This is a genomic window from Streptomyces sp. NPDC025638 (assembly GCF_055558775.1).
Map to the genome: position 1 here is coordinate 1 of NZ_JBVHLX010000005.1, position 55,120 is coordinate 55,120.

At 71.2% G+C, this 55,120-nt stretch carries 51 protein-coding genes and 1 pseudogene (1 of these 52 cut by a window edge); 26 read left to right on the top strand and 26 right to left on the bottom strand.

What is annotated here, in order from left to right; translation table 11 throughout:
• Together ACZ4EG_RS14040 and ACZ4EG_RS14045 are read left to right on the top strand one after the other, a co-directional pair.
• A partial coding sequence (locus ACZ4EG_RS14040; protein WP_467790816.1) for an acyl-CoA carboxylase biotin carboxyl carrier protein subunit occupies window positions 1-499 on the top strand: 499 nt, incomplete at its 5' end.
• A gap of 67 nt (window positions 500-566) precedes the next feature.
• Window positions 567-1,343, top strand: a complete 777-nt coding sequence (locus tag ACZ4EG_RS14045; RefSeq protein ID WP_390709335.1) for a hypothetical protein — start codon at window positions 567-569, stop codon at window positions 1,341-1,343.
• A 16-nt stretch (window positions 1,344-1,359) separates the two neighbouring features.
• Here the strand turns inward: ACZ4EG_RS14045 and ACZ4EG_RS14050 are convergent, their stop codons facing one another.
• Window positions 1,360-1,962, bottom strand: coding sequence for a TetR/AcrR family transcriptional regulator (locus ACZ4EG_RS14050; protein WP_467790817.1), 603 nt, complete (start codon window positions 1,960-1,962; stop codon window positions 1,360-1,362).
• 51 nt (window positions 1,963-2,013) lie between these two features.
• Here ACZ4EG_RS14050 and ACZ4EG_RS14055 point away from each other — a divergent pair, with 51 nt between their 5' ends.
• Complete coding sequence (locus ACZ4EG_RS14055; RefSeq protein ID WP_453562108.1) at window positions 2,014-2,415, top strand: hypothetical protein; 402 nt, start codon at window positions 2,014-2,016, stop codon at window positions 2,413-2,415.
• 21 nt (window positions 2,416-2,436) lie between these two features.
• Here ACZ4EG_RS14055 and ACZ4EG_RS14060 read toward each other — a convergent pair whose 3' ends face one another.
• Together ACZ4EG_RS14060 and ACZ4EG_RS14065 are read right to left on the bottom strand one after the other, a co-directional pair.
• Entirely contained in the window at window positions 2,437-2,835 is a 399-nt protein-coding gene (locus ACZ4EG_RS14060; RefSeq protein WP_467790818.1) for a MazG-like family protein, read from the bottom strand.
• Between the two features lie 31 nt (window positions 2,836-2,866).
• A complete protein-coding gene (locus tag ACZ4EG_RS14065) occupies window positions 2,867-3,412 on the bottom strand; it encodes a DoxX family membrane protein (protein ID WP_467790819.1) in 546 nt (181 codons plus the stop codon).
• A 141-nt stretch (window positions 3,413-3,553) separates the two neighbouring features.
• On the opposite strand from ACZ4EG_RS14065, the gene ACZ4EG_RS14070 reads away from it, so the two are divergent.
• Complete coding sequence (locus ACZ4EG_RS14070; protein WP_453562104.1) at window positions 3,554-3,880, top strand: nuclear transport factor 2 family protein; 327 nt, start codon at window positions 3,554-3,556, stop codon at window positions 3,878-3,880.
• Between the two features lie 46 nt (window positions 3,881-3,926).
• Window positions 3,927-4,940, top strand: a pseudogene (locus ACZ4EG_RS14075) (aldo/keto reductase).
• 24 nt (window positions 4,941-4,964) lie between these two features.
• On the opposite strand, the gene ACZ4EG_RS14080 reads toward ACZ4EG_RS14075, so the two are convergent.
• A complete protein-coding gene (locus ACZ4EG_RS14080) occupies window positions 4,965-5,750 on the bottom strand; it encodes an ABC transporter ATP-binding protein (protein ID WP_467790820.1) in 786 nt (261 codons plus the stop codon).
• A gap of 96 nt (window positions 5,751-5,846) precedes the next feature.
• Window positions 5,847-7,310: an ABC transporter permease gene (locus ACZ4EG_RS14085; RefSeq protein ID WP_467790821.1), complete on the bottom strand. Its 1,464-nt coding sequence runs from the start codon at window positions 7,308-7,310 to the stop codon at window positions 5,847-5,849.
• Between the two features lie 200 nt (window positions 7,311-7,510).
• Here ACZ4EG_RS14085 and ACZ4EG_RS14090 point away from each other — a divergent pair, with 200 nt between their 5' ends.
• Window positions 7,511-8,764, top strand: a complete 1,254-nt coding sequence (locus ACZ4EG_RS14090) for a D-alanyl-D-alanine carboxypeptidase family protein (protein ID WP_467790822.1) — start codon at window positions 7,511-7,513, stop codon at window positions 8,762-8,764.
• A gap of 249 nt (window positions 8,765-9,013) precedes the next feature.
• Here ACZ4EG_RS14090 and ACZ4EG_RS14095 read toward each other — a convergent pair whose 3' ends face one another.
• Window positions 9,014-9,772 carry an SDR family oxidoreductase gene (locus tag ACZ4EG_RS14095; RefSeq protein WP_453562098.1) on the bottom strand — a complete coding sequence of 253 codons (759 nt, stop codon included), beginning with the start codon at window positions 9,770-9,772 and terminating at the stop codon, window positions 9,014-9,016.
• Between the two features lie 93 nt (window positions 9,773-9,865).
• Window positions 9,866-10,873, bottom strand: coding sequence for a Gfo/Idh/MocA family protein (locus ACZ4EG_RS14100; RefSeq protein ID WP_467791116.1), 1,008 nt, complete (start codon window positions 10,871-10,873; stop codon window positions 9,866-9,868).
• A 127-nt stretch (window positions 10,874-11,000) separates the two neighbouring features.
• On the opposite strand from ACZ4EG_RS14100, the gene ACZ4EG_RS14105 reads away from it, so the two are divergent.
• From ACZ4EG_RS14105 to ACZ4EG_RS14115, 3 genes are read left to right on the top strand one after another with little or no spacing between them, the layout of a single operon-like run.
• Window positions 11,001-12,338 carry a multidrug effflux MFS transporter gene (locus ACZ4EG_RS14105; RefSeq protein WP_467790823.1) on the top strand — a complete coding sequence of 446 codons (1,338 nt, stop codon included), beginning with the start codon at window positions 11,001-11,003 and terminating at the stop codon, window positions 12,336-12,338.
• The gene (locus ACZ4EG_RS14110; protein WP_467790824.1) at window positions 12,251-13,465 is read left to right on the top strand and encodes a serine hydrolase domain-containing protein; all 1,215 of its coding nucleotides are present in this window, start codon (window positions 12,251-12,253) and stop codon (window positions 13,463-13,465) included. Before ACZ4EG_RS14105 ends, ACZ4EG_RS14110 begins: the two co-directional genes overlap by 88 nt.
• A 12-nt stretch (window positions 13,466-13,477) precedes the next feature.
• Entirely contained in the window at window positions 13,478-14,482 is a 1,005-nt protein-coding gene (locus ACZ4EG_RS14115; protein ID WP_467790825.1) for a small ribosomal subunit Rsm22 family protein, read from the top strand.
• On the opposite strand, the gene ddaH is transcribed toward ACZ4EG_RS14115, so the two are convergent.
• Window positions 14,471-15,301, bottom strand: a complete 831-nt coding sequence (ddaH, locus tag ACZ4EG_RS14120; protein WP_453562091.1) for a dimethylargininase — start codon at window positions 15,299-15,301, stop codon at window positions 14,471-14,473. The genes ACZ4EG_RS14115 and ddaH overlap by 12 nt on opposite strands.
• A gap of 105 nt (window positions 15,302-15,406) precedes the next feature.
• Here ddaH and ACZ4EG_RS14125 point away from each other — a divergent pair, with 105 nt between their 5' ends.
• Both ACZ4EG_RS14125 and ACZ4EG_RS14130 read left to right on the top strand, forming a co-directional pair.
• Window positions 15,407-16,021: a TetR/AcrR family transcriptional regulator gene (locus ACZ4EG_RS14125; RefSeq protein ID WP_453562090.1), complete on the top strand. Its 615-nt coding sequence runs from the start codon at window positions 15,407-15,409 to the stop codon at window positions 16,019-16,021.
• Between the two features lie 109 nt (window positions 16,022-16,130).
• Window positions 16,131-16,868 carry a bifunctional DNA primase/polymerase gene (locus ACZ4EG_RS14130; protein WP_467790826.1) on the top strand — a complete coding sequence of 246 codons (738 nt, stop codon included), beginning with the start codon at window positions 16,131-16,133 and terminating at the stop codon, window positions 16,866-16,868.
• 15 nt (window positions 16,869-16,883) lie between these two features.
• On the opposite strand, the gene ACZ4EG_RS14135 is transcribed toward ACZ4EG_RS14130, so the two are convergent.
• The 4 genes from ACZ4EG_RS14135 to efeO form a co-directional block, all read right to left on the bottom strand.
• Complete coding sequence (locus ACZ4EG_RS14135; protein WP_467790827.1) at window positions 16,884-17,885, bottom strand: SCO2278 family lipoprotein; 1,002 nt, start codon at window positions 17,883-17,885, stop codon at window positions 16,884-16,886.
• Window positions 17,886-18,273: 388 nt separating this feature from the next.
• Window positions 18,274-19,128: an iron uptake transporter permease EfeU gene (efeU, locus tag ACZ4EG_RS14140; RefSeq protein ID WP_467790828.1), complete on the bottom strand. Its 855-nt coding sequence runs from the start codon at window positions 19,126-19,128 to the stop codon at window positions 18,274-18,276.
• 3 nt (window positions 19,129-19,131) lie between these two features.
• The gene (efeB, locus tag ACZ4EG_RS14145) at window positions 19,132-20,391 is read right to left on the bottom strand and encodes an iron uptake transporter deferrochelatase/peroxidase subunit (RefSeq protein WP_467790829.1); all 1,260 of its coding nucleotides are present in this window, start codon (window positions 20,389-20,391) and stop codon (window positions 19,132-19,134) included.
• Between the two features lie 10 nt (window positions 20,392-20,401).
• A complete protein-coding gene (efeO, locus tag ACZ4EG_RS14150) occupies window positions 20,402-21,547 on the bottom strand; it encodes an iron uptake system protein EfeO (protein WP_467790830.1) in 1,146 nt (381 codons plus the stop codon).
• 366 nt (window positions 21,548-21,913) lie between these two features.
• On the opposite strand from efeO, the gene ACZ4EG_RS14155 reads away from it, so the two are divergent.
• A complete protein-coding gene (locus ACZ4EG_RS14155; protein WP_467790831.1) occupies window positions 21,914-22,621 on the top strand; it encodes a PhzF family phenazine biosynthesis protein in 708 nt (235 codons plus the stop codon).
• Here ACZ4EG_RS14155 and ACZ4EG_RS14160 read toward each other — a convergent pair.
• Window positions 22,618-23,271: a biliverdin-producing heme oxygenase gene (locus ACZ4EG_RS14160; RefSeq protein ID WP_453558746.1), complete on the bottom strand. Its 654-nt coding sequence runs from the start codon at window positions 23,269-23,271 to the stop codon at window positions 22,618-22,620. The two genes, ACZ4EG_RS14155 and ACZ4EG_RS14160, sit on opposite strands and share 4 nt — an antisense overlap.
• Window positions 23,272-23,379: 108 nt before the next feature.
• Window positions 23,380-24,237, bottom strand: a complete 858-nt coding sequence (gene map, locus ACZ4EG_RS14165; RefSeq protein ID WP_453558744.1) for a type I methionyl aminopeptidase — start codon at window positions 24,235-24,237, stop codon at window positions 23,380-23,382.
• Between the two features lie 58 nt (window positions 24,238-24,295).
• Here map and ACZ4EG_RS14170 point away from each other — a divergent pair, with 58 nt between their 5' ends.
• Window positions 24,296-24,529 carry a hypothetical protein gene (locus tag ACZ4EG_RS14170; protein WP_390709312.1) on the top strand — a complete coding sequence of 78 codons (234 nt, stop codon included), beginning with the start codon at window positions 24,296-24,298 and terminating at the stop codon, window positions 24,527-24,529.
• On the opposite strand, the gene ACZ4EG_RS14175 is transcribed toward ACZ4EG_RS14170, so the two are convergent.
• Together ACZ4EG_RS14175 and ACZ4EG_RS14180 are read right to left on the bottom strand one after the other, a co-directional pair.
• Window positions 24,530-25,837: an MFS transporter gene (locus ACZ4EG_RS14175; RefSeq protein WP_467790832.1), complete on the bottom strand. Its 1,308-nt coding sequence runs from the start codon at window positions 25,835-25,837 to the stop codon at window positions 24,530-24,532.
• A 111-nt stretch (window positions 25,838-25,948) separates the two neighbouring features.
• Window positions 25,949-26,545 carry a hypothetical protein gene (locus ACZ4EG_RS14180; RefSeq protein WP_390709311.1) on the bottom strand — a complete coding sequence of 199 codons (597 nt, stop codon included), beginning with the start codon at window positions 26,543-26,545 and terminating at the stop codon, window positions 25,949-25,951.
• Window positions 26,546-26,671: 126 nt separating this feature from the next.
• On the opposite strand from ACZ4EG_RS14180, the gene ACZ4EG_RS14185 reads away from it, so the two are divergent.
• The 3 genes from ACZ4EG_RS14185 (at window position 26,672) to ACZ4EG_RS14195 (ending at window position 28,819) form a co-directional block, all read left to right on the top strand.
• The gene (locus ACZ4EG_RS14185) at window positions 26,672-27,745 is read left to right on the top strand and encodes a sialidase family protein (RefSeq protein WP_467790833.1); all 1,074 of its coding nucleotides are present in this window, start codon (window positions 26,672-26,674) and stop codon (window positions 27,743-27,745) included.
• A gap of 37 nt (window positions 27,746-27,782) precedes the next feature.
• The gene (gene npdG, locus ACZ4EG_RS14190; RefSeq protein ID WP_467790834.1) at window positions 27,783-28,496 is read left to right on the top strand and encodes an NADPH-dependent F420 reductase; all 714 of its coding nucleotides are present in this window, start codon (window positions 27,783-27,785) and stop codon (window positions 28,494-28,496) included.
• Between the two features lie 110 nt (window positions 28,497-28,606).
• On the top strand, window positions 28,607-28,819 hold the full coding sequence (locus tag ACZ4EG_RS14195; RefSeq protein WP_453558733.1) for a hypothetical protein: 213 nt from the start codon (window positions 28,607-28,609) through the stop codon (window positions 28,817-28,819).
• On the opposite strand, the gene ACZ4EG_RS14200 is transcribed toward ACZ4EG_RS14195, so the two are convergent.
• Window positions 28,809-29,612: a site-2 protease family protein gene (locus tag ACZ4EG_RS14200; protein WP_467790835.1), complete on the bottom strand. Its 804-nt coding sequence runs from the start codon at window positions 29,610-29,612 to the stop codon at window positions 28,809-28,811. The two genes, ACZ4EG_RS14195 and ACZ4EG_RS14200, sit on opposite strands and share 11 nt — an antisense overlap.
• Before the next feature lie 104 nt (window positions 29,613-29,716).
• Here ACZ4EG_RS14200 and ACZ4EG_RS14205 point away from each other — a divergent pair, with 104 nt between their 5' ends.
• The gene (locus ACZ4EG_RS14205) at window positions 29,717-30,160 is read left to right on the top strand and encodes a DUF6578 domain-containing protein (protein ID WP_467790836.1); all 444 of its coding nucleotides are present in this window, start codon (window positions 29,717-29,719) and stop codon (window positions 30,158-30,160) included.
• 14 nt (window positions 30,161-30,174) lie between these two features.
• On the top strand, window positions 30,175-33,501 hold the full coding sequence (locus tag ACZ4EG_RS14210; RefSeq protein WP_467790837.1) for an AfsR/SARP family transcriptional regulator: 3,327 nt from the start codon (window positions 30,175-30,177) through the stop codon (window positions 33,499-33,501).
• Window positions 33,502-33,516: 15 nt separating this feature from the next.
• On the opposite strand, the gene ACZ4EG_RS14215 is transcribed toward ACZ4EG_RS14210, so the two are convergent.
• The 3 genes from ACZ4EG_RS14215 to panB form a co-directional block, all read right to left on the bottom strand.
• Window positions 33,517-34,344, bottom strand: a complete 828-nt coding sequence (locus ACZ4EG_RS14215) for an ABC transporter permease (protein ID WP_453558722.1) — start codon at window positions 34,342-34,344, stop codon at window positions 33,517-33,519.
• Window positions 34,341-35,366, bottom strand: a complete 1,026-nt coding sequence (locus ACZ4EG_RS14220; RefSeq protein WP_453558720.1) for an ATP-binding cassette domain-containing protein — start codon at window positions 35,364-35,366, stop codon at window positions 34,341-34,343. Before ACZ4EG_RS14220 ends, ACZ4EG_RS14215 begins: the two co-directional genes overlap by 4 nt.
• A 163-nt stretch (window positions 35,367-35,529) precedes the next feature.
• Window positions 35,530-36,396 carry a 3-methyl-2-oxobutanoate hydroxymethyltransferase gene (gene panB, locus ACZ4EG_RS14225; RefSeq protein WP_467790838.1) on the bottom strand — a complete coding sequence of 289 codons (867 nt, stop codon included), beginning with the start codon at window positions 36,394-36,396 and terminating at the stop codon, window positions 35,530-35,532.
• A gap of 287 nt (window positions 36,397-36,683) precedes the next feature.
• Here panB and ACZ4EG_RS14230 point away from each other — a divergent pair, with 287 nt between their 5' ends.
• The 5 genes from ACZ4EG_RS14230 to ACZ4EG_RS14250 all read left to right on the top strand — a co-directional run bounded on the left by ACZ4EG_RS14230 (window position 36,684) and on the right by ACZ4EG_RS14250 (window position 42,121).
• Window positions 36,684-38,282, top strand: a complete 1,599-nt coding sequence (locus tag ACZ4EG_RS14230; protein WP_453558715.1) for an MFS transporter — start codon at window positions 36,684-36,686, stop codon at window positions 38,280-38,282.
• 87 nt (window positions 38,283-38,369) lie between these two features.
• Window positions 38,370-38,999, top strand: coding sequence for a TetR/AcrR family transcriptional regulator (locus tag ACZ4EG_RS14235; protein WP_453558712.1), 630 nt, complete (start codon window positions 38,370-38,372; stop codon window positions 38,997-38,999).
• A 184-nt stretch (window positions 39,000-39,183) separates the two neighbouring features.
• The gene (locus ACZ4EG_RS14240) at window positions 39,184-40,248 is read left to right on the top strand and encodes an endonuclease/exonuclease/phosphatase family protein (protein ID WP_467790839.1); all 1,065 of its coding nucleotides are present in this window, start codon (window positions 39,184-39,186) and stop codon (window positions 40,246-40,248) included.
• Between the two features lie 114 nt (window positions 40,249-40,362).
• Window positions 40,363-41,586 carry an MFS transporter gene (locus ACZ4EG_RS14245; RefSeq protein WP_467790840.1) on the top strand — a complete coding sequence of 408 codons (1,224 nt, stop codon included), beginning with the start codon at window positions 40,363-40,365 and terminating at the stop codon, window positions 41,584-41,586.
• A 256-nt stretch (window positions 41,587-41,842) separates the two neighbouring features.
• On the top strand, window positions 41,843-42,121 hold the full coding sequence (locus ACZ4EG_RS14250; RefSeq protein WP_467790841.1) for a DUF397 domain-containing protein: 279 nt from the start codon (window positions 41,843-41,845) through the stop codon (window positions 42,119-42,121).
• Between the two features lie 25 nt (window positions 42,122-42,146).
• Here ACZ4EG_RS14250 and ACZ4EG_RS14255 read toward each other — a convergent pair whose 3' ends face one another.
• The 4 genes from ACZ4EG_RS14255 to ACZ4EG_RS14270 all read right to left on the bottom strand — a co-directional run bounded on the left by ACZ4EG_RS14255 (window position 42,147) and on the right by ACZ4EG_RS14270 (window position 47,759).
• A complete protein-coding gene (locus ACZ4EG_RS14255) occupies window positions 42,147-44,195 on the bottom strand; it encodes an NAD(+) synthase (protein ID WP_467790842.1) in 2,049 nt (682 codons plus the stop codon).
• Between the two features lie 116 nt (window positions 44,196-44,311).
• Window positions 44,312-46,255: a S53 family peptidase gene (locus ACZ4EG_RS14260; protein ID WP_467790843.1), complete on the bottom strand. Its 1,944-nt coding sequence runs from the start codon at window positions 46,253-46,255 to the stop codon at window positions 44,312-44,314.
• Between the two features lie 209 nt (window positions 46,256-46,464).
• Window positions 46,465-47,091 carry a DUF305 domain-containing protein gene (locus ACZ4EG_RS14265; protein WP_453558697.1) on the bottom strand — a complete coding sequence of 209 codons (627 nt, stop codon included), beginning with the start codon at window positions 47,089-47,091 and terminating at the stop codon, window positions 46,465-46,467.
• Window positions 47,088-47,759, bottom strand: coding sequence for a DUF3105 domain-containing protein (locus ACZ4EG_RS14270; protein WP_453558694.1), 672 nt, complete (start codon window positions 47,757-47,759; stop codon window positions 47,088-47,090). The genes ACZ4EG_RS14265 and ACZ4EG_RS14270 overlap by 4 nt, the downstream gene beginning before the upstream one ends.
• Before the next feature lie 143 nt (window positions 47,760-47,902).
• Here ACZ4EG_RS14270 and ACZ4EG_RS14275 point away from each other — a divergent pair, with 143 nt between their 5' ends.
• Complete coding sequence (locus tag ACZ4EG_RS14275) at window positions 47,903-48,337, top strand: RrF2 family transcriptional regulator (protein WP_453558691.1); 435 nt, start codon at window positions 47,903-47,905, stop codon at window positions 48,335-48,337.
• A gap of 169 nt (window positions 48,338-48,506) precedes the next feature.
• Here the strand turns inward: ACZ4EG_RS14275 and ACZ4EG_RS14280 are convergent, their stop codons facing one another.
• A complete protein-coding gene (locus ACZ4EG_RS14280) occupies window positions 48,507-49,694 on the bottom strand; it encodes a globin domain-containing protein (RefSeq protein WP_467790844.1) in 1,188 nt (395 codons plus the stop codon).
• 302 nt (window positions 49,695-49,996) lie between these two features.
• Between ACZ4EG_RS14280 and ACZ4EG_RS14285 the strand changes: the two genes are divergently transcribed.
• Entirely contained in the window at window positions 49,997-51,358 is a 1,362-nt protein-coding gene (locus ACZ4EG_RS14285) for a glutamine synthetase family protein (protein ID WP_263208043.1), read from the top strand.
• Window positions 51,359-51,584: 226 nt separating this feature from the next.
• Window positions 51,585-54,581, top strand: coding sequence for a bifunctional [glutamine synthetase] adenylyltransferase/[glutamine synthetase]-adenylyl-L-tyrosine phosphorylase (locus ACZ4EG_RS14290; protein WP_467790845.1), 2,997 nt, complete (start codon window positions 51,585-51,587; stop codon window positions 54,579-54,581).
• A gap of 278 nt (window positions 54,582-54,859) precedes the next feature.
• Here ACZ4EG_RS14290 and ACZ4EG_RS14295 read toward each other — a convergent pair whose 3' ends face one another.
• A protein-coding gene (locus tag ACZ4EG_RS14295; protein WP_453558682.1) for a phosphatase PAP2 family protein crosses the window boundary here: on the bottom strand, window positions 54,860-55,120 show its end. 603 nt of this gene lie beyond the right edge of the window; only the last 261 of its 864 coding nucleotides appear in the window; its start codon lies off the right edge, out of view — the gene reads right to left on this strand; the stop codon is at window positions 54,860-54,862.

A 55,120-nucleotide genomic window follows, 5' to 3' on the forward strand; every position in this document is an offset into this window, starting at 1 on the left:
CCGCGCGGTGGTCAGGGACCCGGCGTTCGCGCCCGAGCTGGACGGCTCCCCGGAGCCGTTCAAGGTCCACACCCGCTGGATCGAGACCGAGTTCGCGAATGACATCCCGCCCTTCATCACCCCCACCCCCACCGAAACAGAGCGGGAACCCGCCCGGGAGACGGTCGTCGTCGAGGTCGGCGGCAAGCGGCTGGAGGTCGTCCTCCCCGCCTCCCGTACGGGCCCGACGACGGAGGCAAGGACCAAGCGCCGTACCGCCAAGTCGTCGGGCCCGGTCGCCTCCGGCGACACCCTCGCCTCCCCGATGCAGGGCACGATCGTCAAGATCGCGGTCGAGGAGGGCCAGGAGGTCCAGGAGGGCGACCTGGTCGTCGTCCTCGAGGCCATGAAGATGGAACAGCCGCTCAACGCTCACCGCACCGGGACCATCAAGGACCTCTCCGCCGAGGTCGGCGCGTCCGTCACCTCCGGCGCCACGATCTGCCACATCAAGAACTGACCAGGAGCCGACCGGGAACTGACCACACCTGATCGGCAACGGACCGGGAAAGGACGAACAGGCAAGAATGAACAAGGGGGATGAGCTGGAGCAGACCCTGCTCCAGATGAGGGCGCTGGTCGAGGACGCGGTCACCCAGACGCGGCACCGGGCCAATGCCACGCACAGCGCAATGACCGTGGTGACCGATCCCAGCAACGAGCGCATGCGGCGGACCGCCGAACGCCTGGTCTCCACCGCGCGCCGCTCGGTCTCGCTCGCGCTGCCGTGCCGGGTGGCCAAGTCGGAGGCACTGAGCGGCCTGCTCGACATGCTGCGCGAGATCGCCGCCGCCGGTGTCGGGGTCCGTGTGCTCGGGGGGCCGGGGATTCTCGACGACCGCAATGTCCGCCGCCATCTGACGCCGGGGCCCGCGCGGATACCCGCCTTCGAGGTCAGGATCGCGGCGGACCAGTACCAGGAGGTGCTGATCGTGGACGCGCTGATGGCCCTGATGCGTGCCGAGTCCGGAGGGTCGGGCCCGCAGGCCGTGACCATCCGGGTGCCGATGGTGCTGCGGGCTCTCGACACGTTGTTCACGGGCGCCTGGTCCAGTGCGACGCCGGCGCGGAGCTACCGCAGGGTGTCCGCTCGGGGCCGTACCGAGATCGCCCGCCGGGTGCTCACCTGCCTCACCTCGGGCCACACCGACGAGGCCGCCGCCCAGAGCCTCGGCCTGTCCGTCCGCACCTATCGACGCCACGTCGCCGAGCTGATGCAGGAGCTGGGTGCCGTCTCCCGTTTCCAGGCGGGCGTGCAGGCCGTCGAACTGGGCCTGCTCACACCGGAGGCCACCGCGGCATGACCGCCCGTCCACCCGGCTATGAACGCCGAAGAATGGCATCCATCGTCGCCTCCAGATACGCCGGGAACTCCTCGGGCGAGGGCAGTACGGTCGGCGCGGCGTGGCCCAGCTGGGCGTGCCCCAGATAGAAGCTGTACGCCATCAGCGCGCGCCGTCGGGCCTCGTCCTCGGCGAAGTCCAGTTCGGTGAAAAGCCCGGCCAGATAGCCGATCCGGCGTTCGGTGACCTGTCTCAGCGCGGTGGCCACCTGGGGGTGGTCGGCGCTGGCGAGCAGCGAGACCTCCAGCGGATCGGCCCTGGCCGGCTTGATGACCTCGGTGAACAGCCGGCGCAGGCGCTTTTCCGGGTCGGGCTCGGTCTCCACCGCCGCGATGATCTCCTCGGTGTCCGCCTCGACCCAGCGGGCGAGCGTGGCCTCGATCAGTGCCTCACGGTTGTCGAAGTGCCAGTAGAAGCTGCCCTTCGTGGCGCCGAGCCGGGCCGCGAGCGGCTCGACCGCCACCGCCGAGAGGCCGCCGCCCTCCTTGAGGGCGGCGAGCGCGGCATCCGCCCAGTCGCGGGCGCTGAGCCGGGCCTTCCTGGTCTGCTGCCGCCGCTCCGCCTTCTGCCGTTGCACCATGTCCATACGCTACCGTATGGTTGACCATACGCAAGCGTATGGAGGTACGCAATGCTCAAGGACAAGCCCGTGGCCGTGGGGTTTCCCGAAGGTGCCCGGCTGATCAGGACGGCGGTGGACCGGCCCGACTACCGGGACGCGTACGCCATGGAGCTGCTGCCCGGGATGCCGCGCGATCCGGCGGCCTGGACGGGCATCCTGCGTGATGCCTTCCCGATCAAGGCGCAGCAGGACGGCGAGGCTCTCATGGACGTGAGCACGGCCGGTCTGGACGCCTGGGCCTCGATCGTCGTCGACGACAAGTACGTCACCCTGTGCAGCTCGGTGAAGACGAACGCATGGCGCTCCCGGCTCTACTGGGGTGTCGTCAAGCGCGTGCACCCCTTCATGGCCCGCGCCATGATGGTCCGCACCCACCGCAAGCTCGCGCTCGCCGCGCAGAAGGCCGCGTAGCAGAAGGTCCCGTAACAGGGGTTACGTCGCAGGGGGCCGCGCGACGGACGTCCGCGCGGCCGGCCCCGGCGACCGCTCCGTGACCCGGGTCAGATGCCGGTGGAAGACCTCGCGCGTGTCCGGCGTCAGGGTGCGCAGGGCGACCAGGGCAGTGATCACGACGTCGCAGAGCTCGCCCTGGACGTCCTCCCACGTATGGGTGATGCCCTTGCGCGGGTTCTGCCCCGTCGCGCCGATCACCGCCTCGGCGACCTCGCCGACCTCCTCCGACAGCTTCAGCATGCGCAGCAGCATGCCCTCCTGCCCGCCCTGCGGACGGTTCGCGTCCAGCCAGGACCACAGGTCGTCGATGGAGGCCCAGAGGTCGGGCAGTTCGGAGGGTGCCGTCGTGTGCGTCGTGTGCGTGTCCTGATCGGTCATGCGCGCAGCCTGCCACGGCATGGCTGCCCGGCTACTCGTCGAACAACGACTCCTGTTCCCCCTCCTTCTGCTGCCGCACCCGGCTGTTCCGCGTCCCCACCACCACCGCCGTGACCGCCGCCGTCACGCCCAGGGCCGCCGGGACCATCCAGCCGCGGTCGAAGACATGGCCCAGGGCGTGGTCGAGGGAGAGACGGCCCGGGCCGGTGATGGCGAGGCCGGCCGCTGCCAGGCCGAGGGACGCCGCGTACTCGAAACCGCCCTCCGCGGCGAAGAAGCCGTTGGGTACGTGGACCGCGGCCGCGCCCGCCATCGCGCCGGCCGCCGCCGCACCCGCGGCCGGCGTGGCCAGGCCCAGCGCCAGCAGGGTGCCGCCGCCCGCCTCCGCGAGCCCCGCCGCCGTCGCGCTCGCCTTTCCGGGCAAGTAGCCGACGGACTCCATGAACTTGCCGGTCCCCTCGATGCCACCCCCGCCGAACCAGCCGAGGAGCTTTTGCGCGCCGTGTGCGGCGAGCACCCCACCGGTACCCATTCGGAGCAGCAGCAGACCCACATCACGTCGGTCGTAACAGTTCACGGTGACTCCCCATCAGGACAGGCGGACAGCAGGAACAAGGCCCCCTCCGCGTATCCACCGTCGCATCCGGCACACCCGCGCCGCCTGTCCGGGGCGCCGTTCGGGTGGCGGGGCCGGGGGAGCGGTGTGAGTCTGGCTGGCATGACGATTCAGCCAGCCAAACTCAGCGATCCGGCCGTCCGGGCCTTCGTCACCGCTGTCAACGCCCATGACCGCGAGGGTTTCCTGCAGATCCTCGCCCCCGGCGCGACGATGTCCGACGACGGCTCCGACCGCGACCTCGCCGACTGGATCGACCGGGAGATCTTCTCCACCCACGGTCATATGGAAGTCGACAAGGAGACCCGCGACGGCCGGGCCCTCGTCGCCCGCTACAGCAACGACACCTGGGGCGAGATGCGCACCAGGTGGAGCTTCATCGTCGAGGACGACGGGCGGATCTCCCGCTTCGAGACCGGGCAGGCCTGACAAAACACCCCATGGCCACAATGCCCTCGAAGGGCTTGTGTTCGTAGTGAGCGCGCTCGGCTTCGGCTGCTGGGCGATCGGCGGATGGGGTCCCCCCTGCTCCTTTAGAGCTTGGGGGAGGCAGGACTCGGACGGGCAGCCGCTCGGCTGGGGCAAGGTCGACGACGAGGAGTCCGTACGGGCGATCCACCGCGCCCTCGACCTCGGTGTCACCTTCTTCGACACCGCGGACGATGGGGGTACCTCCCTGCTCGAACGAAGTTGAGAGCTTGGGGGAGGCACCGGGCACAGCGAGCGCGTGCTCGGCGGCGCCCTCGGCAAGCGGCGGGACGAGGTCGTCGTCGCCACCAAGTGGGGCAACGTCTTCGACGAGGAAACCCGCACGCTCACCGGCAGCGACGACTCCCCGGCCTACGCCCGCCGGGCCCTCGAGGCCTCCCTGCGCCGGCTCGGGGCCGACCACGTCGATCTCTACCAGCTGCACGTCTCCGACGCCGATCCCGCCAGGGCGGCGGCCGAACTCCGCGACCTGTGCGAGGAGTTCGTCCGTGAGGGACTCATCCGTGCGTACGCCTGGAGCACCGACGACCCCGAACGCGCCGCCGTCTTCGCGCAGGGCGAGCACTGCACGGCCGTGCAGCACGCCCTGAACGTGCTTCAGGATGCCCCGCAACTCCTGCGACTCTGCGAGGAGTTGGAGCTCGCCAGCATCAACCGCGGTCCCCTCGCCATGGGGCTGCTCGGCGGCCGGCGGCACACCGGGCTCGAATCCGGGGACATCCGCAGCAGGCCCCCGGCCTGGCTCCAGGGATTCGGCGACGGCTCCGGCGCCGACCCCCAGTGGCTCGCCCGGGTCGACGCGCTGCGCTCCGTCCTGACCAGCGACGGCCGTACGCCCGCCCAGGGCGCCCTCGCCTGGCTGTGGGCGCGCAGCCCGCGCACCGTGCCGATCCCGGGGTTCCGCTCGGTCGCCCAGGCGGAGCAGAACGCGGGCGCGATCGCGAAGGGGCCGCTCACCGCCGGGCAGCTGGCCGAGGTCGGCCGGATACTCGGGAGGTGAACGGCCCCGACGGGAGCGGGCGGCTCAGTGGGCCTGGCCGCCGTACTGGACGTAGGGCTGCGGCTGGGCGTCGTACACCTGCTGACCTTCGTACGCCTGCTGACCGCCGTACGCCTGCCGTGCGTAGGGGCCGCCGCCCTGCTCGGTGAGCGTGAGCTGTCCGGCCTTGATGGTGGCCAGGCGCGGGGCGCGGCGGGCGATCGACGAGTCGTGGGTGACCATGACGAACGTGAGGCCGTGCTCCCGCCACAGGCCCTCCAGCAGGGCCATGATGTCGTCGCGGGTGCCCTCGTCGAGGTTGCCGGTGGGCTCGTCGGCCAGCAGTACCTTCGGTCGCTTGACCAGCGCGCGGGCGATGGCGACACGCTGCTGCTGGCCGCCGGACATCTCGGACGGGACATGAGCGAGGCGCTCGCCGAGGCCGACCGAGCGCAGGGCCTCGGCCGCCCGCTCGCGGCGCTCGGCCGGCTTGACGCCGAGGGGGACCAGCGCCGTCTCGACGTTCTCCTGCGCGGTCAGCGTCGGGATGAGGTTGAACGCCTGGAAGATGATGCCGATCTTCTCGGCGCGCAGCCGGGTCAGCCTGGCCTCGCCGATGGTGGCGAGGTCCACGCCGTCCAGCTCGACGCTGCCGGCGGACGGGCGGTCCAGGCCGCCGATCATCTGGAGGAGGGTGGACTTGCCGCCGCCGGTGGGGCCCTGGATGACGAGCTGGTCGCCGTCCTCGATGGTGAGGTCGATGCCGCGCAGCGCCTCCACCGTCTCCTTGCCCCGGGTGTAGCGCTTGGTGACGCCGGTGAGTCTGTACATGGGTGCTCCGTGAAGTGCGAAGGCGTGGGTGAGGGAGGAGGGGGCGGGGCGCCGCGTCCCGGGGGGAGTGGAGGCGGCGCCCCGGCTCGGGGGGTGTTACGAGACGCTGCGCAGGGCGTCGGCGGGGCGCATCCGGGAGGCGCGCCAGCCGCCCATGGCGCCGGCGATCAGACCGCCGGTGACCGCCAGGCCCACCGCGAGCGCGATGGTGGTCATCGAGACGGGCGCGGTCAGGGCGATCTCCAGCTTGCTCGCGGTGGACTGGCCGGGACCGCCGCCGCCCGGGCCGCCCATGCCGCCCGGCCCGCCGCCGGTGCTGCCGAGCTGTGCGGTGAGCTTCGGGCTGATCGCGGTGACCGTGTAGGCGGCCGCGAGGCCCAGAGCGATGCCGAGGCCGCCGCCGAGCAGGCCGTTGACCATGGACTCGCCGACGACCTGCCGGGTCACCTTGTGCGAGGGCCAGCCCAGCGCCTTGAGGGTGCCGAACTCACGCACACGCCGGGACACGGCCGAGGAGGTGAGCAGCGCGGCCACCAGGAAGGCCGCGGCCAGCACCGCGATCGACAGCCACTTGCCGACGCTGGAGGCGAGGCTGGAGGCGGTGGACAGCGAACCGGAGACGGTGGACGCCAGATCGGAGGAGGTGGTGACCGTCGTACCGGAGATGTTCGCCTGGATCGCCTTCTTCACGGCGGAGATCTGCTGGGAGTCGGTCGCCTTGACGTAGATCGTGGTGACCTTGTTCTTGGCGTCGGCCAGCGTCTGCGCCTGCTTCAGCGGCAGATAGACGTCGGTGGTGGACTCGCTGCTGCTGGGCGTCGCGATGCCGATGACCGTGTACTTGGTGCCGGAGATCTTGAAGGCCGAACCGACCTTGTACTTCTTCGACTTGGCGTAGGACTTGCTGACCACCGCGACCTTGGCGTCGGTCTGCGACGCGGTGAACGTCCTGCCCGAGGTGATCTTCGTCGAGGCCAGCGGGCCGAGTTCCTGGTGGGTGACGTCGATGCCGGCCACGGAGTAGTTGTTGACGTCGAAGTTGGCGCCGCCGCCCTGCACCTGCGGCTGGCCGCTGCCGCCGGTGGAGCCGCCCGGGCCGCCCTGGGCCTGGCCGTTGCTGCCGCTGCCGCTGGAGCTCTGCGCCTTGCCCTGGGTGAAGGAGCCGTCGACCTTGGTGACGTTCAGGGAGAGGGCACCGACGGCGCTCGCCACGCCCTTCTGCGCGGAGACCTTCTCGACGAGGGAGGACTTCAGGGCCTGGCCGCCCTGTGTCATCACCCGGTCGGAACTCTGTGAGGTCTTCGAGCTCGATTTGGCGTCGAACTTGAAGTTCGGACCTTGCGAGCTGCCGGCCTTGGGTGCGGATTGTGCCTTGGTGACCGTCATGTCGGTGCCGAGGCCGTAGAGCGATTTCAGGACTTTGTCCTGCGCCTGCGTCATACCGGCCGACACCGAGCTGACGGTGATGACCAGCGCGATACCGAGCGCCAGACCCAGTGCGATGACCAGGGCCGCCTTCTTGCGGCGGCCCAGCTCGCGCTTGAGATAGATGCCAAACATCCCGTTCCTCGAAGGTTCTTGGCGCCCGCTGTGGGCGCGGCCACAAGCTATGGAGGAACCTTTGCGGCGCACTGAGTAAAACGTGTGTCAGAGCTGAGAAAGCGGGCTATGGAATCGATTTTTCATAAGACAGCAAATTCCTGGCCTGCAGAGGGCCTCCTGCAAGGAAACCGCTGTTGAGTGCGGTGTACGGTCCCGGGATGCGCGATTCTTCTCGGCTCACCCGGCGTGCCGCTCTCGGTCTGACGGCCGCCGCCCTTCCCCTGTCCGCGGCCACCCCCGCCCACGCCACGACCATCATCGACGGGGACCGGCTGGCCCGTGGCGGAATCCAGGCGCGGGGCACCACCGGTCTGCCCAAGAAGCTCACCGCCCGCTCCTGGCTCATCGCCGACGGCGAGAGCGGGGAGGTGCTCGCCTCGTTCAACGCGCACCGGCGGCTGCCGCCCGCGTCCACGCTGAAGATGCTGTTCGCGGACACCGTGCTGGAGAAGTTCGAGCGGACCGAGCGGCACAAGGTCACCGACGCCGACCTGGCCGGGATACCGTCCGGCTCCAGCCTCGTCGGCGTCAAGCCCGGCATCACCTACACCGTCGAGCAGCTCTGGCAGGGCGTGTTCCTGCGCTCCGGCAACGACGCGGTGCATGTGCTGGCCCATATGAACGGCGGGGTCGCGAAGACGGTCGCGGAGATGCAGGCCAAGGCCGAGGACCTGCAGGCACTGGACACGCATGTGGTCAGCCCCGACGGCTTCGACCACGCGGGACAGCTGTCCTCCGCCTACGACCTGACCCTTTTCGCCCGCCATGGGCTGAAGAACGATGACTTCCGCGGCTACTGCGGCACCAGGACCGCCGACTTCCCGGCGGGCGGCAAGAAGACCTTCCAGATCCAGAACACCGACCGCCTGCTGACGGGCGCCTGGGGCCTCGGCACGTACCAGGGGCTGATCGGTGTGAAGAACGGCTACACCAGCCATGCCGGCAACACCTTCACCGGCGCGGCCACCCGTGACGGTCGCACCCTGCTGGTCACCGTGATGCACCCCGCCGCCGGCAGCAACGCCGTCTACGAGGAGACCGCCGCGCTGCTCGACTGGGGCTTCGGCACGGGGAGTTCGGCGCAGGCGGTGGGCACGCTGGTCGAGCCGCTCAGTGAGGGCGGGGCGAAGGCGGGCGCCGGGGCGGAGGCGAAGTCGGCCCGGGCCGCCGCGGGCGGGTCGGGCTCGGCGTCCGGGCGCCCGTCGACCTGGCGTCTGCTGGAAGGGGGCGCCGGGACGGTGGCACTGCTGGGAGGCGGCGCGTGGGCGCTGCGGCGGCGCCGGGCGGGGAAGAACGCGGCGAAGACCGCGAGGAAGGCCGCCGGGAGGGCGGCGGGGAAGCACGCGCGGGAGACGGACGTGGAGAAGACGGACGTGGAGAAGACGGACGTGGAGCGCGCCGGCCGGGGCTGAGAAGCCGGTCCACGCGGCAGCCGTTCCACCCACCGGTGCGCACCCCGCGGTCCCTCGCGAGGTCCACCCCCAACCCGGTCCGGTGGAACGGCTGCCGCCTCCCCCCTCGGTGTGGTCGGCGGAACCTGGATGGTCCAAGTGTGAAGTTCTTGTGAAGGAAGTTGAGCATAAGCCCACCACCGGCCGCAATACCGCGGATGTTCAAATTCCGCTTGTGCAGGTTGGGGAGTTGACGGAGCGTGGGAGCGCTCAGCCCCGGCCCACGTACGGCATCGCCGTCGCCAGTACCGTCGCGAACTGCACATTCGCCTCCAGCGGCAGCTCGGCCATGTGCCGCACGGTGCGCGCCACGTCGGCCACGTCCATCACCGGCTCCGGCGCCGTCTCGCCGTTCGCCTGCAGCGCGCCCGTCTCCATCCGCGCCGTCATGGCGGTGGCCGCGTTGCCGATGTCGATCTGCCCGACGGCGATGGCGTACGGACGCCCGTCCAGCGACAGCGACTTGGTGAGGCCGGTCAGTGCGTGCTTGGTCGCGGTGTAGGCGACCGAGTGCGGTCGGGGCGTATGGGCGGAGACGGAACCGTTGTTGATGATCCGGCCGCCGCGCGGCCGCTGCTCCTTCATCTGCCGGTACGCCGCCTGCGCGCACAGGAACGCCCCGTTGAGGTTGGTGTCCACCACATGCCGCCAGGCCTCGAAGGGCAGGTCCTCCACGGGTACCCCGCCGGGTCCGAAGGTGCCCGCGTTGTTGAAGAGCAGATCGACCCGCCCGAACCGGTCGCGCACGGCGGCGAACAGGGCCGTGACGTCGTCGGGGTTCGCGACATCGGTGCGCACGGCGAGCGACTCGCCCTCGGGCGCCAGCGCCGCCGTCCCCGCCAGCTTCTCCGCGCGCCGCCCGGCCAGCGCAACCGACCAGCCGGAGTGCATCAGTTCCACGGCGACCGCCCGCCCGATGCCGGATCCGGCGCCGGTCACCACGGCGATCCTCGATTCCTTGTCAGTCATGGCACCGCAGCGTAGGCGTCGCGTCCGCGATGCGGAATCACATGTCCGCCATACGGTTGCCTCGCGCGGCGGCCCCGGGCGGTGCCCATGGGCTCAGACCGTGACGGCCTCCCCGGGGTAGCGCACCCCGATCCGCTCCCGTATCGCGTCCAGCGTCCGCATCACGGCGAGCGTGCCGTCGAGCGGCACGAGCGGGGACTCGGTCTCACCGGCCCGCAGCGCTCGCATGACCTCCGCCGCCTCGTGCCGCAGGCTGGTGCGCGGCCCGTCAGCCGGCTCCAGCACGAACTCCTCCGGGTCGCGGCCGTCGCGGTGCAGGACGAAGCGCTCGGGGTGGAAGAAGCCGGACGGGATGTCGATACGGCCGAGCGATCCGGTGACCGACGCGGTGTTCGCCGTACCGCCGACGACGGAGCAGTGCACCGAGGCGAGAGCCCCGCTCTCCCAGGAGAGCAGCGCTCCCGTCTGGAGATCGACGCCCTCGTCCGAGAGCACCGCTCTGGCCATCACGTCCGCCGGTTCACCCAGCAGCAACTGCGCGAACGACACCGGATACACGCCCAGATCCAGCAGCGCCCCGCCGCCCAGCGCCGGGTCCCGCAGCCGGTGGGCCGCCGGGAAGGGCCCGGCGAGCCCGAAGTCGGCGTGCACGGTGCGCACCTCGCCGATCGCCCCGTCGTCGACCAGCGCCTTCAGCCGCCGGATCAGCGGGTTGCAGTACATCCACATCGCTTCCATCAGGAAGCTGCCGCGCTCCTTCGCCAGCGCGACCAGTTCCTCCGCCTCGCGCGCGTTGAGCGTGAACGCCTTCTCGCACAGCACATTGCGCCCGGCCTCCAGACACAGCCCGGCGGCCGCCCGGTGCGCCGAGTGCGGGGTGGCGACGTACACGACATCGATGTCCTCGTCGGCGGCGAGCGACTCCCAGTCGCCGTACGCCCGCCCGATCCCGAACCGCTCGGCGAACGCCCGCGCGGGGCCGAGGCTGCGCGAGGCCACCGCCACGATCTCCGCGTCCGGCAGGTCGACCAGGTCCGCGGCGAACGCTGCCGCGATCCCACCCGTCGCCAGGATCCCCCACCGCACGTTCCGCTCCGCCATCCCGGCCCCGCCCTCGCTCATGTGACCCTCGACACTGCGTACGAGCTGAGAGCATAGGTGCCGATTCAATCAAAGCGATCGACGAGGCCGAAAAACCGGAGAGGCCGGAAAAGGGGAGGGACGACACATGCCCGAGCACGCGGCGGCGGCGTCGACACCGGACGCGGAGCGGCAGCCCGTACCCCGCACCCCGGCCACCCGCTCGGCCCGCGGCACCGGCCTTCTCGTCACCCTCGTCCTCGGCGGCCTCACCGCCACGCCCCCGCTCGCGATGGACATGTACCTCCCGTCCCTGCCGGAGGTCACCCGCTCCCTGCACGCGCCCGCAGCGACCGTCCAGCTCACGCTCACCGCCTGCCTCGCCGGAATGGCGCTCGGGCAACTGGTGGTCGGCCCGCTGAGCGACCGCTGGGGCCGCAGACGCCCGCTCCTGGTCGGCCTCGCCGTCTACCTCGTCGCCACCGCCCTGTGCGCGGTGGCGCCCACCGTCGAGACCCTGGTCGCCCTCCGGCTGGCCCAGGGCCTCGCGGGCGCGGCCGGGATCGTCATCGCGCGGGCCGTCGTACGCGACCTCTACGACGGCATGGCCATGGCCCGCTTCTTCTCCACCCTGATGCTGATATCCGGGACCGCCCCGATCGTCGCTCCGCTGATCGGCGGGCAGATCCTGCGCGTCACCGACTGGCGGGGCGTCTTCGTGGTCCTCACCGTCGTCGGCGCCGTGCTCGCCACGCTCGTCTGGCTCCGGCTCCCCGAGACCCTGCCGCCCGCCGAACGCCACGAAGGCGGGGGCGGCGAGGCCCTGCGCGCGATGCGCGGTCTGCTCTGTGACCTCCCCTTCACCGGCTACATGCTCGCCGGCGGCTTCGCCTTCGCCGCGCTGTTCGCCTACATCTCCGCCTCGCCCTTCGTCATCCAGGAGATCTACGGTGCCTCCCCGCAGACCTTCAGCCTGCTGTTCGGCCTCAACTCGGTCGGCCTGGTGATCGCCGGACAGATCAACGGGAAGGTGCTGGTCGGCCGGGTGCGCCTGGACAAGGTGCTGGCCGTCGGCCTGACCGTGACCGTCCTCGCCGCGACCGCCCTGCTGCTGATGTCCACCGGCGTCCTCGGCAAGGTGGGCCTGGCCCCGGTCGCCGCCGCGCTCTTCGTCCTGATGTCCGCGATGGGCATCACCCTCCCCAACGCCCAGTCCCTCGCCCTGCTGCGCACCCGGCACGCCGCCGGCTCCGCCTCCGCGCTGCTCGGCACCTCCTCCTTCCTCGTCGGGGCCGTCGCCTCCCCGCTCGTCGGAGTCGCCGGGGAGCACACCGCCGTACCGATGGCGCTGGTCCAACTGGCCGGAGCACTGGTGGCTCTGGCCTGCTTCGTGGGAATGTGCCGTCCCTGGATCACATCTGCGGACGCGGAAGCCGGGGATTCCCCCAGCGCAAGCGAAACCGAAAGCCCGGGGGAGGAGAACTGAGCGCACCCAGACTCCGCGTCGACACACCGGAACGGGCCGGGCTCGACGCCGAGGAACTGCACCACCTCGTCCGCGAGGTCCACGACCTGACCACCGGCGACCACCCCTGGGCGCCCGGCGTCGTCGTGGTGGCCGGACGCGGGCCGGTCATCGCCGTCGAGGAGGCCGCGGGCTGGGCCGTGCGGTACGTGTCGTACGACCCGGAGACCGAGCGGGGCGTCGAACTGGCGCCCCAAGCCCGCGTTCCGATGACCGTCGACACCCCCTTCGACCTGGCCTCCCTCACCAAGCTGTTCACCTCCGTCGCCGCCGTGCAGCAGATCGAGCGGGGCACGCTCGGCATCGACGCCCGGGTCGGCGCCTATCTGCCCGAGTACCGCGGGGCCGCCGCGCACGGCATCACCGTCCGGCAGCTGCTCACCCACACCTCCGGGCTGCGCCCCGAACTCCCGCTGTACGACTGCCCGGACGACGCGGCCCGCCTTGCCCTGCTGCGGGCCGAGGAGCCGACGGGCGAACCGGGCACGTACCTCTACTCGGACCTGAACATGCTGCTGCTCCAGGCCGTGCTGGAGCGGATCACCGGACGCACCCTCGACCTCCTCGTGCACGAGGGGATCAGCCGGCCGCTCGGGATGACGGCGACCGACTTCGGGCCGTGCCGGGGCGCCGCGGCGACCGAGGACCAGCGGTGGCCGTGGGCCAAGGCGGAGCGGGGGATGCTGCGGGGCGTGGTCCACGACGAGAACGCGTGGGCGCTGGGCGGGGTCGCGGGCCACGCGGGCCTGTTCTCGACGGGACGCGATCTGGCGGTCTTCTGCCGGGCGTTGCTGGCGGGCGGCGCATACGGCCCCGCGCGCATCCTCGGCCCCGACTTCGTGGAGCTGCTGCTGACCCCGCCGGGGCTGGGCTTCGCCGTCGACCAGCCGTGGTTCATGGGGGAGCTGTCGGGGCGCGGAGCTGCGGGCCACACGGGCTTCACGGGGACCTCGCTGATCCTGGACCCGGCCACGGACATCTTCCTGGTGCTGCTGGCCAACACGGTGCATCCCCGCAGACGCCCGTCGGACAGCGGGCCGAGGGCGAGGGCGGCGACTCGGATGGCCCGGGCGGTTCGGGAGACCTGAGAGAATCACACGGTGAACGTCCCCGTCTCCCCAGCCGAAAACCTCCGTGCCGCTCTCGCCGGGCTGCTCGACGGGCTCCCGCCCAAGCAGGCCGCCGGTGCCGTGGAGCGGCTGATCGCCAACTACCGGGGGCGGACCCCGACCGACGCGCCCATCCTGCGGGACCGCGCCGACGTCGCCGCGTACGCCGCGTACCGGATGCCCGCCACCTTCGAGGCGGTGCGCGCGGCGCTGGAGGCGTTCGCGGAGGCCGTGCCCGGGTGGGTGCCCGGCAGCCATGTCGACGTCGGGGGCGGGACCGGCGCGGCGACCTGGGCCGTCAGCGCGACCTGGGACGGGGTCCGGCCGGTGACCGTGCTGGACTGGGCCGAGCCCGCGCTGGCCCTCGGCCGGGAGCTCGCCGCCGCCAACCCGGCCCTGCGGGACACGACGTGGCAGCGCTCTCGCATCGGAGCGGCGCTCACCATCGAGAGCACCGATCTCGTCACCGTCTCCTACGTCCTCAACGAACTCTCCGACGCCGACCGCGCCGCCCTCGTCGACGCGGCCGCTGCCGCCGCGCAGGCCGTGGTGATCGTCGAGGCCGGCACACCCGCCGGATACGCCCGCGTCATCGAGGCCCGCGACCGGCTCGTCGACGCCGGATTCCAGGTCGCCGCGCCCTGCCCGCACAGCGCCGCCTGCCCCATCGTCCCCGGCGAGGACTGGTGCCACTTCTCGGCCCGGGTCAGCCGCTCCTCCCTGCACCGTCAGGTCAAGGGCGGCTCACTGCCGTACGAGGACGAGAAGTTCAGCTACGTCGCCGCCGCCCGCATCCCGGCCGCCCCGGCCGCCGCCCGCGTGGTGCGGCGCCCGCAGATCCGCAAGGGCCAGGTGCTTCTCGATCTGTGCGAGGCCGAGGAGCAGCTGCGCCGCACGACGGTCACCAAACGCCACGGCGACCTGTACAAGGCGGCCCGGGACGCCGACTGGGGCGACCCCTGGCCGCCGCGCGAGGACGACACCTCACACCCGTAGCTCCCGCAGCTCCTGCGTGCAGCACTTCACGCTGCCGCCGCCCTTGAGGAGTTCGCTCAGGTCCACGCCCACCGGCTCGAAGCCGCGCTCCCGCAGCGGACCGAACAGCCCGGCCGCCGCCTGCGGCAGCACCACGCGCAGACCGTCCGACACGGCGTTCAGCCCGAACGCGGCCGCGTCCTGGTCCCCGGCGGTCAGCGCGTCCGGGAACAGCCGCCGCAGCACCTCCCGGCTGCCCGGCGAGAAGGCGGGCGGGTAGTACATGACCTCGTCCCGCGCGTCGTCGAGGACGGCCAGGGCGGTGTCCAGGTGGTAGTACCGGGGGTCGACCAGCTCCAGACCGATCACCGGGCGGCCGAGGAACTCCTGCGCCTCGCCGTGCGACAGGGGGCTCGCCCGGAAGCCACGCCCGGCCAGCACGAAGGAGGCGGTGACGGCGAAGTCGCCCTCGCCCTCGTTGACGTGGACGGGCTCGTGGAGGTGCGTGAAGCCGTGCGCGCGGTACCAGTCCAGATGCGCGGCGGCCTCGTCGGCCCGCTCCCGGTGGGCGAACCGCGCGCCCAGCACCCGCCCGTCCACCACGGTGGCGCCGTTGGCCGCGAACACCATGTCGGGCAGCCCGGGGACCGGGACGAGCTCCTCGACGGTGTGGCCGAGGGCGCGGTAGAGGTCACGCAACTGCTCCCACTGGGCGACCGCGAGGGGTGTGTCGACGGGCTTGCGCGGGTCCATCCACGGGTTGATGGAGTACGTGACCTCGAAGTGCCTGGGTGAGCACATCAGATAGCGCCGGGGTGTGGCGCCGCGGGAAAGGGCCAAGGCGGGCTCCTCCGGTACCGCAGGGGGTTGTTGCTGCCCATGGTGCGGTTGCGGCGGGCCCGGCGCGTGTGCCGAACGGGTTGTCTTCCTGGTTAGCCTCGACCCATGGTCAAGAAGCCCGCCCCCGACGCCACCCGGCGCAGCGAGAAGTCCCGCCGCGCGATCTACGACGCCGCCCTCGCCCTGGTCGCGGAGGCCGGGTACCCGAAGACCACCGTCGAGGGGATCGCCGCCCGTGCCGGGGTCGGCAAGCAGACCATCTACCGCTGGTGGGGCTCGAAGGCGGACGTCCTCCTGGAAGCCTTCCTGGACCTCGGCGAGCAGGCGGCGCGGGCCGCGGGGCAGGAGCCGTACCAGATCCCGGACACCGGCGACCTCGCCGCCGATCTCAAGGCCGTCCTGCGCGCCACGGTCGACGAACTGCTCGACCCCCGCTTCGAGGCGCCCTCCCGCGCCCTGGCCGCCGAGGGCGTGGTCAACGAGCAGCTCGGCCGCGAGTTCGTCGGCAAGCTCCTCGAACCCCAGCTCCAGCTGTACGTCGACCGGCTGCGCTCCGCGCAGACCCAGGGGCACGTACGGCCCGACGTGGACCCGCGCATCGCCCTGGAGCTGTTCGTCTCGCCCCTCGCCCAGCGCTGGCTGCAGCGCACCGGACCGATCTCGTACGACTACACCGACACCCTGGTCGACTACGCGCTCGGTGGACTCGCCCCGCGCTGACCGGAAATCGCAGGTCGGAAGCCCGGCATGTCCCGACAAGGCACCCCGGCGCACGGGAAGGCGGGAGCATAGGGCATGCTGTGCGCAGCAGAGCGAGGCGAGGCGATACATGAGCGCGACGTTCGGCGGCCGTACCGGCCGGCAGGGCAAACTCTCCCAATGGCTGCGCGGACGCCGCCCGCAGGACGCGGCCGACGAGGGCGGCCGTGAGGCCCTGCTGCTCGCCGCCGCCGGAGCGGGACTGCCGCTCGCGCCCGCCGCGTACCCCGCGCCCGGCTACCGCTGTTCCTGCGACCGCGTCGGCTGTCCCACCCCCGCCCGGCACCCGGTGTCGTTCGCCTGGCAGACGCAGTCCACCACCGACCGCGCCCAGATCGAGCGCTGGGCCCGGCATCAGCCGCAGGCCAACTTCATCACCGCGACCGGCATGGTGCACGACGTCCTCGACGTCCCCCTGGAGGCCGGCCGGCAGGCGCTGGAGCGGCTGCTCGGCTCCGGGGTCGAGGTCGGGCCGGTCGCCGAGAGCGACGACGGCCGCATGCTGTTCTTCGCCCTCACCCGCGGCACGCCCGAGGACGAGGACGAGTGGTGGCCGTGCGAACTGGACTGCCACCCCGAGACGATGGACGAGCACCCGGGGCTGCGCTGGCACTGCCGGGGCTCCTATGTGCTCGTACCGCCCGCCCGGCTGCCCGGCGACGACGACCGGACGGTGCGCTGGGTACGCGGCCCGGAGCATGCGCTGCCCGACCCGCTCAGCCTTCTCGAGGTGCTCACCGACGCCTGCGCCCGGCACGCCGGCGAGGAACCCGGCCACACGTCGGCGACCTGGCCCCTGCGCCACTGAGGGCGGCGCGTCCTTCTACTCGCCCTGCGCCGCCGTCAGTCCCTGGATGCGGCCCAGCATCGACACCTTGCCGTCGCCCGAGCCCTTCTTCGGGTCCAGGACGACCTCGTTGGAGACGAACTCCAGCGTCAGCGACTGCTTGACCTCGCCCTTCGTCAGGGCCTGCACGTCCTTGTTCGGGGCCGGGACGGACGTGCCCGCGGCGGCGGTCTCCTTCTCGTAGTGGTGCGTGGTGAAGAACACCAGCGCCCCGCCGTCCTTCGTGCGCAGCGCCAGCGGTGCGTAGTCGCCGTTCGTGCGCGGCTCGTCGATGTACTGCGTGGCCAGACCCGGCTTGCGGGCCTCCTCGGCGCGTGTCTTGCGCCAGCCGCTGGTGTGCTCGCCGTCCGCGAAGACGCTGCCGCCGCTGTTCAGATACGTCGCGTACTGCTGGCTCAGGTCCTGCGGGCGGACGGCCAGTTCGGCCGCGGTCGCCGGTACGGCTTCGGCCCAGCCGTCCTTGTCCGTCTGGAACTGGGGCACGCTGTCCGGGGCGAGCAGCGTCAGATACGCCACCTGGAAGGGCTCGGACAGGCTGTCGCGGGTGAAGACGAACAGCCAGCGGGCGCTGCCGCCCTTGTTGGCGGCGGTGTCGGCGACGAACCAGCGGGGCCAGCCCGCTTTCTTGGGAATGGTGAACTTCGCGTCCGACAGCTTCAGCGGCACGTGCCCCGCGTTGCCGCCGGGGTTGTTCGCATGGCCGGCCTTCAGCCGGACGCTGTCGATGTCGCCGAGGGCACCGGTGACATAGTCCGCGTCCAGGGAGCTGTCGAACGCCTGGTCCGCCCGGTTGTAGGCGTCCGTGAACCGCGCCAGCGCCTTCGCGGCCTCGGCCTTGGTGGTGGCGGGGATCACCTCGCGCTCCCCGTGCACCACCACACACCCACTCGCCGTCAGCGACAAAGCGAGCAACGAGGCCGCTATGAGTGCGTTCCGGTCACCGCTACGAAGCGTACGAGACCTGCGATCCCTGCGCATTGGCTGCCTTCACCTTCCCCTTCCCGGAGCCGAACCCTACCGGGGCGGGGCCGCGGGCGGGTGGCGGGTTCGTGTACTGGGCGCGGTGCTCCGTGGCCGGAATGGCGGCGGGGTCGTCCGGCCCCGTGGCCCGGGTGACCCCGTCGTCGTTTTCCGGCGCCTTGTCAGGTGTGGTTGTGCGTGGCAGGAGGCGTCGGTTGCTGCGGTTCCCCGGAGGCGGTGAGGACGGTCGGGGCGGGGAAGGCCGCTGATGTCCGGATTGGGTGCAGCAGCCACGCGGTGGGCCGGCTCGGGCGGGTTGGCGGGCGGGTACCCCGTGGCCGGAATGGCGGCGGGGTCGTCCGGCCCCGTGGCCCGGGCGACCCCGCCGTCGTTCTTCGGTGCCTTGTCAGACCTTGTCGTGGACGGCCGGAGGCGTCGGTTGTGGGGTCTTGCGGGTGAGGAGGCCAGTTGGGGCGAGGAAGATGGCCAGTGTCGGGATCAGGTACAGGAGCCATACCGCGACCTGGACGACCGTCGGGTCGGGCTGGAAGTTGAACACGCCCTTGAGGAGCGTGCCGTACCAGCTGTCCGGCGCGATGGTGTCGCTGATGTCGAAGGCCAGGTTCCGGATGCCGGGGATCCAGTTGGCCTCCTGGAGGTCGTGGACGCCGTAGGCGAGGACGCCCGCGGCGACTACGACCAGCATGCCGCCGGTCCACGTGAAGAACTTGGCCAGGTTGATCTTCAGCGCACCGCGGTAGAACAGCCAGCCCAGGAAGACGGCGGTGAGCAGGCCGAGCGCCACGCCGACCAGCGGGCGCGGAGTGCCGTCGCTGGCCGCGTGCACCGATGCCCACACGAACAGCGCGGTCTCCAGACCTTCCCGGCCGACGGCCAGGAACGCGGTCGCGACCAGCGCGCCCGTGCCCATCGCCAGCGCCGCGTCCAGCTTGCCGTGCAGCTCCCTCTTCAGATGCCGCGCGGTGCGCCGCATCCAGAAGACCATCCACGTCACCAGGCCCACCGCGACGATGGACAGAGTCCCGCCGAGCGCCTCCTGCGCCTCGAACGTCAGCTCCTGCGAGCCGAATTCGAGGGCGCAGCCGAAGCCCATGGCGATGGCGACGGCGGTGCCGATGCCGATCCAGATGGGCTTGAGCGCGTCCTTGCGGTCCGTCTTGACCAGATAGGCGATGAGGATGCAGACGACGAGCGACGCCTCAAGACCCTCGCGCAGGCCGATCAGATAGTTGGAGAACACGGGCTACGCCTCCTCGGAGAACAGCGTCCGGCCCCACCAGTCGCGCTTGTCCCGGACACCGGGCGGAACCGCGAACACCGCCGAACCCACATGCTGGATGTATTCGTTGAGCGCGTCCTTCGCCGACAGCTGCCGCTGCAGCGGGATGAACCCCTTGCGCACGTCGCGCTGGTAGGCCAGGAAGAACAGCCCCGCGTCGAGGCGGCCGAGCCCGTCCGTGCCGTCCGTGAAGGAGTAGCCCCGGCGCAGGATCGTGATCCCGTTGTTGGAGTCGGGATGCGCGAGGCGCACATGCGCGTCCGGCTTCATCGCCTTCAGGAACGGCTTGTCGTGCTCCTTGGCCTTGCCGACCGGCGCGCCCTCGCCCTTGTCACGGCCGAAGATGTCCTCCTGCTCCTGCAGCGAGGTGCGGTCCCAGGTCTCGATGTGCATCCGGATGCGCCGGGCGACCAGATACGACCCACCGGTCATCCACGCCGAGTTCTTGCCGCCGTCGCCCTCGCCGACCCAGACGTACTTCTTCAGCCGGTCCGTCTCCGTCCCCGCGATGTTGCGCGTGCCGTCCTTGAACCCCATCAGATTGCGCGGGGTCTGCGCGTCCGGCGTGGTCGAGGAGGTCTTGCCGAAGCCGAGCTGCGACCAGCGGATGACGACCTTGCCGAAGCCGATGCGGGCCAGGTTGCGGATGGCGTGCACGGCGACCTGCGGGTCGTCCGCGCAGGCCTGGATGCACAGGTCGCCACCGGTGCGGGTGCGGTCGAGGTTGTCGCCGGGGAACTTCGGCAGGTCCACCAGCGCCTCGGGCCGCCGGTCCGCCAGTCCGAACTTGTCGAACAGCGACGGACCGAAGCCGATCGTCAGCGTCAGCCGCGAGGGCTTGAGGCCCAGCGCCTCACCGGTGTCGTCCGGCGGTGCCTCGGCCAGTCCGCCGTACGCGCCCTCGCCGACCGCCTTCCCGGCGGTCATCCGGTGCGCGGCCGCCGTCCAGTCCTTCAGCATCTGCACGAACTCGGCGCGGTCCTCGGTCTGCACGTCGAACGCGGCGAAGTGCAGCCGGTCCTGCACCGGCGTGGCGATGCCCGCCTGGTGGGCGCCGAGGAACTCCACCGCGGCGCCCGCCTCGGCGGCGACCGGGTCCACGTCGCCGGTCCTGGCCATCGCCACCGCACCGCCGGCCGCGGCGGCACCGAGCGCGAGCCCGGCGCCGCCCCAGCCGATCAGCGAACGGCGGGTGGGAGAGGTGCTCTCCTGGGTCTCGGTCATCGCAGCGGCCCTACTTCTTCACGACGGCGACGGCGGCGGCGAGCTTCGACAGCGGTTCCGCGAGGGCGTTCACCGCGTCGGACAGCTCCTTGCGCTGGTCCTTGGTGACCTTGTCGTAGGAGACGAAGTCGTAGGAGGTCTTGTCGGAGCGGTACTTGTCGAGCTCCGCGTTCAGCGCGGTGAACTGCTTGTCGAGCTCGGTGGTCAGCGCCTGGTCGTTCTTCGAGGCGACCGGCTTGAGCAGCTCGTACGCCTTCTCGGCGCCCTCGACGTTGCCCTTGAAGTCGACCAGGTCGGTGTGGGCGTAGCGGTCCTCCTCGCCGGTGACCTTGCCGGTGGCGACCTCGTCGAGCAGTTCCTTGGCGCCGTTGGCCATGGAGGTCGGGGTGATCTCGGCCTTGCCGACCCGCTCCTGCCAGTCCTTGAGGTCGGTCACCAGCTGGTCGGCGAGGGTCTTCTCCTCGTCGCCGATCTTCTTGTCCTGCCAGAGGGCCTTCTCCAGGCGGTGCCAGCCGGTCCACTTCTGGCCGTCCTCCAGGCCGTCCTCACGGACGTCGACCTTGGGGTCGATGTCACCGAAGGACTCGGCGACCGGCTCGGTCCGCTCCCAGCCGAGACGCGAGGGCGCGTACGCCTTCTGCGCGGCCGCCAGGTCGCCGTCCTTGATCGCCTTCACGAAGGTCTCGACGAGCGGCAGCGTGGCGTCGGCCTGCTCCCGGACGTACTCGCGGTAGTCGGCGACCGCCTTGTCCAGCTGCGGGTCACGCTTGGCGGTCGAGCCGCCGCCGGTGACCGTGAGCTTCTGCCGAATGCCGTGGCCCTTCATGCCCGGGACACAGGCGATCTCGTACGAGCCGGCCTTGACCTCGGCGGTCAGCGTGTACTTGGTGCCGGGGCCGATGTTCTCCTTCTCGGAGACGATCCGGTCGTCCGGGAAGAGGATCTCGACCTCGGTGGCCTTCGAGCCCTTGTTCTCGATCTTCAGCGTGACGTGGCCGGCCGGGACCGACTCGGCGGAGGTCTCGCACTTCGAGTCGGAGGCGGTCACCTGGATCGCGTCGCCGTCCTTGGCATCGCTTTTCGCCGTGCAGGCCGTGAGGGCGGTCAAGGCCGCCGTGGCGACGGCGGCGGTGACGGAGAGTCGGGCGGCTCGCATGCAGGCTCCAAGCGGAAACGGTGTGGTGAGGCTTGCCTAACTTACATGAGGCTTACCTCACCTCTACCCGTCCAGATCGTGATTCACCTCTCACGGAAATCTCACAGGCACGGCTTGATCTCGACGGCTCAAAGTAAACCCCAAGGAACGGTAAAGAGAAAGTCAAGCGGCGTGCTGCGGGAAGACCTCGCCCGGCTGGTCATGGACGTCCGAGAGCGGCCGCTCGGTGAAACCCCGGCGGGTGGAGGCCGGCCGCGACACAACCGGCGCACAGCATCGCGACCCGGCGCGCACAGCCCACCCCAAGCGCCGGGCCGTGCAACACCACCGACGAGTTGGCCGGTGCCGCGATGCTTCAATGCCCGGGTGACTGATTACGACGTGATGCGTGTGTTCTGCGCGGCGAACGGCGGATACGGCAACGAGCTCGGCGTCGTCCGTGACGGCTCACGGCTGCCCGACCGGGAGGACCGGCAGGCCTTCGCGGCGAAGCTCGGTTTCAGCGAGACCGTGTTCGTGGACGACCCCGAGCGCGGGGTCATCGACATCTACACCCCCACCCTGCGCCTCCCCTTCGCCGGTCACCCCTGCGTCGGCACGGCCTGGCTGCTGGACGTGCCCGAGCTGGTCACACCCGCGGGCGCCGTCGGGGCCCGGCTGGACGGCGAGTTCAGCTGGATCGAGGCGCTCCCGGAGTGGGCCCCGCCGCGCACCCTGCGCCGCTACGCCACCGCCGCCGAGGTCGACGCCCTGCCCGTCCCGTCACCCGGCGAATGGATTTACGCCTGGGCCTGGGAGGACGAGTCGGCCGGCCGGATCCGCGCCCGCGCCTTCCCCGGCCGCGACGACGGCATCGAGGAGGACGAGGCCACGGGCGCGGCGGCGCTGCTGCTCACCGCGCAGCTGGGCCGAGCGCTCAACATCACGCAGGGCGCGGGCTCGCAGATCCTCACGGCACCGCAGCCGGGCGGCTGGGTCGAGGTGGGCGGACGGGTATTCCTGGAACGCCAGCCCGAGCGACAGCCCGAGCGCCAGGCCGAGCGCCAGGCCGAGCGCCAGGCCCGGTCGGTCTAGGCGCTCAGCGGGAACTCCTCGCCCAGCTCCCGGAGGACCGCCGTGTTCAGCGCGAACGCTCGCTTGCACTCGGCGACGATCCGCTGCTTCTCGAGGTCGTCGGCGACGACCGCGTCCAGCAGCTCCCTGTAACCCCGCTTGAACGCGGCGGGGTTGGGGATCCCCTCGAACACATAGAAGCGGACGCCGTCGCCCTTCTTCGCGAACCCCCACGTCCGCTCCGCCCGGTCACGGATGATCTGGCCGCCGGAGAGGTCGCCCAGGTAGCGGGTGTAGTGGTGGGCGATGTACCCGGCCGGCCACCGCTCGGCGCACTCCCGCACCCGGTCCGCGTACGCCCGGGTGGCCGGCAGTGCCCTCAGCCCCGCCCGCCACTTCGGCCCGCGCAGATGCGCCAGGTCCCGCTCCAGCGCCGCCAGCCGGTACAGCTCGGGCCGCACGAACGGCCCGGCCGACGGGTCCGAGGCCAGCCGCTCGGCCTCGCCCTCCAGCGCCTCGTACACGAACCACAGCTGTTCGGTGTACCGCGCGTACGCCGCCACGCCGAGCCGTCCGCCGAGCAGGTCGCTCATGAACGTCGAGGTCTCGGCCTCCACGTGCTGCTCGTGGGACGCCGTGCGGATGAGTGTCGAGAACGAGAAAGGGTCCATGGGCAATGTCCTCGGTAGTCTTGCCGACGCCCTGTCGGTAAAAGTCTACAAGAGGAAGCCCGCCCTCCAAAGGCGGCGGAGGACGGGCTCAGGCGCACGGGCGCGCGATCACGGCAGGGTCAGGATCTCCGCCCCGGTGTCCGTCACCACCAGCGTGTGCTCGAACTGCGCGGTCCGCCTCCGGTCCTTGGTCACGACGGTCCACCCGTCGTCCCACATGTCGTACTCGTGCGTCCCGAGCGTCAGCATCGGCTCGATCGTGAACGTCATCCCGGGCTGCATGACCGTCGTCGCGTGCGGGCTGTCGTAGTGCGGGATGATCAGCCCGGAGTGGAAGGACGAGTTGATCCCGTGGCCGGTGAAGTCCCGCACCACGCCGTAGCCGAACCGCTTGGCGTACGACTCGATGACCCGGCCGATGATGTTGATCTGCCGGCCCGGCTTGACCGCCTTGATCGCCCGGTCGAGTGACTCCCGGGTCCGCTCCACCAGCAGCCGTGACTCCTCGTCGACGTCACCGACCAGGTACGTGGCGTTGTTGTCGCCGTGCACCCCGCCGATGTACGCGGTCACGTCCAGATTGACGATGTCGCCGTCCCGCAGCACCGTCGAGTCCGGGATGCCGTGGCAGATCACCTCGTTGACGCTGGTGCACAGCGACTTGGGGAACCCGCGGTAGCCCAGTGTGGACGGGTAGGCGCCGTGGTCGCACATGTAGTCGTGGGCGACCTTGTCCAGCCGGTCCGTGGTCACACCCGGCGCGATGATCTTCGCGGCCTCGGCCATCGCCTGCGCGGCGATGCGCCCGGCGATCCGCATGGCCTCGACGGCCTCCGGGGTCTGCACCTCCGGGCCGGTGTACGGCGTCGGCGCGGGCTTGCCGACGTACTCGGGACGGCGGATGTTTCCGGGTACCGGACGGGTGGGAGAGAGCTCCCCTGGTACGAGCAGCGACTGGCCAGACATGCCAGCGAGTCTAACCAGCGGACATGGGGGAACATGTCGTTGGCGAGAGGAGCTGGTCATGGCCCTGTTCAAGAAGCGCACGGTCGGCAAGCCGGGCGAGTGGTACTACTGCCTGGAGCACAAGAAGGTCGAGGAGGGGCCGGAGTGCCCGGCCAAGGACCGCTTCGGGCCCTACGCCACCCGGGCGGAGGCCGAACACGCGATGGAGACGGCCCGCGAGCGCAACCTCGAATGGGAGAACGACCCGCGCTGGCACGACGCGCCGGCCGGCGGCGACCCGGACGAGGACTGATCAGGCCTTGGCGGGTACGGCGGCGGCGCGCAGCTCGCGCAGCCGCACCGCGTGCTCGTTCGTCCGCGCGTCGTACGTCATGAGCCCCGGCAGGCACAGCGCCAGCAGCCCCACCGCGCCCGCGCACGCCAGCCCGCCGGACCAGACGGCGGCCCGCACACCCGCCCAGGCGGCGAAACCGCCCGCCCGGACCTGACCGAGCTGCGGCCCCACCGAGTACGAGAGCAGCTCGATCCCGGCGAGCCTGCCGCGCAGCTCGTCCGGGATCGTCTGGTTCCACATCGCGGCCCGGAAGATCCCGCTGACCATGTCGAACCCACCACCGACGGTCAGGAACAGCAGGACGAGCCAGAGACTGCCGCTGACACCGGCGGCGGCGACGGCCAGCCCCCACCCCGCGGCCGACACCACCACCATCAGCCCGTGCCGGTGGATCCGCGAGGTCCAGCCGCTGGTCAGGCTCACCAGCAGCGCTCCCGCCGGGACCGTCGCGTACATCAGGCCCAGCGACCACTGCGCGTGCAGCTCGTCGGCGAGGAAGGGCAGCACCGCGAGCGGCATCGCCAGGAACATCGCCGCGATGTCGACGACATACGTGCCGAGCAGCTCCTTGCGGCTCCAGGCGTACCGGGCGCCCTCCAGGATCGAGCGCAGCGACGGCTTCGCGGCCTCGTGGGAGGCGGGGGAGGGGGCGATGCGCACGACGTAGACGACCGAGACGGCGAACGTCACCAGATCGGCCGCATACGCCCAGCCGAGTCCGGCGTACGCCACCACCACACCGGCGAGCGCCGGTCCTGCCACACCGCCGACCGTCCAGCGCAGCGAGTTGAGCGCCGCCGCGGCGGGCAGCTGCTCGTGCGCCACGATCCGGGGCCACAGCGAGTCCAGCGCGGGCCGCTGCACCGAGCCGACGGCGGAGGTGAGCGCGGCGACGCCGTACAGCGGCCAGACGGCGGGGTGCGGCAGCAGCGCGTTGAGCAACAGCACCGCGGACAGCAGGCCCTGCCCGGCCTCCGTCCACACGATCAGCTTCCGCTTGTCCAGCGCGTCCGCGAGCGCCCCGCCGTACAGCCCGAACACCACGAGCGGCACCAGCTCCACGGCCCCGATCGCACCGACCGCTGCCGCGGACCCGGTGAGCTCCTTCATCTGCACCGGCAGCGCGACGAAGGTGAGAAAACTCCCGAAGTTGCTGATCAGCCCCGACATCCAAAGCTTGCGAAAGTCACCGGAGGCCCGCCAGGGAGAGAGATCGGGGAGCAGGGCCCGCAGCCCGGCCGGGGTCGCATCGGCGTCATCGGTCACGAGGGCCCATGCTCGACCGAGGCAAAGACCACGGCAACCGCTTTTCCACAGCACCGGCCGAGCAGCGCCACCAAGGCCGGCCGACACTTTGGGCGCGGCGGGAGGGCCGGGTCACCAAGGCGCTGCCGGAGGTGCCGTCAGGGTTTCTGCCAGGCGTGACAGGCGGTCGCGGAAGCCCCGTCGGGCCCTCGGAGAGGCCCCGTTCTCGCCTGCTGCCGCGCTTACCAGGTGCTGCACCGTGTCCAGGTCCAGTTCCGCGCCCTCCGGTACGGCCAGTGACTCGTGGGCCATTGCCTCCAGTTCGCTCCCGCCGGAGCCCAGGGCCAGGACCGTCACCCCGGACCGCCGGGCGTCGTGCACCCGTTCCAGCAGTGGCGCGGGCTCCTCGGGGGCCACGACCAGCAGGGTCTCGCCGCGCTGTGCCGCCCCGATCCGTCCCGGTCCGACCGCCAGATGCGCGGGGTCCGAGGGACGCGCGTCGTGCCGGACGAGCGTCGGGGCCAGCTCCGGCGTGCCCGACCACGCGGCCTCGTCCACCAGATGGGCCGCCAGATGCCACGGCTCGTACTCCCGTGTGCCCACGAGCAGCAGCCCGCCCCCGTGCGCCACCACGGACCCGCGCAGCGCCCCGGCGAACCGCCGCGTGGCATCCAGCCACTCCGTCCCGGCAAGTACTTCGCGCAGCAGCGCGACCCGTACGGCGTCCATACGACCGCATCCTGCCGCAACCGGTCACTCGTGACGCGAAGTTCACCATGAATTCGCCCAACTCGGGGACGTTGCTCTGACAATGCCCTGTCACCGGAGACCCACATCTGCTTGGGAGCCCGCCTGATGACAGCAGTCACCGTCCCCTTCCGCGCGGGTAAAGAGGGCTACGCCAGTTATCGGATCCCGGCGGTCGTCGCCACCGCCTCCGGCACCCTGCTGGCGTTCTGCGAGGGCCGGGTCGGCTCCGCGAAGGACCACGGCCAGATCGACATCGTGCTGAAGCGCTCCACGGACGGCGGCCACACCTGGAGCCCGCTCAAGGTCGCCGCGAGCAACGGCGACGACCTCGCCGGAAACCCCGCCCCCGTCGTCCTCGACACCGGCCGCATCCTGCTCGTCCACGTCCGCGCGGCCGCCGCCGCGAGCGAGGACTCCATCCTGCGCGGCAGGGTGAAGGCCGCCGACGGCCGCCGCGTATGGGTGCAGCACAGCGACGACGACGGCGTCAGCTGGTCCGAGCCGAAGGAGATCACCAAGTCGGTGAAGAAGGCGGACTGGCGCTGGTACGCCACCTGCCCCGGCCATGCGATCCAACTGCGCACCGGCCGGGTCCTCGTCCCCGGCAACCACACCGCGCCGCCCGCCGGCACCGACCTCGGCAACGAGCCCAGGTACAACAGCGGCCACTGCCTGCTCAGCGACGACCGCGGCGAGACCTGGTTCCTCGGCTACGTCGACGAGAACACCGACGGCTATGTCAACGTCAACGAGACCACCGCCGCCGAACTCCCCGACGGCCGCGTCTACTTCAACACCCGCAACGACTCCCCGTCCCCCGGCAACCGCGCCGACGCCCACTCGAAGGACGGCGGAAAGACCCTCGTCAAACCGTTCCGCCCGCAGGCCGGCCTCACCGCCCCCGTCTGCGAGGCGAGCGTCCTCCAGCTCCGCGACCCCGACCTGCTCCTCTACTCCGGCCCCGCCGACCCCACCGACCGCGCCCTGATGACCGTCCGCGCCTCCACCGACGGCGGCACCACCTGGCGCCCGGTCCACACGGTCGACGGGCTGCCCGCCGCCTACTCCGACCTGGTCCGCGTCGACCGGGACACCGTCGGACTCCTCTACGAGACCGGCGACTTCGGCCCGTACGAGACGATCACCTTCCGGCGGTTGCCGGTCACGGATCTCACCTGACGCGGTGCGCGAACGAGGGCGGACGTAGAGTCGCCGCATGACCTCTACCGACAGTGCACAGCAGCCCGCGAAGGCCCCCGCCAAGGACCCCTGGGATCTGCCCGACGTCTCCGGGCTCGTCGTCGGCGTGCTCGGAGGCACCGGGCCGCAGGGCAAGGGCCTCGCCTACCGGCTCGCCAGGGCCGGCCAGAAGGTGATCATCGGCTCCCGGGCCACCGAGCGCGCCCAGGCCGCCGCCGACGAGCTCGGCCACGGCATCGAGGGCTTCGACAACGCAGAGACCGCCCGGCGCAGCGACATCGTGATCGTCGCCGTGCCCTGGGAGGGCCACGGCAAGACCCTGGAGTCCCTGCGCGAGGAGCTGTCCGGCAAGCTCGTCGTGGACTGCGTCAACCCGCTCGGCTTCGACAAGCAGGGCGCCTACGCGCTGAAGCCGGAGGAGGGCAGCGCCGCCCAGCAGGCCGCCGCCCTGCTCCCGGACTCCCGGGTGACCGCCGCCTTCCACCACCTCTCGGCGGTGCTGCTGGAGGACCCGGAGATCGAGCGGATCGACACCGACGTCATGGTGCTCGGCGAGGAGCGGTCCGACGTGGAGATCGTCCAGGCGCTGGCCGGCCGCATCCCCGGCATGCGCGGCATCTTCGCGGGGCGGCTGCGCAACGCCCACCAGGTGGAGTCACTGGTCGCGAATCTGATCTCCGTCAACCGCCGGTACAAGGCGCACGCGGGACTCCGTATCACGGACGTGTGAGCGCAGCTGTCACAGATGTGTGAGCGCGCGGCCACCGTCGTGTGAGACGGGCGGGCGCATGGGGGACACTGGACGCCATCAGCAGTGTCCCCCGACAGGAGCCCGCCCCCATGCCCCCGTTGTTCCCGCCCAGCCCGGCCCGGCGACTCGCCCTGTACACCCTCGTCGTCTGTCTGCTGGCCGTGGCCGCCGCGGTCGTCTCCTTCGTCCAGGGCAGCTGGCTGGGGATCGTCTGGGTGCTGCTCGCGGGGCTGTCGTCCAACATGACCTGGTACTACATTAAGCGCGGCCGGGGCGCCGACGGCAAGTCCGTCACGGGCTGACCGCGCAGTACTCGTCGGTGCCCAGCCAGAAGCGATAGAGCTGCTGGCCGCAGTACCGGTCGTCGCCGGTGATCCCCAGACCGCGCAGGATCGTGTCGATCACATCGAAGAACGCGTGGTTGAGGGACGGCACCCACAGCAGCGCGAACACGAACAGCAGGCCGAACGGTGCGAACGGCTCCACTTGGCGCTTCACGCCGTACGACAGCCAGGGCTCGATCACGCCGTAGCCGTCCAGGCCCGGCACCGGCAGGAAGTTCAGGATCGCGGCCGTGACCTGGAGCAGCGCGAGGAAGGCCAGCGCGAACCGGAAGTCGCGTGGCACCCCGTCCAGGGCGTCCAGCCAGAACGGGGCCGTGCACACCGCCGCGAACAGCACGTTCGTCAGCGGGCCCGCCGCCGAGATCAGGCTGTGCCGCCAGCGCCCGCGGATCCGGCCGCGCTCGATGAACACGGCGCCGCCGGGCAGACCGATCCCGCCCATGATCACGAACAGCACGGGCAGCACGATGCTCAGCAGCGCGTGCGTGTACTTCAGCGGGTTCAGCGTGAGGTAGCCCTTGGCGCCGACCGAGATGTCCCCGCTGTGCAGCGCGGTGCGCGCGTGCGCGTACTCGTGCAGACACAGGGACACGATCCAGGCCGCCGTCACGAACAGGAACACGGCGAGCCCCGGCTGCGCGGCGAACCCGGTCCAGGTGGCCCACCCCGTGACCGCAGTGACGGCCAGGATGCCGAGGAAGACGGGACTGATCCGCCGGTCGCTGTGGCTGCGGGCGGTTGCGGAGGTCATCGGCGGGGCTCCCTGGGGGACTGGGGCGGTCGGCGAGCCCGACCGTACCGGGCATGAGGGGAAAACGTCTCGCGGTGCGCAGTCGGTTCCTGAAGGGTGGGCGCATGGGAATGTGGCGGGTGTTCTACGAGAGCTGGCAGATGGAGTGCTGCGGTACACCGTTCTCGGTGGGGGAGGAGGTGAGTTGGCCGCTCGCGCCCATGGACCCCGAGGACATCCGGGCGTGGAGCCGGGACGAGGGACATGACCGGTACGACGGGACGGTCAGGTTCGAGGGCCACGGAGGCCGCCTGCCCGCGACCCGGGGCCGGGTCCTCGACATCCGTCTCGTGCGCCAGGAGTACGCGGAGCACAGTCCGGGAGCGCACACTCTCGAACCGGTGTCCCACACGAGGTCGCTCACCCCCGTCGACGCCTGCCCGAAGTGGTTCGAGCACGAGGAACCCCGTACGAAGTCGGGGCTGCGCCTCACCCGCCTCGCGACCGGCGTCCTCGTCACCCTCGACGTCCCGGGCGCCCCGCCGCCGGAACTCCGTGACCGGCCCTGACACCACCGGAGACAATGGACCCCGTGCGCTATCGCATCCTCGGCACCACCCAGGCGCTCCGCCCCGACGGCACGGCCGTTCCCGTGGGCGGGGCGCGGCTGCGTGCCCTGCTGACCGTGCTGGCCCTGCGACCCGGCCGTACCGTGCCGGTGGGCCTGCTGGTCGACGAGGTGTGGCACGGGGACCCGCCCGCCGACGCGGCCGGTGCGCTGCAGGCACTGGTGGGCCGGCTGCGCCGGGCGCTCGGCGCGGACGCGGTCTCCTCGGCGGAGGGCGGCTACCGGCTCGCCGCCGCCCCCGACGACATCGATCTGCACCGCTTCGAGCGGCTCACCGGCGACGGCCTGCGCGCCCTGGCCGACGGCGACCCCGCCAAGGCGGCCGGCGCCCTCGACGACGCCCTCGCGCTCTGGCACGACCCCGCACTCGCCGACCTGCCCGACCGCACCGCGGAGGCCGCCCGCCGGGAGGCCCGCCGCCTCGACGCCCTGCGCGCCCGGCACACCGCCGCGCTGGCCCTGGGCGAGGCCGAGCACTCCCTGCCCGAGCTCACCGCCCTGTGCGACACCCACCCGCTGGACGAGTCCCTCCAGTGCCTGCGGCTGCGCGCCCTGCGCGAGGCGGGCCGCGCGGCGGAGGCCCTGGCCGCCTACGAGGACGTACGACAGCTGCTCGCGGACCGGCTCGGCTCCGACCCCGGCCCCGAACTGCGCGCGCTGCACGCGGAGTTGCTGGACCTCTCGGCGGGCTCCCGGGAGCACACCGGCGTGGCACGGGCGGACCTCTTTGCCGGTGGCCGGGCCGCGGACGCCCCCGCCGAAGTCCGCCTGACCGGCATGACCGGCAACCTCCCCGCCCGTCTCACCTCCTTCGTCGGCCGGGAGGGCGACATCGAGGCCATCCGGGGGGACCTCGCGGCCGCCCGGCTGGTCACACTGCTCGGGCCCGGCGGGGCCGGCAAGACCCGGCTGTCGCAGGAGGCCGCCGAGACCGTGCGGTATGCCACCCGGGACGGGGTGTGGCTGGCCGAGCTGGCGCCCGTCGACGACCCGGACGCCGTACCGGGAGCCGTCCTCACCGCGATCGGCGCCCGCGAGACCGTGCTGCACGGCGCCGGGGCCGAGACCGTGCGGGCCGCCGCCGACCGGCACGACGACCCCGTGGAGCGACTGGTCGAACACTGCGGCCGCCGCCGCATGCTGATCATCCTCGACAACTGCGAGCACGTCGTGGACGCGGCCGCCCGCCTGGTGGAGCGGCTCCTGGAACGCTGCCCGGAGCTGACGGTCCTGGCCACCAGCCGCGAACCCCTCGGCGTACCGGGCGAGTTGCTGCGCCCCGTGGAACCGCTGCCAGAGCCCTTCGCGCTTCGGCTGCTCGCCGACCGGGGCACGTCGGCGCGCCCCGGGTTCCGGGTCGACGACGACCGCGCGGCCTGCGCGGAGATCTGCCGCCGCCTCGACGGCCTCCCCCTCGCCATCGAGCTGGCGGCCGCCCGGCTACGGATGATGACACCGCGTCAGATCGCCGACCGGCTCGACGACCGCTTCCGGCTGCTCACCTCGGGCAGCCGCACCGTGCTGCCCCGCCAGCAGACCCTGCGTGCCGTCGTCGACTGGTCCTGGGACCTGCTCGACGAGGACGAACGGGACGTCCTGCGCCGTCTGTCGGTGTTCGCCGGCGGCTGCGACCTCGCGGCCGCCGAGGCGGTGTGCGGACCGGTCGCACTGGAGGCGCTCGGTTCGCTGGTCGACAAGTCCCTCGTCGTGGCGGCGCCCGCGCCCGACGGCGCGATGCGCTACCGGCTCCTGGAGACCGTGGCCGAGTACGCGGGCGAACGGCTCGACGAGGCCGGGCAGCGCAAGGAGACCGAGCGCGCGCATCTGACGTACTACCGCGAACTCGCACGCACCACCGACCCGTTGCTGCGCGGCCCCGGCCAGCGCACCGCCGTACGGCGGCTCCAGCTGGAGTATGAGAACCTGCGCACCGCCCTGCGCCACGCCGTCGCCGAACAGGACGAGCAGGAAGGGCTCTGCCTGGTCCTCTCCCTGGTCTGGTACTGGCAGATGCGCGATCTGCGCATCGAGGCCCGCACCTGGTGCCACGAGGTCATGGCCCTCGGCCCCGACCCCTTCACCGAGCCGCCGCGCCGCGCCGAACCGGTGTGGCAGCGCTGTATCGACACCCCGCCCCCGCTGACCGGCGAACTCCTCGCCGAGGCCCGTCGCGGTGTCCACCTCGTCCATCTCTCCTGCATGGACACGGAGCTGGACGCCTGGCAGGTCCCGGCGGCGCAGGCGAAGCTGCGCGTGATCACCGAGGTGTACGAGCCCGGTCTGCCGCAGACGTGCCGTACCCCCGGCATGTACTGGTTCTTCGCCGTGATGCTGACCGGCAGCGCGGACCGGCTGCTCGAGATCGTCGACGCTTGCGTCCGCACCTGCCGACAGACGCCGGGCTTCGAGTGGGAACTGGCCGGAGCTCTGCAGATGCGGGCCAACCTCCTCGCCAACCGCACCGCCTGGGCGGGCGACGCGACCCGGGACGCGGAGGAGGCGCTGGAGATCTTCCGGCGCCTCGGCGACGACTGGGGCACCGCCGAGGCGCTCTCCGCACGCGCCGAGGCCCAAGAACGCAAGGGCGACTACGTACGGGCCGCAGACGACTACCGGGCGGCCGTCGAGCACGCCGAACGCCTCGGCGCCCGCGCCCAGACGGCGGTGCTCAGCGCCCGGCTGGGCAGCGTGCTCATCGAAGGTGGCGAGACGGAACGCGGCGAGAGGCTGCTGCGCGAGGTCACCGCCGTCGGTGACGGCACGACCCACGAGGCCATGCCCATCGCCCGGCTCTTCCTCGCCTGCCGGCTCAGCCTGACCGGCCGCACCGCGGAGGCGCGCGAGCAACTCCGGCTGCTGCGCGAGGAGTTCAAGATCGCGCACTTCATCGTCTTCGACGCCATGATCCTTGGCCAGGAGGCCTGGGTGGACGCCGTCGACGGCCGCCACGCGGAGAGCCTGGTCCGGGTCCGGGCGGCGCTCCGGCACGCCGCCGACCCGCTGTCCCAGGTCATCACTCCGCACCTGAACTCCATCTGCCTGACCGTCGCGGCGATGGCCCTCGCCGGCGTCGACGGCGGCACCCGTGCGGCCGACGCCGCCCGGTGCCTGGCCGCCGCCGACGCGCTGCTGCCGCCGGGCCACGTCGCCTCCGGTACGGAGCGCGAGGTGCGCGAGCAGACCGTGGCCCGGATCCGGGCCGCGCTCGACGCCGAGGCGTACGAGGCCGCGTACGCGCAGGGCGGTGGCCTCTCCCTCGTGGAGGCCACCGCCCTGGTCTGACAGGCGCGACGAACGTCAGCTCTTGGTACGGAACTTGTGGATCGCGACCGGTGCCATCACCGCGGTGAGGCCCGCCGACCAGGCCAGGGTCACCCACAGCCCGTGCGTGACCGGTCCGCCGACCATCAGACCGCGCGCGGTGTCCGCGAGGGCTGACAGCGGGTTGTACTCGGTGAAGTTCTGCAGCCAGCCCGGCATCGAGGCGGTCGGCGCGAAGATCGACGAACCGAACTGCAGCGGCATCAGCACCAGGAAGCCCATGGCCTGCACGGACTGCGCGTTCTTCATGATCACGCCGAGGGTGAGGAACACCCACATCAGGGCCGAACCGAACACCGCGGACAGGCCCACCGAGGCGAGCAGCCCCGGCCAGTTGGTGATGTCGAAGCCCACGAGCACGCCGACGATCATCAGTACCACGGTGGCGAAGAGCATCCGCATCAGCTCCACCGCGATCTTGGCGAACAGCACCGAGCCGCGCCCGATCGGCAGGGACCGGAAGCGGTCCATGACACCGGAGTTGAAGTCCTGGTTGAAGCCGGTGCCCACGCCCTGGGCCATGTTCATGCCCATCATGGCCATGAGGCCGGGCACGACGTACTGCACGTACTGGTCCTGACCACCGCCCAGCGACTGCCCGATGGAGCCGCCGAAGACATACACGAACAGCAGGGTGAAGATCACCGGGAACAGGATGGCGTCGAACATCGACTCCGGGTCCTGCCGGATCCACAGCAGATTGCGGCGGATGAGCGCGCCGGTGTGGCGCAGATGGGCACGCAGCGGGATGGGTGCGTCGGCCTTCGAGGCGACGGCGGCCGGGGTGAGAGTGGCGGCGCTCATACGGCGACCTCCTCGCGGATCTCGGTGGGTGTGGCGTCCTGCGGGGCACTGGCGCGATGGCCGGTCAGGGACAGGAACACCTCGTCCAGGCTGGGCAGTTCGGTGGTGATCGAGGAGAGGGTGATGCCGCGCGCGGTGACCGCGCCGACCACGGCGGTCAGCTGCTCGTCGCTGAGGATCGGCACCAGCAGGGAGCCCGCGGCGGTGTCCACGGTCGTACTGGCCAGACCGGTGATGCCCAGTTCGTCGAGCATCCCGGCGAGCGGGCGCAGCTCCAGCGGGTCCGCGGGCCTGACGCGCAGCGTGCGTCCGCCGACCCTGGCCTTGAGCTCCTCGATGCCGCCGTTCGCGATGACCTTCCCGCGGTCGACGACGGTCAGCTCGGAGGCGAGCTGCTCGGCCTCCTCCATGTACTGGGTGGTCAGCAGGACGGTGACCCCGTCCCCGACCATGGCCTTGACCTCGTCCCACACCTCGTTGCGGGTACGGGGGTCGAGTCCGGTCGTCGGCTCGTCCAGGTAGAGGACGGCGGGCCGGCCGATCATCGACGCGGCCAGGTCGAGCCGCCGCCGCATACCGCCGGAGTACGTTCCCGCGGGCCGCCGGGCGGCCTCCGTCAGCGAGAACCGCTCCAGCAGCTCGTCGGCGCGGGCGCGGGCCTCCTTGCGCGGCAGGTCCAGCAGCCGCCCGATCATGTACAGGTTCTCCCAGCCCGGGAGCTTCTCGTCCACCGACGCGTACTGCCCGGTGAGGCCTATGACCCGGCGCAGCTGCCGGGGCTGCCGTACGACGTCGTACCCGGCCACGGTGGCGTGTCCGGCGTCGGGGGCCAGCAGGGTGGAGAGGATGCGTACGAGGGTGGTCTTGCCGGCTCCGTTCGGCCCGAGCACACCCATCACGGTGCCCTCGCGCACATCCAGGTCGACACCGTCCAGTGCCCTGGTCTCGCCGTAGTGCTTGACCAGCCCCCGCACGGTCACGGCGCTGTTCGCGCCACTGGGGTTGTCGTCGATTCGCGTCATGCCCAAGACGTTGTCAGCCCCGACCGACAAACCACCTACAGACCGCCTACAGCAACCGACGGCCCACCGACATGTGCCGGACATGCGACAAGCCCCGCCGACGGGGGACGATCGGCGGGGCTTGTCGGTGGTGCGGCAATGGCTCAGTGGCGGGGGCTGCGCCTCAGTGGACGGAGTGCTCCTCCAGCGGGAACGTCCCGCTCACGACGTCCTCGGCGAACTCCTTCACCGCGCTGCCCATGACCTCACGCAGGTTGGCGTACTTCTTCACGAACTTCGGCATCCGGCCGCCCGTCAGACCGAGCATGTCGGTCCACACCAGCACCTGCGCGTCCGTCTCCGCACCGGCGCCGATGCCCACGGTCGGGATGTGCAGCACGCGCGTCACCTCGGCCGCGAGCTCGGCCGGGACCAGTTCGAGGACCACCGCGAAGGCGCCCGCGTCCTGTACGGCCTTGGCGTCGCGCAGCAGCTGCGCGGCCGCCTCCTCGCCGCGCCCCTGGACGCGGTAGCCCATGGCGTTCACGGACTGCGGGGTGAGACCGATGTGGGCCATGACCGGGATGCCGGACTCGACGAGCAGCCGGATCTGCTCGTAGGAGCGCTCGCCGCCCTCCAGCTTCACCGCGCCGACGCCGGCCTCCTTCACCAGCCGGGTCGCCGAGCGCAGCGCCTGCACCGGGCCCTCCTGGTACGAGCCGAAGGGCAGGTCGCCGACGATCAGGGCGCGCTGGGTGCCGCGCACGACGGCGGCCGACAGCATGGTCATCTCGTCGAGGGTGACGGGCACGGTCGTCTCGTACCCGAGGTGGCAGTTGCCCGCCGAGTCGCCGACCAGGAGCACCGGAATGCCGGCCTCGTCGAAGACGGACGCGGTCATCGCGTCGTAGGCGGTGAGCATGGGCCATTTCTCGCCCCGCTCCTTGGCGAGGGCGATGTCGCGGACGGTGATGCGGCGTGTGCCCTTGCCCCCGTACAGCGCTTTGCTGCCGTCGGAGGGCTTGTTCTGGGCAGCCGAAAGCTGCGTCATTGCAACGGCTCCTTCAGTCATCTCGAGGCGCCCTCACGGCGTCCCCGGATCCCCTCCATGGTGGCACCTCGTGCCAGGGAGGGCCAGGGGACCCCCGTGTGATCCCTTACGTCATCCCATCGCACTCCGCTAGCACCCCGCCCGTGTGCCGCTCGGTCCCGGGTGGGCCGTGAACGAGCGGAACAACGAGCGCACCACGGTGGGCCATGACCGCGCTGCGTAAGGTCTCGGTAAAGGAATTAGAATACGAGACGGTTCCGTATCGGAAGTGGCCTAAGGTCGTCAACATGACAACTCCTGCCGACCGTGCCTCTCACGGTTCCCGGATACCTGAAGCGGTGCACCGCCGCCGCTGGGCGATCCTCGGCGTCCTGATGCTGAGCCTGCTGATCGTTGTGCTCGACAACTCGATCCTGAACGTCGCCGTCAAGACCATCTCCACCCCGGCGCCCACCGGACTGGGGGCCACCCAGAGCGAGATCGAGTGGGCGATCAACGCCTACACCCTCGTCTTCGCCGGTCTGCTGTTCACCTCCGGCCTCATAGGCGACCGGCTGGGCCGCAAGAAGGTCCTGCTCGGCGGCCTTCTCGTGTTCGGCATCGGCTCCGCCCTCGCCGCCGAGTCCGGCTCCCCGGGCGAGCTGATCGCCTACCGCGCGCTGATGGCGCTCGGCGCCGCCTTCGTCATGCCCGCCACGCTCGCCGTGCTGATGAACGTCTTCGAGCGCGAGGAGCAGCCCAAGGCCATCGGCATCTGGGCCGGCGGCGTCGGACTCGCCATCGCCATCGGGCCCATCACCGGCGGTGCGCTCCTCGACCACTTCTGGTGGGGCTCGGTCTTCTTCGTCAACGTACCCATCGTGATCCTCGCGCTGGCGCTGATGATCTGGCTGGTGCCCGACTCGCGCGACCCGAAGCCCGGCCGCCTCGACCCGATCGGCGTCGTACTCTCGGTCGTCGGTCTGGTCCTGCTCGTCTACGGCATCATCAAGGGCGGCGAGCTCGCCGACTTCACGGACGCCAAGGTCCTGGCGACCGTCGCGGCCGGACTCGCGGTCCTCGCCGGCTTCGTCGTCTTCGAGAAGCGCAGCGACCACCCGTCCCTGGACGTCACGTACTTCAAGAACAAGGTCTTCTCGGCCGCCATGAGCGCCATCGCGCTGGTCTTCTTCGCGCTGATGGGCGTGACGTTCTTCGGTGTCTTCTACACCCAGAGCGTGCGCGGCTACTCGCCGCTGGAGTCCGGTGTGCTGATGCTGCCGCTGGCCGCCGCACAGATGATCTTCGCGCCGCGGGCCCGGCTGGTCGTCGACCGGTTCGGCAACAAGGCCACCACCACCGCCGGTCTGCTCCTCATCGCGGTGACGCTGGTCATCTTCGCCACCTTCGAGGCGGACACGCCGATCTGGCTCCTGGAGGTCGACTTCTTCCTCATGGGCACCGGCATGGCGCACATCATGACGCCGACCTCCGTCGTCATCATGCAGGCCCTGCCGCGCGAGAAGGCCGGCTCGGCCTCCGCGCTCAGCAACACCTTCCGCCAGGTCGGCGGCGCCCTCGGCATCGCCGTGCTCGGCTCGGTCCTGGCCACCTCGTACCGCACCGGCATCGAGGACAAGCTGAGCCTGCTGCCGCCCGGCCTCAGGGACACGGCGGGCGAGTCCATCGAGGCCACCCTGGGCGTCGCCCGCAAGCTCGGACCGCAGGGCAAGGCCCTGGTCGGCCCCGCCAACGACGCGTTCCTGCACGCCATGCACGTCACCGCGCTGTGCGGCACGGGCGTGGCGATCCTCGGCGCGATCGTGACAGCACTCTTCCTGCCGGGCAAACCGCAGGCACCGCAGGAGGGCAAGCCGGAGCAGGAGTTGGTCGCCGCCGCGGACTAGTCCGCGAGGCGGCGTCCGGAGAGGCACCACGGGGGGAGGAGGCGGCTGCGGGACAATTCCCGCAGCGCAGTGAAAGGACGAAACGACGTGAGTCTTGCCGACAGCCGGCCGCAGCAACTCGGTCCCGTACGGGGCCGCCCGCGCAGCGAGGCCGTGGAACACGCCATTCTGGAAGGCGTGATGAAGCTCCTGGAGGAGGGCGTGCCCCTCGCCGAGCTCTCCATCGAGCGCGTCGCCCGCACCGCCGGCGTCGGCAAGGCCACCATCTACCGCCGCTGGAGTGGCAAGGAGGAGCTCTTCGTCGACGTCGTACGCGCCGCCGAGCCCCCCGACCCCGTACTCCCCGGCACCTCGATGCGCGACGACCTGGTCGTCCTGCTCGAATCGCTGCGCCAACGCGGCCTGGTCAGCCGCTCGTCGGCGATCCTGCACAACGTCCACGTCCAGATGAAGAGCAGCCCCCGGATCTGGGCCGCCTACCACGCCGGCGTGATAACTCCCCGGCGCAACCTGGGCCTCGAAGTGCTGCGCCGCGGACAGCGCAACGGCGAGCTCCGCGAGGACGTCGACATCGAGCTGGCCAACGACATGTTCGTCGGCCCCATGCTCGTCCGCTCCACCCTGCGCCCCGACGCGGAGCTCCCGGAGGGGCTGGCGGAGCAGATCGTCGACACGGTGCTCGAAGGCCTACGGCCCGTCAGCCGACCCGGCGCTTAGCCCGAATGTGCGCGTTTCGTCACAGTCCAGGCGGGTGTCGCCGCAGCCGGAACCCCTCGCGCCGACTTGTTCGTCATCGTCTTCCGTACGGCCGTCACACGGCGGCAGGAACGGATCCGATCATCCCCTAGGGTCGTAACCCGGGGGGAAGACGGTGCGCACGGCAGGTTGTGAGGCAGACGGTATGGCGCAGCAGGCGTACATGACGGAGACGGACAACGGCGGCTCGGGGCCCGAGCACCGGGGCTCCCGGCTTCGGTACCTGCTGGGGCGGCTGCGCAGAAGCCTGTTCGGCGGCTGGCGCGGAGATCCGCACATCTGGCGCCGCGGCATCGTCACGGCCGTGATCGCGCTGCTGCTCGCCCTGGTGATGCTGGTGCACTCGCGCATCCCGAACCGGGTGGGCAACCTCGGCAGTCTCACAGAGACGTTCCTGCCCTGGCTGGGTCTGCTGATCCCGGTGCTCCTCGTCCTCGGTGTCGTACGGAAGTCGGCGACCGCGCTGATCGCGGTGCTGCTTCCGGCCATCGTGTGGCTGAACCTCTTCGGCGGCCTGCTCACCGACAGGACGAACTCCGGCGGCGACCTGATGGTCGCGACGCACAACGTCAACGCCGACAACCCGGACCCGTCCGCCACGGCCCGGGACGTGGCCGCGTCCGGCGCGGACGTGCTGGCCCTCGAGGAGCTGAAGGCGTCGGCCGTGCCGGTGTACGAGAAGGCGCTGGCGGCGACCTACAAGTACCACTCGGTGCAGGGCACGGTCGGGCTGTGGAGCAAGTACCCGCTCACCGGGGCCAGGGCCGTCGACATCAAGCTGGGCTGGACGCGCGCCATGCGTGCGACGGTGGCCACGCCCGCCGGGCAGGTCGCGGTCTACGTCGCTCATCTCCCCTCGGTACGGGTGAAGATGGAGGCCGGATTCACCGCCCGCCAGCGCGACAAGAGCGCGGACGCGCTCGGCGAGGCCATCGCGGACGAGCCGCTGCGGCAGGTGGTGCTGCTCGGCGACCTGAACGGCACCATGAACGACCGTTCCCTGAACGCCGTCACCTCCCAGCTGCGCTCCACGCAGGGCGCGGCGGGCAGCGGCTTCGGCTTCAGCTGGCCGGCCTCGTTCCCGATGGCGCGGATCGACCAGATCATGGTGAAGGGGGTCGAACCGGAGAGCTCGTGGACGCTGCCGAAGACGAACAGCGACCACCTGCCGGTCGCGGCGCGTGTGAGGCTCGCCACCTCCGCCCAGTAAAAAGGTGCTGGTCACCCGGTCTTAACGCACAGGAATACTTCGCCAGGGAGACTTTGTTCCGTCGTTGAACATAGGATGTAACGGAACTCCGCTCCTGAAAGGCAAAGCCCCTCCATGCCCCTGGCCCTGCTCGCGCTGGCCGTCGGTGCCTTCGGCATAGGCACGACCGAATTCGTCATGATGGGCCTGCTGCCCGACGTTGCGACCGACCTGCACATCTCGATCCCCACCGCCGGGCACCTCGTCTCGGCGTACGCGCTCGGCGTGGTGATCGGCGCCCCGCTCCTGGCCGCGCTGACCGCCCGTATGCCCCGCCGCACCGTCCTCATGGCCCTGATGGGCCTGTTCGTCGCAGGCAACGCGCTGTCCGCCCTCGCCCCCGGCTACGACTCACTCCTCGCGGCACGCTTCCTGAGCGGTCTGCCGCACGGCGCCTTCTTCGGGGTCGGCGCGGTGGTGGCCACGGCGATGGTCCCGCCGGAGCGCAAGGCGCGATCCGTCTCCCTCATGTTCCTCGGCCTGACCGTCGCCAACATCGCGGGCGTGCCGGTGGCCACGCTCATGGGCCAGCACCTGGGCTGGCGGACGACGTTCCTGGGCGTGAGCGCGATCGGGGTGGCGGCGATAGCTTCCTTGGCCCTGCTGATCCCGCGCTCCCGCACTCACGCCCCCTCCGTGGGCCTGCGCGGCGAGCTGTCGGCGCTGAGGTCGCTGCCGGTGTGGCTGGCACTCGGTACGACGGTGGCGGGCTTCGGCGCGCTCTTCGCGGCGTACAGCTACATCACGCCGATGCTCACGGACGCCGCCGGTTACGCCGACTCCAGCGTGACGCTGCTGCTGGCGTTGTTCGGCGTCGGTGCGACGGTCGGAAACCTGGTGGGCGGCCGCCTGGCGGACCACGCGATGCGGCGCACGCTGTTCGGCGGCCTGCTGTCGCTGACGGCGGTCCTGCTCCTGTTCCCCCTCCTCATGCGCACGCCGCTGACGGCGGCCCTGGCGGTGATCCTCCTGGGCACGGCGGCATTCATCACGGGTTCCCCCCTCCAACTGATGGTCATGGAAAAGGCCGCCGCGGCCCCCTCCCTGGCCTCCTCGGCCAACCAGGCGGCCTTCAACCTCGCGAACGCGGGCGGAGCCTGGATCGGCGGCCTGGCCCTGGCGGCCGGCTTCGGGGCGACGTCTCCGGCGGTGGCGGGGGCGGGGGTGGCGGTACTGGGACTTGCCGTGGCGAGTACGGCGTACCTGGTGGACCGCCACCGGGCGACTCCGCCGACCGGCCTCGCCGAGCGGGTGGTCGCCTCACACGTGCCGGAGCAGTCGGGCGCGCTGCACCACTGAGTTGAGGGGGTTGTCGCGGGCCCACGTCGAGGGGTTGGCGTTGAGGCCGCTCGCTCGTTTCTCACCCGTGCTGGAGCGAGGCGTGTCAAGGGTGGCCCGCAGGGCCATCGCCGAAGGCGACGCGGAGCGCCAGCGGAGCGCCCTTTACGCGCCTCGCGGAAGCACGACACTGGCCAAGAAGCGAGCGGCCCCTGCGGCAACCTTTCAACGTGGGCCATCGCCAACCTGATCAAGGCAGCGGCAGAGGATTTCCGAAATGGCAAGCAACCGGATCGACTTGAGTGAAGCGCTCTGGTTCAAGAGCAGCTACAGCAATGGGGACGGCGGGGAATGCGTCGAAGTGGCCGGCGACTTCCCCGGCGCCGCCCTCTGGCGCAAGTCGAGCTACAGCAACGGTGACGGCGGCAACTGCGTCGAAGTCGCCGACAACATCCCCGGACCGGTCCCCGTCCGTGACTCCAAGGTCCCCCACGGCCCCGCCCTCATGCTCAGCGCCGCCGCCTGGGCTCCCTTCGTCGCCTCGCTCAAGAGGTGAACCAGGGGCCCAGGGGCCGTCACTCTCACGCCTCCGGGATGTCGAACCGGGCCAGGTCCCGCAGCCATGCCCGCGCGTTGCTGTCGGACGGTGCGCGCCAGTCGCCGCGCGGGGAAAGCGAACCCCCGGCCGAGACCTTGGGCCCGTTGGGCATGGCGGAGCGCTTGAACTGCGCGAACCCGAAGTAGCGGCGGCAGAAGACCTCCAGCCAGCGTCGGATCTCCGGCAGGTCGTACGCCACCCGCTTGGCCTCAGGGAAGTTCGGCGGCCAGGCGCCGCCCTCCGCGTCGTGCCACGCGTGCCAGGCCAGGAAGGCGATTTTCGACGGCCGGAAGCCGTACCGCAGCACGTGGAAGAGCGTGAAGTCGTGCAGCGCGTACGGCCCGATCTTCGACTCCGTCGACTGCATCTCCTCACCCGGCACCAACTCCGGGCTGATCTCGGTGTCGAGGATCGCGGCGAGCGTCTTGCCGGTCTCGTCGTCGAACTGGCCGCTGCTGATGACCCAGCGGATCAGATGCTGGATCAGTGTCTTCGGCACGCCCGAGTTGACGTTGTAGTGGCTCATCTGGTCGCCGACGCCGTACGTGGACCAGCCGAGCGCCAGCTCCGAGAGGTCACCGGTGCCGAGCACGATGCCGCCGCGCTGGTTGGCCAGCCGGAAGAGATAGTCCGTGCGCAGACCCGCCTGCACGTTCTCGAAGGTGACGTCGTACACCGGCTCGCCGGAGGCGAACGGGTGCCCCATCTCCCGCAGCATCAGCCGTGCGGTCGGCGTGATGTCCAGCTCGGCCGCGGTGACGCCGAGCGAGTTCATCAGCTTGTGGGCGTTGTCCTTGGTGTGGTCGCTGGTGGCGAAGCCGGGCAGCGTCCAGGCCAGGATGTCGCTGCGCGGGCGGCCCGCGCGGTCCATCGCGCGGGCGGCGACGATCAGCGCGTGCGTGGAGTCCAGGCCGCCGGACACCCCGATGACCACCTTCGGGCCGCCGATCGCCGCGAGGCGCTGCTGGAGGCCCTCAACCTGGATGTTGTAGGCCTCGTAGCAGTCCAGGGCGAGGCGGTCGGGGTCGGCCGGCACGAACGGGAAGCGCTCCAGACGACGGCGCAACCCCAGGTCGGTGAGCGGCGGATCGAGCTCGAAGGAGACCGTGCGGAAGTCGCTCGTCCGCGCCTGATGCGTGCGGCGGTTGTCGTCGAACGTGCCCGTCCGCTGCCGCTCCTGACGCAGCAGGTCCAGGTCCACGTCGGCCACCGCGTACTCGTCGCCGAGCGGGAACCGCTCGGTCTCGGCCAGCAGCGAGCCGTTCTCGTAGATCATGGTCTGCCCGTCCCAGGACAGGTCGGTGGTCGACTCGCCGAGGCCGGCCGCCGCGTAGACGTACGCGGCGAGGCAGCGGGAGGACGCCGAGCGGCACAGCAGCTTGCGGTCCTCGGCCCGCCCGACGGTGATGGGGCTGCCCGAGAGGTTGACGAGGACGGTCGCACCGGCGAGGGCCGCCTCCGCGCTGGGCGGCACCGGCACCCACATGTCCTCGCAGATCTCGGCATGGAGCACGAGACCGGGAACGTCCTCCGCGGCGAACAGCAGATCCACGCCGAACGGTACGGTCTCGCCGCCGACCCGGATCGATCCGCCGCGCTCGTCGGCGCCGTCGCCGATCTGCCGGCGCTCGTAGAACTCCCGGTAGTTCGGCGGGTACGACTTGGGGACCACACCGAGGATCCGGCCGCGGTGCACGATCACCGCGCAGTTGTAGATCCGGTTGCGGTGGCGCAGCGGGGCACCGACGACCAGTACCGGCAGCAGGTCCGCCGACCCGGCCACCACCTCGCCGAGCGCCTCCTCGACCTGGTCGAGCAGCGCGTCCTGCAGCAGCAGGTCCTCGATCGAGTAGCCGCACAGCACCATCTCCGGGAAGACGGCGACGGCGACCCCCTCGTCGGCGCACCGGCGTGCGTGGCGCAGGACCGCTGGGGCGTTGGCGTGCGGGTCGGCGATGACGGTGTGACCCGTGCACGCGGCGACACGTGCGAAGCCGTGCTGATAGATCGACCAGAAGTTCAACGGAGGCACTGGCCCAGTGTAATCGTCAGAGCGACGCGATGAGGGGCGTGGGTGTGATGAGGGGCGTGGAGTGTTGTGTACCCCACGCCCCCTACGGCACCTACCGCACCTACCGCGTCAGCGGATCAGTGACGGCGGTACGACTGCACGTAGCCGTTCGCGGGCGAGCCCACGCCGGTGACGTCGTCGTAGCCCTTCACCGCGGACAGCGAGCTGTCCTTGCCGAGGCTGCGGACCGAGGTCGCGAGGCCACCGGCGGCGTCGAAGCCGTTCACGAAGTCGATACGGGCCACCGCCAGGCCGGAGCCTGTCGGGTTGTCCGTGACGTCGTGGAAGACACCCGTCTTGCCGTACTTGCCGTAGATCGCCGGGTTGGCGAAGCCGATCGCCTTGCCGCCCTGGGCCTCCTGGGCCAGCGCCTGGACCGCCGCGATCACCGGGGCGGCCAGCGAGGTGCCGCCGATGCGGTACTCGCTGTACTGCTCGGTGCCGTCCGGGAAGGTCTGGGTCTGGCCGACCTTGAAGCCGGTGTTCGGGTCGGCGATGGCCGCGATGTCCGGGACGACGCGGTTGCCGGCGGCGTTGTTGGCCGTGGCCAGCGCCTTCGGGACGACGTTCTTCTGGTAGTACGGCTGCGGCACGGTCTTGCTGGTGCCGCCGCCCGCGCCCGAGGTGAAGGCGCCGGGGAAGCCGGTCCAGCTCTTGCCGTCGGCCGACAGGGTCGCCTTCTCGGTGCCCCAGCCGGTCTCCCACTGGTACTTGTCGCCCTTGCCGACGGCCAGCGAGGTACCGCCGACCGCGGTCACCCACGCCGAGTTGGCCGGGGTGTCGACCTGCTTCGTACCGGTGTTGGCGACCTCGTCGCCGTTGTCACCGGAGGAGAAGTAGAAGCCGATGCCCTGCACCGCGCCGAACTGGAAGACCTGGTCGTAGGCGGCCGCGAGGTCCGGCGTCTGGTTGGCCTCGATGTCGCCCCAGGAGTTGGAGACGATGTCGGCCAGGTGGTTGTCGACGATCTTGCTGAGCGAGTCGAGCAGATCGTCGTCGTAGCAGGAACCGGCGCCCACGTAGGTCACGTTGGCGGCCGGCGCGACCGCGTGCACGGCCTCGACGTCGAGGGTCTCCTCGCCGTACCAGCCGGCCGCGCCGCACTCCTTGGTCTTCGTGTACTTCTTCGGCAGCACCTGGTTCAGCTGACCGGTCTTCCAGGCCGCGTCACCGTGCTTGTTCGCGTAGGTGGCCGCGTCGAAGGCGATGGTCGGCGAGGCGTACGCGTCCGTGATGGCGATGCGGACGCCCTTGCCGGTGTACGTGCCGGCGCCGTAGGCGGCGCGCAGCTGCTTGCCGGTGTAGCCCTGGACGGCGTACGGGATCTTCGTGCCGTACGCGTCCGGCAGCGTGGTCGCGATGTTCGAGCCGTAGTACGAGGAGAACGGCCCGGAGTTCTTGAACACCGCGTCCGGCGGCGGCAGCTGGTCGTTGTGCGTCGCCTTGTGCGGCGCGTTGTCCAGGCCGGTGACGGTCAGGACGGCGCCCTTGAGGCTCTGCGGCACCGAGGCCGTCTTCGACGGCGCGTGGTAGGTCTTCGCGCCCTTGGTGTAGTTGTGCAGCTGGGTGCCGAACGCCTTCTCGGCGGCGGACACGTCACCGGTGACGGCGATGTAGTGCTGCGTGACCTTCGTGACCGTGAGGCCCGACGACGTGAGCCAGGACTTGACGGCGGCCACCTGGGCCTTGGTCGCACCGAAGCGGGCCTGCGTCTGCTTGGCGCTCAGGTACTTGCCGTACGCCTTCGAGCTCGGGTCGGACACCGCCTTGGCATAGGCGGCGAGGCCGGCCGCGTTCCGGCCGGAGAGGTACACCCGGGCGGAGACCTGGGCGCTGTTCGAGGTGGCGCCCTTGTCCGCCTTGGTCGTGGCCCAGGCGGGCTTGGTGCCCGCGAGGGCGTTTCGGCCCGGGTTGTCCACGGCGTGCGCCGCGGGTATGCCGAGCGCCAGCGCACCGGCGATCATGGGCAGTGTCGCTGCCATGCTCACGCCGGCGCGCACCTTGGCGCGGTTGGATCTCATAGAACCCCCTGCGATGCGGTTCGCATGCATGTAGTGGTCGGTACGTCGTGGATCCGGGCGCCGGCCCGCGGCGGTTAGGCCCGCGAATGGATCACACGATGGGGGCCACTCTTTCGATGAACCGTTCATGCCAGGGGAACGCTAAAGTCAAGAGAACCCCAAGGAACCGTCATCCGGGGTGAATTGCGGCTTTCGTCCTGGTGGCCGTGTTACGAACGCGGCTTTGCGCCCCGTTCCTTCAACATGTCGGCCATCAGCTGGATCTCGGACTGCTGTGCGTCGACCATGCCCTGTGCGAGCTTCTTCTCCACGCCGACGGTGCACTTGGCGACGCACCCCTCGGCCATGTGGATGCCGCCCTTGTGATGGTCCGTCATCAACTGGAGGAAGAAGATCTCGGCCTGCTTGCCGCTGAGGGTGCCGAGCTTCTTCAGGTCGGCGTTGGTCGCCATGCCCGGCATCAGCGCGCCGTCCTTGCCGGACGCCATGTCGCCCATGCCCATCCAGGTCATCGGCGGCTTCGCCGACACCTTCGGCAGCTCCCACAGGTCCAGCCAGCCCAGCAGCATGCCGCGCTGGTTGGCCTGCGTCTGCGCGATGTCGTAGGCGAGTCGGCGTACTTCCTCGTCCGTCGTACGGTCGCGCACGATGTACGACATCTCGACGGCCTGCTGGTGGTGGACCGCCATGTCCCGCGCGAACCCGGCGTCCGCCGAGTCGGTGCCCGGGGTCCCTGTCCCCGAGCCACCGTCCTCGGCGACCGCGTAGGTGATCGCACCGGCGGCGACGAGCACGGCCGCCGCGGCGCCCGCGATCCAGCCGATGTGCCGCCTCACTTCATCGTCCCGCCGGTGCACGAGGCGCCCGGCTCGGGCGTCTGCTTGCCCTGGACGTAGGTGGAGAAGAACTTGTCGACGGCCGGGTCGCTCGCGCTCTTCACCGTGAGCTGGTGGCCCCACGCCGAGAGAATGAGCGGCGCCGCCTGGTTCTCGTACGGGCTCATGAGCGTGTACGGCGTCTTCTTCACCTTGGCCGCGAGCGCGTCGACGTCGGCCTTGTCCGCCTTGCTGGTGTACGTCACCCAGACCGCGCCGTGCTCCAGCGAGTGCACGGCGTTCTCGTCCTTCACGGCCGAGGTGTAGACGTCACCGTTGCAGTTGAGCCAGACCGGGTTGTGGTTGCCGCCCACCGGCGGGTGCATCGGGTACTTCACGGACGTGGTGACATGGGTCCGGGCCAGCTTGCCGGACCAGGTCTGCACCCCGTCCTTGCCCGTGGTGAAGTGGCCCGAGTCCCCGGAGCCCTTCGAGTCGCTGGCCGTGCTGTCGCTGTCCTTCTGCGAGTTCACGAGCACCACACCGCCGACGACGAGACCGGCGACCACCACCACGCTCGCGGCGATGGTGAGCACCCGGTTGCGGCGCTCGCGGGCCTGCTCGGCGCGCCGCATCTCCTCGATGCGCGCCTTGCGCGCGGTGGTGTTGCTGTTCTTGGCGGAACCCATGGCTGTTGTCCTTCTGGGGGAAAGGGCCGGAACGGACGGGACGGTCGGGCTCGCTGATCGTAATGGGGAAGAGGCACCCTGCCGCAGGGAGGGCAGGGGAAAGAATATTTGAACGCCGAATGCGCATTATTTACGCTGCGGGTATGCGGCTGCTGCGCTCCACCGACCTCGCCCTGCGCCTCCTGATGCGGCTCGCCGTCGCCGGTGCCTCCACCCCCACGACGCGCCAGGTCGCGGCGGACATGGACGTGCCGTACACGCACGCCGCGAAGGTGGTGGCCGAGCTCCAGCACCTCGGCCTCGTCGACGCCCGGCGCGGCCGGGGCGGGGGTCTCGCGCTCAGCGAGAAGGGGCGCACGGCATCGGTCGGGGCCGTGGTGCGCACGTTCGAGGGGGACGGCGAGACCGTCGAATGCGAGGGTTCCTCGCCCTGCCCCCTGAACTCCGCCTGCCGGCTGCGCGGCGCCCTGCGCCGGGCCCAGGAGGCGTTCTACGCGGCGCTGGACCCGGTCACGCTGGAGGAGATGGTCGCAGGGCCGACCGGCCCACTGCTGCTGGGGATCTCCTCGCGGCCTTAGTGCTGGGCGTCCCTAGGCCATCCCTGGGCCCTGTCGTCACATTCCCGTCTGCCCCGCGACGCCATGCACGCTCCCCCAAGCTCTTCGAGCAGGGGGCCCCACGACGCCGATAGGCCCGCCCTCCGGGCGACGACGGGAATTTGATGACAGGACCCAGTGCTGCGCGTCCTCAGTTCTGCGCAAGCCACAGGTCGGGACCGAACACCTCGTAGTGGATGTCGGCCGGGGCCACGCCCCGCTCGATCAGCTGGGTCCGCACCGCGCGCATGAAGGGCAGCGGACCGCACAGGTACGCGCGCGTGCCGGGCTCCACCGGTACGACCGTGAGGTCGACGAGCCCCGAGCGGTCGGCCGGCTCGGCGTCCTGCTCGTAGAAGAAGTGCACGGTGCCGTCGGCCAGCTTGGCGGCGTACGCCTCGTGGTCGTTGCGCAGCGCGTGGTCGGCGGGGGAGCGGTCGCCGTGCACGACGGTGACCGGGGCGCGATGGCCGTCCTCCGCGAGCTGCGCCAGCATCGCGATCATCGGGGTCACACCGATGCCGGCGGAGGCGAGCAGCAGCGGGGTGTCCGTGTCGTCGTCCAGGACCAGGTCGCCGTAGGGGGCGGACAGCTCCAGCACGGTGCCCGCCGCCACGTACGCGTGCAGGTGGTTGGAGACCTCGCCCTCGGGCGTCGTACCGCCGGACACCCGCTTCACGCTGAGCTGCCGCTCGGTCGCGCCGGGCGCCCCGGAGAGGCTGTACTGCCGTATCTGGCGGGCGCCGTCGGGGAGGGTGACGCGCACGGAGACGTACTGGCCCGCGCGGAAGCCGCGCACCGGGCCGCCGTCCACCGGCCGCAGCCGCAGGGTGATGACGTCGGCGGTCTCCGTGACCCGCTCGGTGACCTCCCACTCGCGCCAGCCGGTCTCGTCGGCGCTCTCCTCGTACAGCCGCCGCTCGATCGCGATCAGGGCGTTCGCCATCAGCCAGTAGACCTCGTCCCAGGCGGCCGCGACCTCGGGCGTGACGGCCTCGCCGAGGACCTCGACGATGGCGGCGAAGAGGTGCTCGTGGACGATCGGGTAGTGCTCGGGCGCGACGCCCAGCGAGGCGTGCTTGTGGGCGATGCGGCTCAGCATCGCGTCGGGCCGCTGGTCGGGGTGCTCGACGAGATGCGTGGCGAAGGCGGCGATGGACCCCGCCAGGGCCTGGCGCTGGGTGCCGGCGGCCTGGTTGCCCCGGTTGAACAGGTCGCGCAGCAGTTCGGGGCGGGCCGTGAAGAGTCCGGCGTAGAAACGTTCGGTGATCTCGCCGATGGCGGCGCCGACGGCGGGAAGGGTGGCTCGGACGGTGGCAGCGGACTGCTCGGACAGCATCGGGGCTCCTGGGCTCCTGAGGTGGGCTGTGGTCGTCAGCCATTAAAACTTGCATCTTGAATGCAAATTAAAGCGGGGGTGGGGGAACGCGACCGGCCATTACTTATGTCACTCCGAGCAGGCAAGATGGGCGGCAGAGCAGTACACCTGCCGGACGCGACGCGTTCAGGCCGAGGTCGGCCGGGCGATCATGGTCCGCAACGCGCGTGAAATGGTGTTGTGGTGTGATGCTCAGGTGCCCGACCGCCTCCCGGCACCATCCGGGAAGGACGGCCTGACCAGCAAGGATGGGGAAGCGGAAGATGGACAAGCAGCAGGAGTTCGTGCTCCGGACGTTGGAGGAGCGCGACATCCGGTTCGTGCGCCTGTGGTTCACCGACGTGCTGGGCTTCCTCAAGTCCGTGGCCGTGGCCCCCGCCGAGCTGGAGCAGGCCTTCGACGAGGGCATCGGCTTCGACGGCTCCGCCATCGAGGGCTTCGCCCGTGTGTACGAGTCCGACATGATCGCCAAGCCGGACCCGTCGACCTTCCAGGTGCTGCCATGGCGCGCCGAGGCCCCGGGCACCGCCCGCATGTTCTGCGACATCCTCATGCCGGACGGCTCCCCGTCCTTCGCGGACCCGCGCTACGTCCTCAAGCGCGCCCTGGCCCGCACCTCCGACCTGGGCTTCACCTTCTACACCCACCCCGAGATCGAGTTCTTCCTGCTGAAGGACCGCCCGCTGGACGGCACGCGCCCGACGCCCGCCGACAACTCCGGCTACTTCGACCACACCCCCCAGAACATCGGCATGGACTTCCGCCGCCAGGCGATCACCATGCTGGAGTCGATGGGCATCTCGGTCGAGTTCTCCCACCACGAGGGCGCGCCGGGCCAGCAGGAGATCGACCTGCGCTACGCCGACGCCCTGTCCACGGCGGACAACATCATGACGTTCCGCCTGGTCATGAAGCAGGTGGCACTGGAGCAGGGCGTGCAGGCGACCTTCATGCCGAAGCCCTTCTCCGAGCACCCCGGCTCCGGCATGCACACCCACCTGTCCCTCTTCGAGGGCGACCGCAACGCGTTCTACGAGTCCGGCGCCGAGTACCAGCTCTCCAAGGTCGGCCGCTCCTTCATCGCGGGCCTGCTCAAGCACGCCGCGGAGATCTCCGCCGTCACCAACCAGTGGGTCAACTCCTACAAGCGCATCTGGGGCGGCTCCGAGCGCACGGCCGGCGCCGGCGGCGAGGCGCCCTCGTACATCTGCTGGGGCCACAACAACCGCTCGGCCCTGGTCCGCGTGCCCATGTACAAGCCCGGCAAGACCGGCTCGGCGCGCGTGGAGGTCCGCTCCATCGACTCCGGTGCGAACCCGTACCTCGCCTACGCCCTCCTGCTGGCGGCGGGCCTCAAGGGCATCGAGGAGGGCTACGAGCTCCCGCCCGGCGCCGAGGACGACGTCTGGGCCCTGTCCAACGCCGAGCGCCGCGCGATGGGCATCGAGCCCCTCCCGCAGAACCTCGGCGAGGCCCTGACCCTGATGGAGACCAGCGACCTCGTCGCCGAGACCCTCGGCGAGCACGTCTTCGACTTCTTCCTGCGCAACAAGCGCCAGGAGTGGGAGGAGTACCGCTCCGAGGTCACGGCGTTCGAGCTGCGCAAGAACCTGCCGGTTCTGTAGGGGCAGGCACGTGGAGGGGCTACGTCGCAGCCCCTCCGTTGCGGGCCTCGCGCTCCTCGCACGTGGGGTCGCCCGTCCGGCCGTACGGTGGAGATCCTGAGCGGCTCGGCCACCGCGGACCAGGTGGGTGCGGTGGCGGAATTCCTCGCCGACCGCTTCGGAGCCGGTGTCGGGCTCTGCGGTTAGGCTCGGGCCAGGACGACCTTGATCCGAGGGGAGGCCGCGGATGACGCCGGGGCGCAGGAGCAGTACCTTCACCCGGCTGCTGCGGCACGGTTTCACCGACCCGTCGGCGGCCGAGCGGCTCCTGGACAGCGCCGAGCTCTCCGCCGTCCGCGACGACCCGGTCCTCCTGGAGGCGCTGGGCGCCACCGCCGACCCGGACCTCGCCCTGCACGGACTCGTACGGCTCCTGGAGGCCCAGCCCGGCCCCACGGCCCACCGGGAGCTGCTGGACACCCTGATAGCGGCCAAGCCGCTGCGCGACCGTCTGCTCGGCGTCCTCGGCGCGTCCGCCGCCCTCGCCGACCACCTCGCCCGGCACCCGCGGGACTGGGAAGCCCTCGTCACCTACGAGCCGCGCGACCTGCACCCCGGGGTGGAGGAGTTCGAGCGGGGCCTGGCCGGCGCGAGTGACCCGGTCTCCCTGCGCGTCGCCTATCGCCGCTGCCTGCTGTCCATCGTCGCCCGTGACGTGTGCGGCACCACCGGCGTCGCCGAGACCGCCGCCGAGCTCGCCGACCTCGCCACCGCCACCCTGCGCGCCGCCCTCGGCATCGCCACGGCCGCCGCCCCCGACGACGCCGCCCTGTGCCGGCTCGCGGTGATCGCGATGGGCAAGTGCGGCGGCCACGAGCTGAACTACGTCTCCGACGTGGACGTGATCTTCGTCGGCGAGGCCCTGGACGGCGCCGACGAGGGCAAGGCACTGCGGTCCGCCACCAAACTGGCCTCGCACATGATGCGGATCTGCTCGGAGACGACGGTCGAGGGCTCCATCTGGCCCGTGGACGCCAATCTCCGCCCCGAAGGCCGCAACGGCCCGCTCGTCCGCACCCTCAGCAGCCACCTCGCCTACTACCAGCGCTGGGCCAAGACCTGGGAGTTCCAGGCGCTGCTCAAGGCCCGCCCGGTGGCCGGCGACAGCGAACTGGGGCAGGACTACATCGCCACGCTCGACCCCCTGATCTGGAAGGCCGCGGAACGCGAGAACTTCGTCGCCGACGTGCAGAAGATGCGCCGCCGCGTCGTCGAGAACATCCCCGCCGCCGAGATCGAGCGCGAGCTGAAGCTCGGCCCCGGCGGTCTGCGGGACGTCGAGTTCGCCGTCCAGCTACTGCAGCTGGTGCACGCCCGCTCCGACGCCTCGCTGCGCAGCGGCACCACCCTGGACGCCCTCAGGGCCCTGGCCGAGGGCGGCTACGTCGGCCGCGGCGACGCCGTCCAGCTCGACGAGGCCTACCGCTTCCTGCGCTCCATGGAGCACCGCATCCAGCTCTACCGGCTGCGCCGCACCCACCTCGTCCCCGAGGAAGAGGCCGACCTGCGCCGCCTGGGCCGCTCCCTGGGCCTGCGCGCCGACCCGGTGGCCGAGCTGACCCGGGAGTGGAAGCGGCACACGGGCGTCGTACGGCGCCTGCACGAGAAGCTCTTCTACCGCCCGCTGCTCGACGCCGTCGCCCAGCTCGCCCCCGGCGAGGCCCGGCTGAGCCCCGAGGCGGCCCGCGAACGCCTGGTCGCCCTCGGTTACGCCGACCCCGCCGCCGCCCTGCGCCACCTGGAGGCGCTGGCCTCGGGCGTCACCCGCAAGGCCGCCATCCAGCGCACCCTGCTGCCGGTGCTGCTGGGCTGGTTCGCGGACTCCGCCGACCCCGACGCGGGCCTGCTCAACTTCCGCAAGGTCTCCGACGCGCTCGGCAAGACACCCTGGTATCTGCGGCTGCTGCGCGACGAGGGCGCCGCGGCCGAGAACCTCGCCCGTGTCCTGTCCGCCGGGCGCCTCGCCCCCGATCTGCTGATGCGCGCCCCCGAGGCGGTCGCCCTGCTCGGCGACGGGGACGGCGGCAGCGGGCTGGAACCGCGCGGACGCGCGCACCTGGAGCAGGAGATACTCGCCGCGGTCGGCCGCGCCGAGAACGCGGAGCAGGGCGTCACGGCCGCGCGTGGCGTGCGCCGCCGGGAGCTGTTCCGTACGGCCGCCGCGGACATCGTCGACTCCTACGGCACCGAGACGAAGCCCGCCGAGCCCGACCAGGGAGCGCTGGTCGACCGCGTCGGCACCGCGGTCTCCGACCTCACGGCGGCGACGCTCGCGGGCACGCTGCGGGCCGTGGTCCGCGACGGCTGGGGCGACACGCTGCCCACCCGCTTCGCGATCATCGGCATGGGCCGGTTCGGCGGCAACGAACTGGGATACGGCTCCGACGCCGACGTCCTGTTCGTCCACGAGCCACGGGAGGGTGTCGAGGAACGGGAGGCCGCGGACGCGGCCAACAAGGTCGTCTCGGAGATGCGCCGCCTGCTCCAGATCCCCAGCGCCGACCCGCCCCTGCTCATCGACGCGGACCTGCGCCCGGAGGGCAAGTCGGGCCCGCTCGTACGGACCCTGAAGTCGTACGAGGCCTACTACCGCCGCTGGTCCCTGGTCTGGGAGTCGCAGGCGCTGCTGCGGGCCGAGCCGGTCGCCGGGGACGAGGAACTGGCCGGCCGCTTCATCGAGCTCATCGACCCCCTGCGCTACCCGGCGGAGGGCCTCGGCGACGAGGCGGTCCGCGAGATCCGGCGCCTGAAGGCCCGCATGGAGTCCGAGCGCCTGCCGCGCGGCGCCGACCCCAAGCTCCACACCAAGCTCGGCCCCGGCGGCCTCTCCGACGTCGAGTGGACCGTCCAGCTGCTGCAGCTCCGGCACGGCTGGGTGGAGTCCGGCCTGCGCACCACGCGCACCCGTGAGGCGCTGGCTGCCGCCCGCGCGGCGGACCTGATCTCCACCGAGGACGCGGCGACCCTGGACGAGGCCTGGGTCCTCGCCACGCGCGTCCGCAACGCGGTCATGCTGGTCCGCGGCCGAGCCGGCGACACGTTCCCCTCGGAAAGCCGAGAACTGGCCGCGGTGGGCCGCTACCTCGGCTACGGCCCCGGCCACGCGGGCGACATGCTCGACGCATACCGCCGCACGACGCGCAGGGCACGGGCGGTAGTGGACGAACTCTTCTACGGAGCGTGAGCCTCCGGCGGTTCGGCAGGAGGGTTCCCTGGTGGTGCGGGGGCTTCACTGCCGTGACGGTTCGGGGGCTTTGTGAAGGCTGTGATGGTCCGGGTACGCGGTGAAACCGCCGGTCACCGCCGTCGTGGCCGGGCGCCGCTGCGGCGGGTTATGGGGCCGTCGGCCCCAGGGAGGCGGGCGCAGCTGCCCGGCCGGGCTGCAACGCCACGGCGCTCAGCCGCCACGGCCTTGACCGGCGGTGCCGGAAAGTTGAACCTCCGGCCCGAGCCGCGCAGCGGTCACGCCTTGTTCGGGAGTAGGGGGCCCACCCTGCCCCGGCCCGGCACCATGCGCGGCAGTGCGTAGGGCAGGGTGCCGTACCACAGGCCTGCCACCGTGTAGCCGAAAGTGAGGCAGAGGATGCCGCCCACCGCGTCCAGCCAGAAGTGGTTGGCCGTGGCGACGATGACCAGCAGGGTCGACGCCGGGTAGAGCAGGCCCAGGACGCGGATCCACGGGGTTTTGGCCAGCGCGAAGATCGTGAGGCCGCACCACAGGGA

Excerpts from the sequence above, each read along its gene's own strand:
- ACZ4EG_RS14080 (WP_467790820.1), bottom strand. The coding sequence starts at position 5,750 with ATGTACAGACTCACCGGCGTCACCAAGCGCTACACCCGGGGCAAGGAG.
- ACZ4EG_RS14185 (WP_467790833.1), top strand. The coding sequence starts at position 26,672 with ATGACAGCAGTCACCGTCCCCTTCCGCGCGGGTAAAGAGGGCTACGCC.
- ACZ4EG_RS14220 (WP_453558720.1), bottom strand. The coding sequence starts at position 35,366 with ATGACGCGAATCGACGACAACCCCAGTGGCGCGAACAGCGCCGTGACC.
- npdG (WP_467790834.1), top strand. The coding sequence starts at position 27,783 with ATGACCTCTACCGACAGTGCACAGCAGCCCGCGAAGGCCCCCGCCAAG.
- ACZ4EG_RS14170 (WP_390709312.1), top strand. The coding sequence starts at position 24,296 with ATGGCCCTGTTCAAGAAGCGCACGGTCGGCAAGCCGGGCGAGTGGTAC.
- ACZ4EG_RS14060 (WP_467790818.1), bottom strand. The coding sequence starts at position 2,835 with ATGACCGATCAGGACACGCACACGACGCACACGACGGCACCCTCCGAA.
- ACZ4EG_RS14285 (WP_263208043.1), top strand. The coding sequence starts at position 49,997 with ATGGACAAGCAGCAGGAGTTCGTGCTCCGGACGTTGGAGGAGCGCGAC.
- ACZ4EG_RS14070 (WP_453562104.1), top strand. The coding sequence starts at position 3,554 with ATGACGATTCAGCCAGCCAAACTCAGCGATCCGGCCGTCCGGGCCTTC.
- ACZ4EG_RS14245 (WP_467790840.1), top strand. The coding sequence starts at position 40,363 with ATGCCCCTGGCCCTGCTCGCGCTGGCCGTCGGTGCCTTCGGCATAGGC.
- ACZ4EG_RS14270 (WP_453558694.1), bottom strand. The coding sequence starts at position 47,759 with ATGGGTTCCGCCAAGAACAGCAACACCACCGCGCGCAAGGCGCGCATC.
- ACZ4EG_RS14215 (WP_453558722.1), bottom strand. The coding sequence starts at position 34,344 with ATGAGCGCCGCCACTCTCACCCCGGCCGCCGTCGCCTCGAAGGCCGAC.
- ACZ4EG_RS14100 (WP_467791116.1), bottom strand. The coding sequence starts at position 10,873 with ATGGCGGAGCGGAACGTGCGGTGGGGGATCCTGGCGACGGGTGGGATC.
- ACZ4EG_RS14095 (WP_453562098.1), bottom strand. The coding sequence starts at position 9,772 with ATGACTGACAAGGAATCGAGGATCGCCGTGGTGACCGGCGCCGGATCC.
- ACZ4EG_RS14275 (WP_453558691.1), top strand. The coding sequence starts at position 47,903 with ATGCGGCTGCTGCGCTCCACCGACCTCGCCCTGCGCCTCCTGATGCGG.
- ACZ4EG_RS14195 (WP_453558733.1), top strand. The coding sequence starts at position 28,607 with ATGCCCCCGTTGTTCCCGCCCAGCCCGGCCCGGCGACTCGCCCTGTAC.
- ACZ4EG_RS14180 (WP_390709311.1), bottom strand. The coding sequence starts at position 26,545 with ATGGACGCCGTACGGGTCGCGCTGCTGCGCGAAGTACTTGCCGGGACG.
- ACZ4EG_RS14090 (WP_467790822.1), top strand. The coding sequence starts at position 7,511 with ATGCGCGATTCTTCTCGGCTCACCCGGCGTGCCGCTCTCGGTCTGACG.
- ACZ4EG_RS14160 (WP_453558746.1), bottom strand. The coding sequence starts at position 23,271 with ATGGACCCTTTCTCGTTCTCGACACTCATCCGCACGGCGTCCCACGAG.
- efeO (WP_467790830.1), bottom strand. The coding sequence starts at position 21,547 with ATGCGAGCCGCCCGACTCTCCGTCACCGCCGCCGTCGCCACGGCGGCC.
- panB (WP_467790838.1), bottom strand. The coding sequence starts at position 36,396 with ATGACGCAGCTTTCGGCTGCCCAGAACAAGCCCTCCGACGGCAGCAAA.
- ACZ4EG_RS14105 (WP_467790823.1), top strand. The coding sequence starts at position 11,001 with ATGCCCGAGCACGCGGCGGCGGCGTCGACACCGGACGCGGAGCGGCAG.
- ACZ4EG_RS14045 (WP_390709335.1), top strand. The coding sequence starts at position 567 with ATGAACAAGGGGGATGAGCTGGAGCAGACCCTGCTCCAGATGAGGGCG.
- ACZ4EG_RS14210 (WP_467790837.1), top strand. The coding sequence starts at position 30,175 with ATGGACCCCGTGCGCTATCGCATCCTCGGCACCACCCAGGCGCTCCGC.
- ACZ4EG_RS14250 (WP_467790841.1), top strand. The coding sequence starts at position 41,843 with ATGGCAAGCAACCGGATCGACTTGAGTGAAGCGCTCTGGTTCAAGAGC.
- ACZ4EG_RS14130 (WP_467790826.1), top strand. The coding sequence starts at position 16,131 with ATGAGCGCGACGTTCGGCGGCCGTACCGGCCGGCAGGGCAAACTCTCC.
- ACZ4EG_RS14260 (WP_467790843.1), bottom strand. The coding sequence starts at position 46,255 with ATGAGATCCAACCGCGCCAAGGTGCGCGCCGGCGTGAGCATGGCAGCG.
- ACZ4EG_RS14085 (WP_467790821.1), bottom strand. The coding sequence starts at position 7,310 with ATGTTTGGCATCTATCTCAAGCGCGAGCTGGGCCGCCGCAAGAAGGCG.
- map (WP_453558744.1), bottom strand. The coding sequence starts at position 24,237 with ATGTCTGGCCAGTCGCTGCTCGTACCAGGGGAGCTCTCTCCCACCCGT.
- ACZ4EG_RS14290 (WP_467790845.1), top strand. The coding sequence starts at position 51,585 with ATGACGCCGGGGCGCAGGAGCAGTACCTTCACCCGGCTGCTGCGGCAC.
- efeB (WP_467790829.1), bottom strand. The coding sequence starts at position 20,391 with ATGACCGAGACCCAGGAGAGCACCTCTCCCACCCGCCGTTCGCTGATC.
- ACZ4EG_RS14125 (WP_453562090.1), top strand. The coding sequence starts at position 15,407 with ATGGTCAAGAAGCCCGCCCCCGACGCCACCCGGCGCAGCGAGAAGTCC.
- ACZ4EG_RS14135 (WP_467790827.1), bottom strand. The coding sequence starts at position 17,885 with ATGCGCAGGGATCGCAGGTCTCGTACGCTTCGTAGCGGTGACCGGAAC.
- ACZ4EG_RS14230 (WP_453558715.1), top strand. The coding sequence starts at position 36,684 with ATGACAACTCCTGCCGACCGTGCCTCTCACGGTTCCCGGATACCTGAA.
- ACZ4EG_RS14200 (WP_467790835.1), bottom strand. The coding sequence starts at position 29,612 with ATGACCTCCGCAACCGCCCGCAGCCACAGCGACCGGCGGATCAGTCCC.
- ACZ4EG_RS14240 (WP_467790839.1), top strand. The coding sequence starts at position 39,184 with ATGGCGCAGCAGGCGTACATGACGGAGACGGACAACGGCGGCTCGGGG.
- ACZ4EG_RS14055 (WP_453562108.1), top strand. The coding sequence starts at position 2,014 with ATGCTCAAGGACAAGCCCGTGGCCGTGGGGTTTCCCGAAGGTGCCCGG.
- ACZ4EG_RS14050 (WP_467790817.1), bottom strand. The coding sequence starts at position 1,962 with ATGGTGCAACGGCAGAAGGCGGAGCGGCGGCAGCAGACCAGGAAGGCC.
- ACZ4EG_RS14205 (WP_467790836.1), top strand. The coding sequence starts at position 29,717 with ATGGGAATGTGGCGGGTGTTCTACGAGAGCTGGCAGATGGAGTGCTGC.
- ACZ4EG_RS14280 (WP_467790844.1), bottom strand. The coding sequence starts at position 49,694 with ATGCTGTCCGAGCAGTCCGCTGCCACCGTCCGAGCCACCCTTCCCGCC.